The organism is Paracoccus sp. SJTW-4 (assembly GCF_047716885.1).
Lineage (GTDB): Bacteria > Pseudomonadota > Alphaproteobacteria > Rhodobacterales > Rhodobacteraceae > Paracoccus > Paracoccus solventivorans.
Genome location: NZ_CP136681.1, coordinates 2,116,860 through 2,172,037, shown reverse-complemented (window position 1 = coordinate 2,172,037; position 55,178 = coordinate 2,116,860). Strand labels below are relative to the sequence as shown.

Annotated in this window: 57 protein-coding genes (2 of these 57 cut by a window edge); 23 read left to right on the top strand and 34 right to left on the bottom strand. The window is 68.4% G+C overall.

The window, feature by feature from the left end; genetic code table 11:
- The 9 genes from RSP45_RS10605 to hrcA all read right to left on the bottom strand — a co-directional run.
- Nucleotides 1-444 carry the 5' portion of a c-type cytochrome, methanol metabolism-related gene (locus RSP45_RS10605; protein ID WP_415391924.1) on the bottom strand. 93 nt of this gene lie to the left of the window's left edge, so only the first 444 of its 537 coding nucleotides appear in the window; its start codon is at nt 442-444; its stop codon lies beyond the left edge, outside the window.
- Nucleotides 445-555: 111 nt separating this feature from the next.
- Complete coding sequence (locus tag RSP45_RS10600; protein ID WP_073065571.1) at nt 556-2,358, bottom strand: methanol/ethanol family PQQ-dependent dehydrogenase; 1,803 nt, start codon at nt 2,356-2,358, stop codon at nt 556-558.
- A gap of 202 nt (nt 2,359-2,560) precedes the next feature.
- Nucleotides 2,561-3,394, bottom strand: a complete 834-nt coding sequence (fghA, locus tag RSP45_RS10595) for an S-formylglutathione hydrolase (protein ID WP_415391923.1) — start codon at nt 3,392-3,394, stop codon at nt 2,561-2,563.
- 3 nt (nt 3,395-3,397) lie between these two features.
- Complete coding sequence (locus tag RSP45_RS10590) at nt 3,398-3,934, bottom strand: GNAT family N-acetyltransferase (RefSeq protein ID WP_415391922.1); 537 nt, start codon at nt 3,932-3,934, stop codon at nt 3,398-3,400.
- Nucleotides 3,931-4,581: an ATP-dependent Clp protease proteolytic subunit gene (locus RSP45_RS10585; protein WP_415391921.1), complete on the bottom strand. Its 651-nt coding sequence runs from the start codon at nt 4,579-4,581 to the stop codon at nt 3,931-3,933. Before RSP45_RS10585 ends, RSP45_RS10590 begins: the two co-directional genes overlap by 4 nt.
- Nucleotides 4,582-4,657: 76 nt before the next feature.
- Nucleotides 4,658-5,788, bottom strand: coding sequence for an S-(hydroxymethyl)glutathione dehydrogenase/class III alcohol dehydrogenase (locus RSP45_RS10580; RefSeq protein ID WP_415391920.1), 1,131 nt, complete (start codon nt 5,786-5,788; stop codon nt 4,658-4,660).
- A 96-nt stretch (nt 5,789-5,884) separates the two neighbouring features.
- Nucleotides 5,885-6,484: an S-(hydroxymethyl)glutathione synthase gene (gfa, locus tag RSP45_RS10575; protein WP_415391919.1), complete on the bottom strand. Its 600-nt coding sequence runs from the start codon at nt 6,482-6,484 to the stop codon at nt 5,885-5,887.
- A 126-nt stretch (nt 6,485-6,610) separates the two neighbouring features.
- Nucleotides 6,611-7,174 carry a nucleotide exchange factor GrpE gene (locus RSP45_RS10570; RefSeq protein WP_415391918.1) on the bottom strand — a complete coding sequence of 188 codons (564 nt, stop codon included), beginning with the start codon at nt 7,172-7,174 and terminating at the stop codon, nt 6,611-6,613.
- Between the two features lie 3 nt (nt 7,175-7,177).
- Nucleotides 7,178-8,230 (bottom strand): heat-inducible transcriptional repressor HrcA, encoded by a 1,053-nt coding sequence (hrcA, locus tag RSP45_RS10565; RefSeq protein ID WP_415391917.1) that lies wholly within the window; start codon nt 8,228-8,230, stop codon nt 7,178-7,180.
- A gap of 82 nt (nt 8,231-8,312) precedes the next feature.
- On the opposite strand from hrcA, the gene rph reads away from it, so the two are divergent.
- Genes rph through hemW form a run of 4 tightly spaced genes read left to right on the top strand, consistent with a single transcriptional unit; the run spans nt 8,313 to nt 11,191 of the window.
- Complete coding sequence (rph, locus tag RSP45_RS10560; RefSeq protein ID WP_415391916.1) at nt 8,313-9,026, top strand: ribonuclease PH; 714 nt, start codon at nt 8,313-8,315, stop codon at nt 9,024-9,026.
- Nucleotides 9,023-9,628 (top strand): RdgB/HAM1 family non-canonical purine NTP pyrophosphatase, encoded by a 606-nt coding sequence (gene rdgB / locus RSP45_RS10555; protein ID WP_415391915.1) that lies wholly within the window; start codon nt 9,023-9,025, stop codon nt 9,626-9,628. The genes rph and rdgB overlap by 4 nt, the downstream gene beginning before the upstream one ends.
- The gene (locus tag RSP45_RS10550) at nt 9,621-9,995 is read left to right on the top strand and encodes a RidA family protein (RefSeq protein WP_415391914.1); all 375 of its coding nucleotides are present in this window, start codon (nt 9,621-9,623) and stop codon (nt 9,993-9,995) included. The genes rdgB and RSP45_RS10550 overlap by 8 nt, the downstream gene beginning before the upstream one ends.
- Nucleotides 9,992-11,191 carry a radical SAM family heme chaperone HemW gene (hemW, locus tag RSP45_RS10545; protein ID WP_415391913.1) on the top strand — a complete coding sequence of 400 codons (1,200 nt, stop codon included), beginning with the start codon at nt 9,992-9,994 and terminating at the stop codon, nt 11,189-11,191. The genes RSP45_RS10550 and hemW overlap by 4 nt, the downstream gene beginning before the upstream one ends.
- Before the next feature lie 3 nt (nt 11,192-11,194).
- On the opposite strand, the gene RSP45_RS10540 is transcribed toward hemW, so the two are convergent.
- The 7 genes from RSP45_RS10540 to hemJ form a co-directional block, all read right to left on the bottom strand.
- Nucleotides 11,195-12,070, bottom strand: a complete 876-nt coding sequence (locus RSP45_RS10540) for a ParB/RepB/Spo0J family partition protein (RefSeq protein WP_415391912.1) — start codon at nt 12,068-12,070, stop codon at nt 11,195-11,197.
- On the bottom strand, nt 12,063-12,854 hold the full coding sequence (locus RSP45_RS10535; protein WP_415391911.1) for a ParA family protein: 792 nt from the start codon (nt 12,852-12,854) through the stop codon (nt 12,063-12,065). The genes RSP45_RS10540 and RSP45_RS10535 overlap by 8 nt, the downstream gene beginning before the upstream one ends.
- Entirely contained in the window at nt 12,847-13,425 is a 579-nt protein-coding gene (gene rsmG, locus RSP45_RS10530) for a 16S rRNA (guanine(527)-N(7))-methyltransferase RsmG (RefSeq protein WP_415391910.1), read from the bottom strand. Before rsmG ends, RSP45_RS10535 begins: the two co-directional genes overlap by 8 nt.
- Complete coding sequence (mnmG, locus tag RSP45_RS10525; protein WP_415391909.1) at nt 13,422-15,281, bottom strand: tRNA uridine-5-carboxymethylaminomethyl(34) synthesis enzyme MnmG; 1,860 nt, start codon at nt 15,279-15,281, stop codon at nt 13,422-13,424. The genes rsmG and mnmG overlap by 4 nt, the downstream gene beginning before the upstream one ends.
- A gap of 9 nt (nt 15,282-15,290) precedes the next feature.
- Nucleotides 15,291-16,541 (bottom strand): tRNA uridine-5-carboxymethylaminomethyl(34) synthesis GTPase MnmE, encoded by a 1,251-nt coding sequence (gene mnmE, locus RSP45_RS10520; protein ID WP_415391908.1) that lies wholly within the window; start codon nt 16,539-16,541, stop codon nt 15,291-15,293.
- 7 nt (nt 16,542-16,548) lie between these two features.
- Nucleotides 16,549-17,820 carry a transcription termination factor Rho gene (gene rho, locus RSP45_RS10515; protein ID WP_303731171.1) on the bottom strand — a complete coding sequence of 424 codons (1,272 nt, stop codon included), beginning with the start codon at nt 17,818-17,820 and terminating at the stop codon, nt 16,549-16,551.
- A gap of 122 nt (nt 17,821-17,942) precedes the next feature.
- A complete protein-coding gene (gene hemJ / locus RSP45_RS10510) occupies nt 17,943-18,392 on the bottom strand; it encodes a protoporphyrinogen oxidase HemJ (RefSeq protein ID WP_415391907.1) in 450 nt (149 codons plus the stop codon).
- 439 nt (nt 18,393-18,831) lie between these two features.
- Here hemJ and RSP45_RS10505 point away from each other — a divergent pair, with 439 nt between their 5' ends.
- The 4 genes from RSP45_RS10505 to RSP45_RS10490 are packed head-to-tail and all read left to right on the top strand — an operon-like array spanning nt 18,832 to nt 21,922.
- Nucleotides 18,832-19,698, top strand: coding sequence for a shikimate dehydrogenase (locus RSP45_RS10505; protein ID WP_415391906.1), 867 nt, complete (start codon nt 18,832-18,834; stop codon nt 19,696-19,698).
- Complete coding sequence (gene coaE, locus RSP45_RS10500; protein WP_415391905.1) at nt 19,695-20,309, top strand: dephospho-CoA kinase; 615 nt, start codon at nt 19,695-19,697, stop codon at nt 20,307-20,309. The genes RSP45_RS10505 and coaE overlap by 4 nt, the downstream gene beginning before the upstream one ends.
- Nucleotides 20,302-21,018, top strand: coding sequence for a DNA polymerase III subunit epsilon (gene dnaQ / locus RSP45_RS10495; RefSeq protein ID WP_415391904.1), 717 nt, complete (start codon nt 20,302-20,304; stop codon nt 21,016-21,018). Before coaE ends, dnaQ begins: the two co-directional genes overlap by 8 nt.
- A gap of 13 nt (nt 21,019-21,031) precedes the next feature.
- A complete protein-coding gene (locus RSP45_RS10490; protein ID WP_415391903.1) occupies nt 21,032-21,922 on the top strand; it encodes a YihY/virulence factor BrkB family protein in 891 nt (296 codons plus the stop codon).
- Between the two features lie 86 nt (nt 21,923-22,008).
- Here the strand turns inward: RSP45_RS10490 and RSP45_RS10485 are convergent, their stop codons facing one another.
- Genes RSP45_RS10485 through RSP45_RS10475 form a run of 3 tightly spaced genes read right to left on the bottom strand, consistent with a single transcriptional unit; the run spans nt 22,009 to nt 24,530 of the window.
- Entirely contained in the window at nt 22,009-23,784 is a 1,776-nt protein-coding gene (locus tag RSP45_RS10485) for a sensor histidine kinase (RefSeq protein ID WP_415391902.1), read from the bottom strand.
- A 9-nt stretch (nt 23,785-23,793) separates the two neighbouring features.
- The gene (locus RSP45_RS10480) at nt 23,794-24,378 is read right to left on the bottom strand and encodes an RNA polymerase sigma factor (RefSeq protein WP_234952022.1); all 585 of its coding nucleotides are present in this window, start codon (nt 24,376-24,378) and stop codon (nt 23,794-23,796) included.
- Between the two features lie 5 nt (nt 24,379-24,383).
- Nucleotides 24,384-24,530: a NepR family anti-sigma factor gene (locus RSP45_RS10475; RefSeq protein WP_073065152.1), complete on the bottom strand. Its 147-nt coding sequence runs from the start codon at nt 24,528-24,530 to the stop codon at nt 24,384-24,386.
- A 91-nt stretch (nt 24,531-24,621) separates the two neighbouring features.
- On the opposite strand from RSP45_RS10475, the gene RSP45_RS10470 reads away from it, so the two are divergent.
- A complete protein-coding gene (locus RSP45_RS10470) occupies nt 24,622-25,425 on the top strand; it encodes a response regulator (protein ID WP_073065155.1) in 804 nt (267 codons plus the stop codon).
- 539 nt (nt 25,426-25,964) lie between these two features.
- Here RSP45_RS10470 and RSP45_RS10465 read toward each other — a convergent pair.
- Nucleotides 25,965-27,119, bottom strand: coding sequence for a fumarylacetoacetate hydrolase family protein (locus tag RSP45_RS10465; RefSeq protein WP_415391901.1), 1,155 nt, complete (start codon nt 27,117-27,119; stop codon nt 25,965-25,967).
- A 200-nt stretch (nt 27,120-27,319) separates the two neighbouring features.
- On the opposite strand from RSP45_RS10465, the gene RSP45_RS10460 reads away from it, so the two are divergent.
- From RSP45_RS10460 to RSP45_RS10415, 10 genes are all read left to right on the top strand, one after another.
- Nucleotides 27,320-29,101, top strand: coding sequence for an IlvD/Edd family dehydratase (locus RSP45_RS10460; protein ID WP_415391900.1), 1,782 nt, complete (start codon nt 27,320-27,322; stop codon nt 29,099-29,101).
- 33 nt (nt 29,102-29,134) lie between these two features.
- Complete coding sequence (locus RSP45_RS10455) at nt 29,135-29,872, top strand: SDR family oxidoreductase (RefSeq protein ID WP_415391899.1); 738 nt, start codon at nt 29,135-29,137, stop codon at nt 29,870-29,872.
- The gene (locus RSP45_RS10450; protein ID WP_415391898.1) at nt 29,872-30,642 is read left to right on the top strand and encodes an SDR family oxidoreductase; all 771 of its coding nucleotides are present in this window, start codon (nt 29,872-29,874) and stop codon (nt 30,640-30,642) included. Before RSP45_RS10455 ends, RSP45_RS10450 begins: the two co-directional genes overlap by 1 nt.
- A gap of 21 nt (nt 30,643-30,663) precedes the next feature.
- The gene (locus RSP45_RS10445) at nt 30,664-31,572 is read left to right on the top strand and encodes an NAD(P)-dependent oxidoreductase (protein ID WP_415391897.1); all 909 of its coding nucleotides are present in this window, start codon (nt 30,664-30,666) and stop codon (nt 31,570-31,572) included.
- The gene (locus RSP45_RS10440; protein WP_415391896.1) at nt 31,569-32,282 is read left to right on the top strand and encodes a GntR family transcriptional regulator; all 714 of its coding nucleotides are present in this window, start codon (nt 31,569-31,571) and stop codon (nt 32,280-32,282) included. The genes RSP45_RS10445 and RSP45_RS10440 overlap by 4 nt, the downstream gene beginning before the upstream one ends.
- Entirely contained in the window at nt 32,279-33,190 is a 912-nt protein-coding gene (locus tag RSP45_RS10435; RefSeq protein WP_415391895.1) for a 2-dehydro-3-deoxygalactonokinase, read from the top strand. Before RSP45_RS10440 ends, RSP45_RS10435 begins: the two co-directional genes overlap by 4 nt.
- Complete coding sequence (locus RSP45_RS10430) at nt 33,187-33,792, top strand: 2-dehydro-3-deoxy-6-phosphogalactonate aldolase (protein WP_415391894.1); 606 nt, start codon at nt 33,187-33,189, stop codon at nt 33,790-33,792. Before RSP45_RS10435 ends, RSP45_RS10430 begins: the two co-directional genes overlap by 4 nt.
- Nucleotides 33,793-33,889: 97 nt before the next feature.
- Nucleotides 33,890-34,861 (top strand): D-erythronate dehydrogenase, encoded by a 972-nt coding sequence (gene denD / locus RSP45_RS10425; RefSeq protein WP_415391893.1) that lies wholly within the window; start codon nt 33,890-33,892, stop codon nt 34,859-34,861.
- Nucleotides 34,861-35,643: a GntR family transcriptional regulator gene (locus RSP45_RS10420; RefSeq protein ID WP_415391892.1), complete on the top strand. Its 783-nt coding sequence runs from the start codon at nt 34,861-34,863 to the stop codon at nt 35,641-35,643. The genes denD and RSP45_RS10420 overlap by 1 nt, the downstream gene beginning before the upstream one ends.
- Nucleotides 35,640-36,374, top strand: coding sequence for an SDR family oxidoreductase (locus RSP45_RS10415; RefSeq protein WP_415391891.1), 735 nt, complete (start codon nt 35,640-35,642; stop codon nt 36,372-36,374). Before RSP45_RS10420 ends, RSP45_RS10415 begins: the two co-directional genes overlap by 4 nt.
- A gap of 91 nt (nt 36,375-36,465) precedes the next feature.
- Here the strand turns inward: RSP45_RS10415 and RSP45_RS10410 are convergent, their stop codons facing one another.
- The 10 genes from RSP45_RS10410 to hutI all read right to left on the bottom strand — a co-directional run bounded on the left by RSP45_RS10410 (nt 36,466) and on the right by hutI (nt 47,039).
- Entirely contained in the window at nt 36,466-37,242 is a 777-nt protein-coding gene (locus tag RSP45_RS10410; RefSeq protein WP_415391890.1) for an amino acid ABC transporter ATP-binding protein, read from the bottom strand.
- 1 nt (nt 37,243) lies between these two features.
- On the bottom strand, nt 37,244-37,906 hold the full coding sequence (locus RSP45_RS10405; RefSeq protein WP_415391889.1) for an amino acid ABC transporter permease: 663 nt from the start codon (nt 37,904-37,906) through the stop codon (nt 37,244-37,246).
- Nucleotides 37,906-38,553, bottom strand: coding sequence for an amino acid ABC transporter permease (locus RSP45_RS10400; RefSeq protein WP_415391888.1), 648 nt, complete (start codon nt 38,551-38,553; stop codon nt 37,906-37,908). The genes RSP45_RS10405 and RSP45_RS10400 overlap by 1 nt, the downstream gene beginning before the upstream one ends.
- Nucleotides 38,554-38,622: 69 nt before the next feature.
- Nucleotides 38,623-39,438, bottom strand: coding sequence for a transporter substrate-binding domain-containing protein (locus tag RSP45_RS10395; protein WP_073065197.1), 816 nt, complete (start codon nt 39,436-39,438; stop codon nt 38,623-38,625).
- A gap of 91 nt (nt 39,439-39,529) precedes the next feature.
- A complete protein-coding gene (hutU, locus tag RSP45_RS10390) occupies nt 39,530-41,209 on the bottom strand; it encodes a urocanate hydratase (RefSeq protein ID WP_073065200.1) in 1,680 nt (559 codons plus the stop codon).
- 12 nt (nt 41,210-41,221) lie between these two features.
- The gene (locus RSP45_RS10385; RefSeq protein ID WP_415391887.1) at nt 41,222-42,376 is read right to left on the bottom strand and encodes an acyl-CoA dehydrogenase family protein; all 1,155 of its coding nucleotides are present in this window, start codon (nt 42,374-42,376) and stop codon (nt 41,222-41,224) included.
- Nucleotides 42,373-43,521 (bottom strand): CaiB/BaiF CoA transferase family protein, encoded by a 1,149-nt coding sequence (locus RSP45_RS10380; protein WP_415391886.1) that lies wholly within the window; start codon nt 43,519-43,521, stop codon nt 42,373-42,375. The genes RSP45_RS10385 and RSP45_RS10380 overlap by 4 nt, the downstream gene beginning before the upstream one ends.
- On the bottom strand, nt 43,518-44,309 hold the full coding sequence (hutG, locus tag RSP45_RS10375; RefSeq protein WP_415391885.1) for an N-formylglutamate deformylase: 792 nt from the start codon (nt 44,307-44,309) through the stop codon (nt 43,518-43,520). The genes RSP45_RS10380 and hutG overlap by 4 nt, the downstream gene beginning before the upstream one ends.
- Entirely contained in the window at nt 44,306-45,844 is a 1,539-nt protein-coding gene (hutH, locus tag RSP45_RS10370; protein ID WP_415391884.1) for a histidine ammonia-lyase, read from the bottom strand. Before hutH ends, hutG begins: the two co-directional genes overlap by 4 nt.
- A complete protein-coding gene (hutI, locus tag RSP45_RS10365; RefSeq protein WP_415391883.1) occupies nt 45,837-47,039 on the bottom strand; it encodes an imidazolonepropionase in 1,203 nt (400 codons plus the stop codon). The genes hutH and hutI overlap by 8 nt, the downstream gene beginning before the upstream one ends.
- A 127-nt stretch (nt 47,040-47,166) precedes the next feature.
- Here hutI and RSP45_RS10360 point away from each other — a divergent pair, with 127 nt between their 5' ends.
- From RSP45_RS10360 to RSP45_RS10350, 3 genes are read left to right on the top strand one after another with little or no spacing between them, the layout of a single operon-like run.
- A complete protein-coding gene (locus RSP45_RS10360) occupies nt 47,167-48,531 on the top strand; it encodes a formimidoylglutamate deiminase (protein WP_415391882.1) in 1,365 nt (454 codons plus the stop codon).
- Nucleotides 48,528-49,247 carry a GntR family transcriptional regulator gene (locus RSP45_RS10355; RefSeq protein WP_415391881.1) on the top strand — a complete coding sequence of 240 codons (720 nt, stop codon included), beginning with the start codon at nt 48,528-48,530 and terminating at the stop codon, nt 49,245-49,247. Before RSP45_RS10360 ends, RSP45_RS10355 begins: the two co-directional genes overlap by 4 nt.
- Complete coding sequence (locus RSP45_RS10350; RefSeq protein ID WP_415391880.1) at nt 49,244-49,798, top strand: HutD family protein; 555 nt, start codon at nt 49,244-49,246, stop codon at nt 49,796-49,798. Before RSP45_RS10355 ends, RSP45_RS10350 begins: the two co-directional genes overlap by 4 nt.
- Here RSP45_RS10350 and RSP45_RS10345 read toward each other — a convergent pair.
- The 4 genes from RSP45_RS10345 to RSP45_RS10330 all read right to left on the bottom strand — a co-directional run bounded on the left by RSP45_RS10345 (nt 49,788) and on the right by RSP45_RS10330 (nt 54,129).
- A complete protein-coding gene (locus RSP45_RS10345) occupies nt 49,788-50,672 on the bottom strand; it encodes a carbohydrate ABC transporter permease (protein ID WP_415391879.1) in 885 nt (294 codons plus the stop codon). The two genes, RSP45_RS10350 and RSP45_RS10345, sit on opposite strands and share 11 nt — an antisense overlap.
- Before the next feature lies 1 nt (nt 50,673).
- Nucleotides 50,674-51,615: a carbohydrate ABC transporter permease gene (locus RSP45_RS10340; RefSeq protein ID WP_415391878.1), complete on the bottom strand. Its 942-nt coding sequence runs from the start codon at nt 51,613-51,615 to the stop codon at nt 50,674-50,676.
- A 66-nt stretch (nt 51,616-51,681) separates the two neighbouring features.
- Nucleotides 51,682-52,998 carry an ABC transporter substrate-binding protein gene (locus RSP45_RS10335; protein ID WP_415391877.1) on the bottom strand — a complete coding sequence of 439 codons (1,317 nt, stop codon included), beginning with the start codon at nt 52,996-52,998 and terminating at the stop codon, nt 51,682-51,684.
- Nucleotides 52,999-53,070: 72 nt separating this feature from the next.
- A complete protein-coding gene (locus RSP45_RS10330; protein WP_415391876.1) occupies nt 53,071-54,129 on the bottom strand; it encodes an ABC transporter ATP-binding protein in 1,059 nt (352 codons plus the stop codon).
- Between the two features lie 168 nt (nt 54,130-54,297).
- Here RSP45_RS10330 and ltnD point away from each other — a divergent pair, with 168 nt between their 5' ends.
- Nucleotides 54,298-55,178 carry the 5' portion of an L-threonate dehydrogenase gene (gene ltnD / locus RSP45_RS10325; RefSeq protein WP_415391875.1) on the top strand. It continues 49 nt past the right edge of the window, so 881 of the gene's 930 nt are visible here — the first part of the coding sequence; the start codon lies at nt 54,298-54,300; its stop codon lies beyond the right edge, outside the window.

The following is a 55,178-nucleotide window of genomic DNA, read 5'->3' as shown; positions in this document are numbered from 1 at the left end:
GCGGGCCAGCAGATACACATAGATGTCGTCGATATAGCACCAGGCGTTGCGATTGGTGCCGAAGGCCGGCATCACCAGATTCGCCGCGGTGTTGACGTCCTGCTTGCCCGAGGCCGCGATCTCCATGAACTCCCAGTAATCCATCCTCTTGGTCACGCTGTCCTTGAGCGCAGGGGCGTAGGTCGAGCCCTCGCCGTCCGGCCCGTGGCAGACGTGGCATTCCGAATGGTAACGACGGTATCCCGAAAACGTCGCGTAATCCACCACGCCGTTCTCGACCTTGAAGGTCGGCAGCCCTTCGGCGTTGTACCAGCGCCCGTTTTCCATGTGGTCGGGTTCCAGGTCCAGTTCGATCCCCTGCGCCGCCACTCCGGTCGCCGCTGCGACCGCCAGGCCCAGCGCCAGGACGCCGCCGACGGTCCGCATGGTGTTTGCTCCGATCATCTTGCCTCTCTCTCCCCATAAGGCTGGTCTGCAGGACAGCTTCGCCCCGAGGTTACCCCCGGGGCGGCTGTCGTATAGTCACACCTTGGTCGTGTTTCGGCCGGTCCGGCCTCAGCCCGGCAGCTCGAACACCGTCAACTGCCCGCCCAGCGCCGTATAGTCGGCCAGCGCTGCATAGCCGCCGACCGCGCCCAGACCTTCGGTCGAGCCGGTCAGCCCGGCGGCAAGCCCGATCCCGGCCCAGCCGCCGACCCCGGACAGCACGCCGATATACTGCTTGTCGTTGTGCATGTAGGTCATGACGTTGCCGATGATCCCCGACGGGGTCTTGAAGCGATAGAGCTCCTTGCCGCTTTCGGCGTCGACGGCCTTAAGATAGCCCTCGAGCGTGCCATAGAACACCACGTCGCCCGCGGTGGCCAGCGCACCGGACCACACCGAGAACTGTTCCGGGTTCGACCACAGGATCTCGCCCTTGATGTTGTCCCAGGCGATGAAGTTGCCCATGCCGCCGTGGCTGTCCGGGGCCGGGAACATCGACAGCGTGGCGCCGACATAGGGCTGGCCGGCGGTATAGGCGACGCGGAACGGTTCATAGTCCATGCAGACGTGGTTGGTCGGCACATAGAACACGTTGGTCTTGGGCGAATAAGCCGCCGGCTGCATGTCCTTGGTGCCCAGCGCCGCCGGGCAGACGCCAGTGGTGTTCTCGTCCTCGCCGTTCTGCTCGGTCGAGTACTGCGCGACCACCTGCGGACGGCCGTACTGGTCGCTTTCGGGGTCCATGACGACCTCGGTGGCCCAGTTCACCGCCGGGTCGAACTTTTCGGCCACCAGCAGCTCGCCGGTTTCGCGGTCGAGCGTATAGGCAAAGCCGTTGCGGTCGAAATGGGTCAGCAGCTTGCGCATCTGGCCGTCGACTTCCTGGTCGGTCAGGATGTTCTCGTTGACGCCGTCATAGTCCCATTCGTCGTGGGGCGTCATCTGATAGAACCACTTGGCCATGCCGGTGTCGACATCGCGGGCCATGATGGTCATCGACCATTTGTTGTCGCCCGGGCGCTGCGCCGCGTTCCAGGTCGAGGGGTTGCCGGTGCCATAGTAGAACAGGTTCAGGTCCGGATCATACGAGAACCAGCCCCAGATCGGGCCGCCGCCGATCTTCCACTGGTCGCCTTCCCAGCTGTTGAGCGAGCTGTCGGCGCCGATCGGCTTGCCCAGATGGGTGGTGGTTTCCGGGTCGACCAGCAGCTCCTCGTCCGGGCCGGTGGACCAGGCCTTCCACGCGACCGAGCCGTCGGCCAGGTTCAGCGCCGTCACCCGGCCGCGCACCCCGTATTCGCCGCCCGAGATCCCGACCATCAGCTTGTCCTTGACCGGCATGGTGGCCATGGTCAGGGTTTCGCCGATCGCAGGGTCGCCGATCTTGGTCGACCATTTCACCTCGCCGCTTTTCGCATCCAGCGCCACGACGGTGGTGTCGGCCTGCGACAGGAGGATCATGCCGTCGGCATAGGCAAGGCCGCGGTTGACGGTATCGCAGCACATCACCGCGATCACGCTGGGATCCTGCACCGGCTCATACCGCCAGATGATGCGGCCGTTGTCGTTGAGGTCGAGGGCGAAGACGTTGTTGGGGAAGGGCGTGTGGACATACATCACGTCGCCGATCACCAGCGGCGCGCCTTCGTGCCCGCGCAGCACCCCGGTCGAGAAGGTCCAGGCGACGCGCAGGTCGCCGACGTTGTCGCGGTTGATCTGGTCCAGCTGGGAATAGCGGGTGTTGGCGTAGTCCATCGTGGGCAGCGCCATCTGCGCCGGATTGGCGATCGCCTCGTGCACGCTGTCATTGGCCAGAAGGGCCGAGCTGGACAGCAAGAGCGCCACGGTGGCGCCGGTCAGCGTCAACTTCATCATATCCTCCCCCATTTCGCCCGGCACGGATGATGGTGCGGGCATCGGAGGACAGGTTTCGCCGGGTCGGAGCTTTCGTCAACGTTGGTATGCCGAACCTAGCCAGAAAGTCTTAGCAACTCTGGCAACCCGGCGGGAAATTTCGGCAATTCCACAAAATGCATCCCGCCGGACAGGCCGCCCCGGTCAGGGGCGGCGCCGGTCAGGCCAGCCGCTCGGCGTGCCAGAACACATGGTCGCCGATGAAGCTGTTGACGAAGAAATAGCTGTGGTCATAGCCCGGCTGCATCCGGAACCAGCCCGGCTGGCGGCGCGCCATCATCGCCTGCGCCAGGGTTTCCGGCTTGAGCAGGTCCAGGAACTGGTCGCTGGCGCCCTGGTCGATCAGCACCTCGCCGGGGTAGCCGCGCTCGACCATCAGCAGGGTGGAATCATGGGGGACCCAAGCGGCGCGATCCTCGCCCAGATAGGCGGTCAGCTGCTTGCGGCCCCAGTCCGAATCGCTGGGATTGGCGATCGGAGCAAAGGCCGAGACGCTGCGGTAGCGGTCGGGGAGGGTCATGGCGATGGTCAGCGCGCCGTGGCCGCCCATGGAGTGGCCGGTGATTCCCTGCGCCTGCGCATCCAGCGGGAAGTTCTCGCAGACCAGTGCCGGAAGTTCCTCGACCACATAGTCCCACATGCGGAAATGCGGCGCCCAGGGGTCCTGGGTGGCGTTGACATAGAACCCGGCGCCCTGTCCCAGGTCATAGGCGTCGTCATTCGCCACCCCTTCGCCGCGGGGCGAGGTGTCGGGGAACACCAGCGCGATCCCGGCCTCGGCCGCGAATTGCTGGGCGCCGGCCTTGGTCATGGCGTTTTCATGGGTGCAGGTCAGCCCCGACAGATACCACAGCACCGGCACCTTGCCCGCCTGCGCATCCGGCGGCAGATAGACGGCAAAGGTCATGTCGGTGCCGGTGGCCTGCGACTTGTGGCGATAGACGCCCTGAATGCCCCCGAAGCTGCGGTTTTCCGAGACGGTTTCCAGCGTCATCGCCTAATCCCCTTTCGTCAGATCGTGATACATCACCAGCGCGTCCACATGGCCGAGCCGCGGGTGATCAAAGGCACCGGGCAGGCGGCCGACAACCTCGAACCCGGCCTTCTGCCACGAATGGACGGCATCTTCGTTCGTAGCGACGACAAAGTTGAACTGCATGGCCCGGAACCCCTGCGCGCGCGCCCAAGCCTTGGCGTGGGCCACCATCGCGGCCGCAATGCCGCGGCCGCGGGCATCCGGGTGGGTCACGAAACCCGCATTCGCCACATGGGCGCCGCCGCCGGGGCGGTTGCGGCCGATATGGCTGCTGCCGAGCACCCGCCCGTCCAGCTCGGCCACAAACACCAAAAACGGGGTGGCGAACCAATCCGCCAACGCGTCGTCGCGCGAGATGTCGCGGGGGATGCAATAGGTTTCCCCGGCCCGGTAGACGGGTTCGAGGATCCCCCAGATCGCCTCGTGATCGGCCGGGGTGGCGGGGCGGATCGCCACCGCCACCGGCCGTGTCGCGGCCCCGGCCGCTGTGAGGGTCATTTCAGCTCGTCAACGCTGCGGATCACCCGACCCAGCAGGCCGTAATCCAGCGCCTCTTGCGTGTTCAGCCAGAAATCGCGCTGGGTGTCCTTCTCGATCCGCTCGACGCTTTGGCCGGTGGCGTCGGCGAAGATCTGGTTCAGCCGGTCGCGCATCAGCCGCACCTGTTCCGCCTGGATCATCATGTCGGACGAGGTGCCGCCGATCCCGCCCGAGGGTTGGTGGATCAGGAAGCGGGTGTTGGGCAGGCAGAAGCGGTTTTCCCGCTCGGCCCCGACAAAGATCAGCGCCCCGGCCGAGGCCACCCAGCCCGAGCCGATGGTGCGCACCGCGGGCCGGATGAACTTGATCACGTCATGGATCATGTCGCCCGATTCGACATGGCCGCCGGGGGACGAGATCAGCATGTTGATCGGCTTGTCGCTGTCCTCGGCCAGCGCCAGCAGATGCGAGACGGTGCGCTGCGCCAGCTTGTCGTTGATCGTCCCGGCGACGATCACCGTGCGCGAACGGAAATACAGCCGGTCGATCGAGGGGCTTTGCGGCAGGCCCAGATCCTCGCCCTGCTGCCGGTCCTCGCGCCGCTCATCCTCGTCGTCGTCGTCATCGTCGTCATTCAGGCTGTGGGGCGGAAACGGGCGCAGCATGGGTCATCCTTTCAGCGTTGCGGCGGGACACCCGGAACGGGCCCCGCCGCAGTCTTACCTAAGCAACCGTTGAGGATCAGTAAATGACGACCGAGCGGATGGATTCGCCCGCGTTCATCAGATCGAAGCCCTTGTTGATGTCATCCAGCGGCATGGTGTGGGTGATCATCGGGTCGATCTCGATCTTGCCGTCCATGTACCAGTCGACAATCTTCGGCACATCGGTGCGGCCGCGGGCGCCGCCAAAGGCCGTGCCCTTCCACACCCGGCCGGTGACCAGCTGGAACGGGCGGGTGCTGATTTCCGCCCCCGCCGGCGCCACGCCGATGATGATCGACTGGCCCCAGCCGCGATGGGTGCATTCCAGCGCGTCGCGCATCACCTTGACGTTGCCGGTGGCGTCGAAACTGTAGTCGGCGCCGCCGATCTGGTCGAAGGGGGTCTTCGTCATCTCGACGATTTCCTGCACGACCGGGCGCTCGATTTCCCTGGGGTTGATGAAATGGGTCATGCCGAAGCGCTCGGCCATGTCCTTCTTATCGTTGTTCAGGTCCACCCCGATGATCATGTCGGCGCCGGCCAGCCGCAGCCCCTGGATCACGTTGAGACCGATCCCGCCCAGGCCGAACACCACCGCCTTGGCACCGATTTCCACCTTGGCGGTGTTGATCACCGCGCCGATGCCGGTGGTGACGCCGCAGCCGATGTAGCAGATCTTGTCGAAGGGCGCGTCCTCGCGCACCTTGGCGACCGCGATTTCCGGCAGCACCGTGTAGTTCGAGAAGGTCGAGCAGCCCATGTAGTGGTGGATCGGGGTGCCGTCGAGCATCGTGAACCGGGTGGTGCCGTCGGGCATCAGCCCCTGACCCTGGGTGGCGCGGATCGCGGTGCAGAGGTTGGTCTTGCCCGACAGGCAAGAGGCGCACTGCCGGCATTCGGGGGTGTAAAGCGGGATCACATGGTCGCCCGGCTTGACGCTGGTGACGCCGGGGCCGACCTCGACCACCACGCCCGCGCCTTCATGGCCCAGGATCGAGGGGAAGATCCCCTCGGGGTCGGCGCCGGACAGGGTGAATTCGTCGGTGTGGCAGATGCCGGTGGCCTTGATCTCGACCATCACCTCGCCGGCCTTGGGGCCTTCGAGGTTGACCTCCATGATCTCGAGCGGTTTGCCGGCTTCCAGCGCGACGGCGGCACGGGTTCTCATGGTCTTCTCCTTGGATTGCGGCCGTCTGGCCCGTCATGGATGCCGAAAAGGGCCGGACGGTGGCCGGCCCCCGAAGGCGGTCTTGCGTGGGCAGGCTTACACGTCAAGCGTGTTGAACTTGCCGGATTTCTTGGCGACATGGGTCGCGATGGCGTCCATCAGCGGCGGCGACAGCGCGTCATAGGGTTCCAGCCCCAGTTCGCGCAGCCGGCCACGGATGGCGTCCATGCGGTCGGGATTCACGCCCGCCTCGATCACCGAGGACACGAAGGCCGCGAACTCGGGCGGCGACCAGCCGGTTTCGTCCGACAGCTCGGTATGGACGAAATCCAGCCCGTAGAACGGATGCTCGGTATTCTCGATGCGTCCGTACATATGGGCGCCGCAGCCGTTGCAGGCGTGGCGCTGGATCGGGGCGTCGCGGTTCACCACCGCCAGCTTGTGGCCGTTGCTGGTGACCTCGACCGCATCGCGGCTGACGACGGCGACCTGGCTGAAGGCCACCCCTTGCGGCTTCCAGCACTTGGTACAGCCACAGACGTGGTTATGTGCGGTCTGGGCGCTGATGCGGACCTCGACCGGATCGCTGGAACACAGGCAGCGCAGGGTGCCGCCGGCGAAGCCGGGACTGGCCTGCGACCTTACCCCCTGGTCGACGGCGGGGTGTATTCTGGGGACTGCGGTGTCTGCTGGCATGGTCCGTCCTCCGCTTGCACGATGGAGGAAGGTTAGACCGGGGCCGGCGGGGATCAAGTCGGATGAAGGTTGTATCCCGGGCCCGGGGGCCGGACCCCCGGCGGGGCCCGGGCCGCCGCTGTGGGCTTAGCTGGCGGGGGTCGAGGAGACGCCGACCTGCGCCGCCCGCAGCAGCCGGTCGTGGATGCGGAACCCGTCCACCATCACCTGGATGATGTCGCCGGCCTTGGTGCCGGGGACCGGGGCCTCGAACATCGCCTCGTGCAGCAGCGGGTCGAAACGGTCGCCGATGGCGGGGGCGATCACCTCGATCCCGTGGCGGCCGAAGACGTTGGCCAGCTCGCGCAGGGTCAGCTCGACCCCCTCGACCAGCTGCGGGGCGACGCTGCGGTCGGCGGCCTCGATGGCGCGGTTCAGCGCGTCATAGACCGGCAGCAGGTCGCGGGCGAGCTTGCTGCCGCCGTAATTCTCGGCCTCGCGCCGGTCCTTTTCGGCGCGCTTGCGGGCGTTTTCGGCATCGGCCAGCGCGCGCATGAACCGGTCGCGGTAATCGTCGCGTTCGGCCCGCAGCGTGGCGATGCGCGGGTCCTCGCCCTCTTCATCCAGCGGGTCGAGCGCCAGCGGGTCGGCGAGATCGAGATCGTCGTTCATCTGGTCGGACTGTCCGTTGGGGGTCTGAGTGTCGTTCATCTTTCATCCTTTGCGGTCGGAGAGAACCCGGCCGACCAGCTGTGCGGTGTAGTCCACGATCGGGACGATTCTTCCATAATTCAGGCGCGTCGGTCCGATCACCCCGACCGCGCCCACGATTTTGCGGTCAGCGTTCATATAGGACGAAACCACCAGAGAGGAACCCGAAAGTGAGAAAAGCTGGTTCTCGGATCCGATGAAGATGCGCACGCCCTCGGCCTCTTCCGCCAGCTCGAGAAAGCGGGCGATGTCGCGCTTGCGTTCCAGGTCGTCGAACAGGCTGCGGATGCGGTCGAGATCGGCGAGTTCGTGTTCCAGCAGGTTGGCGCGACCGCGCACGATCAGCTGCGGGTCGGGGGCATCGGCGTCCCAGGAGGCCAGCCCGGTTTCCACCAGCTGCGCGGCGAGGCTGTCGAGATCCTGCCGGGCGCGGGCCAGATGCTCGGCGATGTCGCGGCGCAGCTGGGAAAGCGTCTGGCCCTCGCCCCGCGCGGACAGGAAATTGCCGGCCTCACGCAGCGAGCTGGGGGTCTGGCCGGGCGGGGGCGTGAACAGGCGGTTTTCGACCCGGCCGTCGGCAAAGACCAGGATCACCAGCGCCCGGTCGGGCGCAAGGCTGACGAACTCGATATGGCGCAGCGGGGCCTCGTCCTGGCGCGGCATCAGCACCACCGAGGCGCCGCGGGTGATGGTCGAGAGCGCCGTCGACACCCGGTCCAGCAGCACGCTGGTATCGGCCGGGACCTCGCCCATGATCTCGGCGATGCGGGCGCGGTCCTCGGGGCCGACGGGGCCGACCTCCATCAGCCCGTCGACGAACAGCCGCAGCCCGAGCTCGGTCGGGAAGCGCCCGGCCGAGACATGCGGGCTGTCGAGAAGACCCATGAATTCAAGGTCCTGCATGATGTTGCGGATCGTTGCGGCGGAAACCGTCATGCCCCGTGTCAGGCTGCGCGAGCCGACGGGATCGCCGGTTTCCAGATACGCCTCGACCACGCGGCGGAAAACCTCGCGGGAACGGTCATTCAGGTCGGAAAACTGCTGCGGCTGGGGCATTCGGGTTGCGGCGGGCTGGTTGGGGCCTGTAATTGACGTAACTCTTGCATTTGGCCCGGTTGGGGCCGGGAAAGGATCACCGATGCGACCCTCTGGCCGGAAATTAGTCGAACTGCGCCCGATTTCAATTGAAACCGGGGTGATCACGCACGCCGAGGGGTCCTGTCTAATCCGGGTGGGCGGCACCCATGTGCTGTGCACCGCCTCGGTCGAGGAAAAGCCGCCGGCATTCCTGCGCGGCACCGGCCAAGGCTGGGTGACCGCGGAGTACGGGATGCTGCCGCGCGCCACCCATTCGCGCAACCGGCGCGAGGCGGCGGCGGGCAAGCAGTCGGGGCGCACGCAGGAAATCCAGCGGCTGATCGGGCGGTCGCTGCGGGCGGGCGTGGACCGGCTGGCGCTGGGGGAACGGCAGATCGTGGTGGATTGCGACGTGATCCAGGCCGACGGCGGCACCCGCTGCGCCGCAATCACCGGCGGCTGGGTGGCGCTGCGGCTGGCGGTGAACCGACTGCTGTCGGCGCGGCTGCTGACCAGCGATCCGATTCTGGACCATGTGGCGGCGGTCAGCTGCGGGATCTATGCCGGGCAGCCGGTGGTGGACCTGGATTACGCCGAGGACAGCGAGGCCGGCACCGACGGCAATTTCGTGCTGACCGGCGTCGGGCGGCTGGTCGAGGTGCAGATGTCGGCCGAGGGTGCGGCGTTTTCGCGCAGCGAGATGGACGCGCTGCTGGACCTGGCGCAGGCCGGCACCGCCGAGCTGGTCGCCGCCCAGAAGGCCGCAGTGGCATGAGGCGCCTGACCGGGCCGCGGCTGCTGGTCGCCACCCATAACGCCGGCAAGCTGGACGAGATGCGGGCGCTGTTCGCCCCGCACGGGATCGAGGTGGTGGGCGCGGCCGAGATGGGCCTGGCCGAGCCGCCCGAGACCGAGGACAGTTTCATCGGCAACGCCCGCATCAAGGCGCGGGCGGCGGTCGAGGCCACCGGCCTGCCGGTGCTGGCCGACGACAGCGGCATCACCGTGGACGGGCTGGACGGGGCGCCGGGGGTGCAGACCGCCGACTGGGCGGAAACGCCGCAGGGACGCGACTTCATGCAGGCGATGCGACGCACCTGGGACAAGCTCGAGGCGCGGGGTGTGCCCGAGCCACGGCGGGCGCAGTTCCGCGCCACGCTGCTGGTGATGTGGCCCGACCTGCACGAGGAGGTGTTCGAGGGGATCGCGCCGGGCCGGCTGGTCTGGCCGCCGCGCGGGCAGCTGGGCCATGGCTACGACCCGATCTTTGTCCCCGACGGGCATGACCGCAGCTATGCCGAGATGAGCGCCGACGAAAAGAACGCCATCAGCCACCGCGCCGAGGCGTTCCGCAAGCTGGAGGTTGTCCTTGCGTAGGATCTCGACCGGATCGCCTTTCGAGGCTGCGCTTGGCTATAGCCGGGCGGTGGTGAAGGGGCCGTGGTGCTTCGTCTCAGGGACCACGGGCTATGACTACGCGGCAATGACCATGCCGGACAGCGCCGCCGAGCAGGCGCAGAACGCCTTTGCCACCATCTTTGCCACGCTGGCCGAGGCGGGATTTGCGCTCGCCGACATCGTGCGCGTGCAATACACGGTGACCGACCCGGCGCTGGTAAAGGAGATCGCGCCGGTGCTGGGCGAGGCGATGAAAGAAGTCCGGCCCGCTGCCACCATGGTTGTCGCCGGGCTCATACGCCCCGAAATGAAGGTCGAGATCGAAGTGACCGCGTTCCGGGGATGACCCAGCAAATGTCCTCTGCCACTGCCAGCATCGCCGCGGAGCCTCTGGGCGAGGACTGGCAGGCGGGCGGGTTCGGGCTGTATGTGCACTGGCCGTTCTGTGCCTCGAAATGTCCCTATTGCGATTTCAACAGCCATGTCGCGGCGCGGATCGAGCAGGCTTCGTGGCTGGATACCTATCGCACTGAAATCGCGCGGGTTTCCGCCGAGACGCCCGGCCGGGTGCTGCGCAGCATCTTTTTCGGCGGCGGCACGCCCTCGCTGATGGAGCCGGAGGTGGTGGCGGGGGTAATCGCCGCCGCGCGGGCAGGCTGGGGGTTTGCCAACGACATCGAGATCACCCTGGAGGCCAACCCCGGCAGCGTCGAGCGCGGGCGGTTTGCGGGTTATGCCGAGGCCGGGGTGAACCGGCTGTCGATGGGGGTGCAGGCGCTGAACGACGCCGATCTGCGGCGGCTGGGGCGGATGCACAGTGTCGCCGAGGCGCGTGCGGCCTTCGAGGTGGCGCGGGCCTGTTTCCCGCGGGTGAGCTTTGACCTGATCTATGCGCGGCAGGACCAGAGCCGCGAGGCCTGGGCGGCGGAGCTGCGCGAGGCGCTAGCGATGGCAGTGGACCATCTGTCGCTGTACCAGCTAAGCATCGAGGACGGGACGGTGTTCGGTGCGCGCGCGGCGGCGGGGCAGTTGCGTGGGCTGCCGGGCGACGATCTGTCTGCGGACATGTACCTGGAAACGCAGGACATTCTGGGGGCGGCGGGGATGCCGGCCTATGAAATTTCCAACCACGCGCGCGAGGGCGCCGAAAGCCGGCATAATCTGGTCTATTGGCGGCAGGGCGACTGGGCCGGGGTGGGTCCGGGGGCGCATGGGCGGCTGACACTGGGCGGGCAGCGTTGGGCGACCGAGGCGCATCGGGCGCCGGGGGCGTGGCTGGCGGCGGTGCGGGAGGGCTCGGGCGAGTTGCCGCGCAGCGCCTTGCCGCTGGAGGAGCAGGCGACGGAGTATCTGCTGATGTCGATGCGGCTGGCCGAGGGAATGGAGATCGCCCGCTTTGAGCGGCTGGCGGGGCGCGGGCTGGATCCCGCGCGGGTTGCGACGCTGGTCGAGATGGGGATGGTCGAGATCGGTGAAGGCCGGTTGCGTGCTACTGCAGCCGGGCGTCCGCTGCTGAATGCGATCCTGCGCGAGCTGGCCTGAGCTCTAGAACCCGCCGCCGAGCGCCTGGCAGAGCCGGTCGAGCTGGTCGAGGTCGCGGTAGGTGATGGTCAGCCGGCCGCCGTCCTGGCCCGCGTGCTCGATCCGGACCCGCATCTTGAGCTGCGCCGACAGATCCGATTCCAGCGCCAGCGTATCGGCATCCTTTTCGCTGCGGATGCGCGGGGTTTCCGGTTTCGGCTGGGTGGCCTGGCGGGCCAGCGCCTCGGTCTCGCGCACGGACAGGCTGCGCTCGATCACCTTGCGGGCCATGGCGACCGGGTCGGGGGCGGTGATCAGCGCCCGCGCGTGCCCGGCGGTCAGCTTGCCGTCGCGGACGAAACCCTGCACCTGTTCGGGCAGATTGAGCAGCCGCAGCAGGTTGGAGATATGGCTGCGGCTCTTGTCCAGCGCCTCGGCGAGGCGTTCCTGGGTGTGGCCGAAGCGATCCATCAGCTGGCGGAACGAGGCGGCTTCCTCGATCGGGTTCAGGTCGGCGCGCTGGATATTCTCGATCAGCGCGACTTCCAGCACCTCGGTGTCGTCCAGCTCGCGGATCAGCACCGGCAGCTCGTGCAGCTGCGCGATCTGGGCCGCACGCCAGCGGCGTTCGCCGGCGACAATCTGGTAGAGATCGGGCTCGGTCGGGTGGGGACGTACGATCAGCGGTTGCAGGACGCCGCGATTGCGCAGCGATGCGGCGAGTTCGTTCAGCGCATCGGGGTCGAACTGCCGCCGCGGCTGGTCGGGGTTGGGGATGATCTGTTCGACCGGCAGGGTCTGGGGCGCCTTGGCCGCGGCGCCAGGGACGAGTTCGACATCGGCCATCAGCGCCGACAGGCCACGGCCAAGCCCGGCCCGGCGGGGTTTCGGATCAGCCATGCGCTGCTGCCTTTCCTGAAGATTTGAGCCCCTTGGCCAGCAGTTCTGCGGCGAGCGCGCGATAGGCGCTGCTGCCTTTCGACTGCGGATCGTAATGGATCACCGGCAGGGCGTGGGAGGGGGATTCTGACACGCGAACATTGCGGGGGACCACGGTCTGGAACACCAAGGGGCCCAGGGTCTTGCGGGCGTCAGCCTCGACCTGCTGCGACAGTTTATTGCGGGAATCGGCCATGGTCAGCAGGATTCCTTCGATCCGCAGGTCGGGATTGGCTGAGGACCGCACCTCGCGCACGGTCAGCATCAGCTGCGAGAGGCCTTCCAGCGCATAGAATTCAGCCTGCAGCGGCACGATGACGCTATCGGCCGCGACCATGGCGTTCAGCGTCAGCAGCCCCAGCGCCGGCGGGCAGTCGATCAGCACGATGCCGCGGGCAGGCCGCAGCGCATCCGCCAGCAGCTGGGTGCGGCGCGGGCGGGCGGCGATGTCCAGTTCGGCCGAGGCGAGGTCGGCGGTGGCGGGGACGATGGCGAGGTTCGGAATGCCGCTGTCCTGCACTGCCTCGGTCCAGTCGGCGTCCCCGATCAGCAGGTCGTAGCTGGTCGTCCGGCGCCCGTCGGCGTCGATTCCCAGGCCCGTCGAAGCATTCCCCTGAGGATCGAGGTCGACGATGGTGACCTGGAGCCCCTGTTCGGCCAGCGCCGCCCCGAGATTGATCGCGGTGGTGGTCTTGCCTACCCCGCCCTTCTGGTTTGCGACGGCGATGATCATGCGCTCAGCCATGGCGGATATTGCTGATCTGGAGGATGGCGGCATCGGGGTCAGTGGTGCTGGGATGGATTTCGGCGTCAAAGCGCCAATTCCGGCGGGCTGCAGTCAGCTCGGTCTGCCAGTTTCGTCCCTTCATGAGCCATGCCGTTCCGTCTTGTGCCAGATGCCGGTCTAGATATGGCACAAGCCGGTCCAGCGGGGCAAGCGCCCGGGCGCTGAGATTGGCGGCATCGGCGGGGGGCAGCTCTTCGATGCGGGCGGCCGTGGCGGTGCAGTTCACCAGCCCCAGCTGTCGGATTGCGGTCTGCAGGAACGCCACCTTGCGGCGGTCCGAATCGACCAGCTGCACCGGCAGATCGGGGTGGAAGATCGCGACGATTAGGCCAGGCAGACCGCCGCCGCTGCCGATATCAAGCCAAGGGCCTTGCGGCTCGGGCTGCAGGAGAGCCAGCTGCGCGCTGTCGGCGATATGGCGCTGTTCAAGCTGGTCCAGAGAGGCCGGCGCAACCAGGTTGATCGCCGGATTCCATTTTCGGATCAGGGCCGCGTACTGCGCCAGCCTTGCTTCACGTGAAGCACTCACGCCGCCGCCGTCCCGCAGTTCCGGGCGATACCAATCAGCAGGGTGAGCGCGGCTGGGGTCATACCCTCGATGGCGCTTGCCTGGGCGATGGTGGCAGGGCGGGTAGCGGCGAGCTTGGCCTGCAATTCATGCGAGATGCCGCGGATCTGCTGGTAATCCAGATCCTGAGGCAGGCGCATCTGTTCGTTGCGGCGAATATCGGCAGCATCGCGGGATTGCCGGTCGGTGAATTGCGCATAGATCGCGTCGTTGCGCAGCATCTGAAGCACCTCTTCGTCAGCGACCAATTCCGGCGGAAGCAGCGGTAGCACCGCAGGCTGGGGCAGATCCACCTGACCTAGCAGACCAAAGGCCGTGCGGCGATGCCCGTCCTGCCGGACGGCGATACCATGGCCAGCCAGTTGCTGCGGCGTAAAGCTGATCGATTCGACCCGCGCCTGCCCGGAGGTGAAACGCTGCAGCTTGTCGCAGAATCGCTCTGCCCGCTCGGCACCCACCAGCCCGATTTCCATGCCCAACGGGGTCAGCCGCCGGTCTGCATTGTCGGCGCGAAGCGACAGGCGGAATTCGGCGCGAGAGGTAAACATCCGGTACGGCTCGGTGACGCCGCGGGTGATCAGATCATCGATCATCACTCCGATATAGCTTTCGGTGCGGCTGAAAATCACCGGCGAGCGGGTTTGTGCCGCAAGCGCCGCATTCATCCCCGCAACCAGCCCCTGTGCCGCGGCCTCTTCATAGCCGGTCGTCCCATTGACTTGACCGGCCAGATACAGCCCGGCAACCGCACGGGTTTCCAGCGTCGGCTGCAGGCTGCGGGGGTCGATATAGTCGTATTCCACGGCATAGCCCGGCTGTACGATTTCGGCCGACTCCAGCCCGCGGACCGAGCGGATATAAGCCTGCTGCACATCCTCGGGCAGCGAGGTCGAGATGCCGTTCGGATAGACCAGCGGACTGTCCAGTCCCTCGGGCTCCAGGAAAATCTGATGCGAATCCTTGTCGGCGAACCGGACGATCTTGTCCTCGATCGAGGGGCAGTAGCGCGGCCCCGCCCCTTCGATCCGCCCGCCGTACATGGCCGAGCGGAGCAGGTTTTCCCGGATGATGCGATGGGTTTCCGGGTTCGTATGGGTGATCGCGCAGGAGAGCTGCGCCACCGCAGGTGCGGAATTTAGAAAGGACAGCATCGTCGGGGGATCGTCGCCCGGTTGCTGCTCCAGACTATCCCAGTCGATCGAACTGCGCAGCAGCCGCGGCGGGGTGCCGGTCTTCAACCGTCCCAGCGGCAGGTTCAGCGCCAAAAGCGACCTCGACAGACCGCTGGCCTGGTCATTCCCCCAGCGCCCGGCTGGACGCGAGACATCGCCGATATGAATGGTTCCGTTCAGGAACGTCCCGGCCGCCACCACCACGGCACTGGCCACCAGTGCGGTGCCGCCAGCCAGCTCCACCCCGGCAACCCGGTTCCCCGCCAGTGCCAACGCCTTGACCTCGCCCAGCACCACCTCCAGGCCATTCAGCTTGCGCAGCTCTCGCCCTGCCGCAGCACGGTAAAGTCCCCGGTCGGCCTGCGCCCGCGGCCCCTGCACCGCCGGCCCCTTGCGCCTGTTCAGCAACCGGAACTGGATTCCTGCCGCGTCGGCCAGCCGACCCATCAGCCCATCCAGCGCATCGACCTCGCGCACCAGATGCCCCTTGCCCAGCCCGCCGATGGCTGGGTTACAGGACATGGTCCCCGCATCGTCGGCCCGCATCGTCACCAGCGCCACGCGCACGCCCATCCGCGCCGCTGCCGCGGCTGCTTCCAGGCCGGCGTGGCCAGCACCGATGACAATCACATCGTAATGTTTCACGTGAAGCACCTATTTTCCGATGCAGAAGCGCGAGAAGATTTCATCCAGATAGTCATCCGGGGCGATCTTCCCAACCACCTCGCTTAACCGATGTGAGGCCTGCCGCACCGCTTCCGCCAACAGCTCCGCCGGCTGCCCCTTGCGAACCGCCAGCACCGCCAGCGCATCCTCCAACGCATCGGCCTGCCGCTTACGCGTCACCAGCCCGGCACCCGCGACCCGCTCCGCCAGGCGTCGCCGCACGTCCTCCAGCATCTCAGAGAGGCCCGCCCCCGTCACTGCGGAAATCCCCCGACCGCCCAGATCCGCTTTCGACCGCAGGACCAGATCCCCGTCCTGGTAAAGCTCCTCCACCGCACGCCCGTCCCCGGACAGATGCAGCCGCAGATCCGCTCGCCGGGCCCGGTCGCGCGCGCGGTCTACCCCCAGCCCTTCGACAAAATCCTCAGCGTCGCGCAAACCGGCAGTGTCCAGGAATGTCACCGCCAACCCGCCCAACTCGGTATGCAGCTCCAACACGTCGCGGGTGGTACCGGCCACATCGCTGACCAGCGCCATCTCACGCTGCGCGATCCGGTTCAACAACGACGACTTCCCCGCATTCGGAGGACCGACGATCGCCACCTCGAACCCCGCCCGCAGCCGTTCCGCCGCCGGCAGCCCGGCCACCGCCGCGGCGATATCCACCCGCACCGAGTCCAGCAGCTCGAACACCTCGTCCGGAACCTCGTCCGGAACCTCCTCATCGGCAAAATCCAGCGAGACCTCGATCAGCGCCCCCGCCCGCACCAGCCGCTCGCGCAGCCCCTCGGCCCAGCGCGCCAGCTCGCCCGAAACCACCCGCATCGCCTGCTGTCGCTGCGCCTCGCTCTCGGCCGCCAGCAGGTCGGACAGCGCCTCGACCTCGCTCAGCGCCAGCGCCCCGTTCAGCAACCCGCGGCGGGTGAACTCACCGGCCTCGGCAAGCCTCGCTCCGCGGGCACGCAGCGCCGCCTCCAGCCGCCGCACCACCACCGGCGCGCCATGCAACTGGAACTCCACCACCGCCTCGCCGGTAAAGCTGGCACCCTCCTCAAAGCGGATCACCAGCGCCCGGTCGATCAGGTCGCCATCACGCAGCGACCGCAGCTCCGCCCGCCGCGCCACCGGCAGTTTTCCGGCGATCGCCTCGGCGATGCTGCGCGCCTCGGGCCCGCTCAGCCTTACGACCGAGACCCCGCCCCGCCCCGCAGGCGTCGCTTCGGCATAGATCGTGGACATCCCATGCTCAGGCGTTCATCGAATCGAAGAATTCAGCGTTGGTCTTGGTCTGTTTCAGCTTGGAAATCAGGAACTCGATGGCATCCGTCGTGCCCATCGGGTTCAGGATCCGCCGCAGCAGATAGGTCTTCTGCAGATCCTTCTGGTCGACCAGCAGCTCTTCCTTGCGGGTCCCGGACTTCAGGATATCCATCGCCGGGAACACTCGCTTGTCCGCCACTTTGCGGTCCAGCACGATCTCGCTATTGCCGGTGCCCTTGAACTCCTCAAAGATCACCTCGTCCATGCGGCTGCCGGTGTCGATCAGCGCGGTGGCGATGATGGTCAGCGAGCCGCCTTCCTCGATGTTCCGCGCCGCGCCAAAGAACCGCTTCGGCCGCTGCAGGGCATTCGCGTCCACGCCCCCGGTCAGCACCTTCCCCGAGGACGGCACCACCGTGTTGAACGCCCGCCCCAGCCGGGTGATCGAATCGAGCAGGATGACAACATCCCGCTTGTGCTCGACCAGCCGCTTGGCCTTTTCGATCACCATCTCGCTGACCGCAACGTGACGCGAGGCCGGCTCGTCGAAGGTCGAGGACACCACCTCACCCTTGACGGAACGCTGCATGTCGGTCACTTCCTCGGGTCGCTCATCGATCAGCAGCACGATCAGATAGCATTCCGGGTGATTTTTCTCGATAGAATTCGCGATGTTCTGCAAAAGCACCGTCTTGCCGGTGCGCGGCGGCGCCACGATCAGCGACCGCTGCCCCTTGCCAATCGGCGCCACCAGGTCGATGATCCGGGCAGACCGATCCTTCACCGTCGGATCGTCCAGTTCCATCTTCAGCCGCTCATTGGGGTAAAGCGGGGTCAGGTTGTCAAACGCGACCTTGTGCCGGGCCTTTTCGGGGCTTTCGAAATTGATCTTCTCAACGCTGATCAGGGCGAAATAACGCTCATTCTCGCCGGGCGCCCGGATCACCCCCTCGACCGTGTCGCCGGTGCGCAGGCTGAACTGCCGGATCATGTCGGGGCTGACATAGATGTCGTCGGGACCGGGCAGATAGTTCGCCTCGGGCGAGCGCAGGAACCCGAACCCGTCCTGCACCACCTCCAGCACGCCGTCGCCGCCGATCTCGAATCCTTCCTCGGCATGTTCCTTGAGCAGTGAGAACATCATCTCGCCCTTGCGCATGGTCGAGGCGTTCTCGATCTCCCATTCCTCGGCGATGGCCAGCAGATCGGCCGGGCTCTTGGCCTTGAGGTCGGCGAGGTTCAGACGTTCCTGGCTCATCATGTCATCCATACGGCGCAGCGGCCCCGGAACGGGCGCGGCAACAGATCCTGTGTCGGAAGAGATCACCCCGGACGGGGCGCGCCTCGCCACATAATGCAGATCGCCCGCAAAGTCAAACTTCAGAACTTGAGGATCACCGACAGCACGATCACCACCATGAACAAGGTCGGGATCTCGTTCGCGATCCGATAGGTACGGCCGCTGGCGCCCTCGCCCCGCATCAGCTTGCGGCGGTGGATCATCAGCCAGTGGTGGAACACCGTCATCCCCAGCACCGCCGCCGCCTTGGTCCAGGGCCAGAGCAGCGACCAGTCCACGACCCCCGGCGTGAATACCAGCGCCAGCCCCGCCACCCAGGTCGCGATCGAGGCCGGCCCCATGATATAGCGCAAAAGCTTGTGCTCCATGATCTCGAAGCTGGCGGCGGGCTCGCCTGGGGCCTGCGCGCGCTCGGCGTGATAGACGAACAGCCGCGGCAGATAGAACAGCCCCGCCATCCAGGAAATCACCGACATCACATGGAAGGCCTTGATCCAGAGATAGGCGTCCGAAAGCCAGTCGGTCAGCATGGGCGGTCTCCTTCGCCTTCTGTCTTCTTCATAAAGAAAAGATTCAGAAAGATTGATGTGGTCAGTAGGCGCAGTGGGTATCTGAACCATCATGCGCCGCGGGATTCAATCCACGCTTTGCCGCAGTGGACAAATCGGTGGAGGAACTGGCATACCAAACCAGTAATATTATTTTAATCAATGATTTAAACGGTTCTAACCCCTCTGTGGAAAACCCGCCTGTCCGCAGCCTGTGGACAATTCGGGCGCAGTTATGCGCCTGTGGATGGATCCCGGGCGTTCCCGTTAAGTCCCGCGGCTTCATCCACGCGGCTCCGCGGACCCCGATCCGCGCACATGGCGGTCACAGGGTTTCCCACCAGACTGTCCACAGGTGCTGCCGGCTTCCCCTCGAATCCGCCGCGCGCTAGAGATGGGGCGACATGGAACGAGGATGCGGATGACACAGGCCCCCGACAGCGCTGCTGACGCCCCGCCCGCGGTGGCGGTGCCGCTCTCCGGGGTGATCGGCTGGCCGGTCGCGCATTCACGCTCGCCCCGGCTGCATGGCCACTGGCTGGCCCGCTACGGCATCAAGGGCCATTACGTGCCGCTGGCGGTGGCGCCCGAGCATCTGGCGCAGGTGCTGCGCGCGCTGCCCCGCGCCGGGTTCGTCGGTGCTAATATCACCATCCCGCACAAGGAATCGGTGCTGGCGCTGGCCGATATCGTCACCGACCGCGCCGCCCTGATCGGGGCCGCCAACACGCTGATCTTCCGCGAGGATGGCCGCATCCACGCCGACAACACCGACGGCTACGGTTTCGTCACCAATCTGCGCCAGCAGGCCCCCGAATGGCTGCCGGACTCCGGCCCCGCCGCGGTGATCGGCGCCGGCGGTGCCGCCCGCGCCGTGGTCGCGGCGCTGCTGGAATGCGGTGTGCCGGAACTGCGCATCGCCAACCGCACCCGCATCCGCGCCGACCAGCTCAAGGCCGATTTCGGCGCCCGCGTCGTGGTCTATGACTGGGCGCAGGTCGGGAACATGCTGGAAGGCGCCGCCACCATCGTCAACTGCACCTCGATGGGGATGGAGGGCGCGCAGCCCCTGCGGCTGCCGCTGGATGCGATGTCGCCCGACGCTCTGGTCACCGATCTGGTCTATACCCCGCTCGACACGCATTTCCTGCGCGATGCGCGGGCGCGCGGCTGCACCACCGTGGACGGGCTGGGGATGCTGCTGCACCAGGCCGCGCCGGGGTTCGAGCGCTGGTTCGGCATCCACCCGCAGGTGGACGAGGACCTGCGCCGGGCGGTGCTGGCATGAGCTTCCGTCTGGGCCTGACTGGCGGCATCGGCATGGGCAAATCCACCACCGCCGCCATGTTCGCCGCCCGCGGCGTGCCGGTCTGGGACGCCGACGCCGCAGTGCATCGGCTCTACGCCCCCGGCGGCGCTGCGGTGGCCCCGGTTGCCGCCGCCTTTCCGCAGGCGCTGGCCGAGGATGGCGGCATCGACCGCGCCGCGCTCAGGCGCGTGCTGGCCGATACGCCTGCGCGGCTGGCGGAACTGGAAGCCATCGTCCACCCGCTGGTCGCCGCCGACCGCGCCGATTTCATCGCCGCCAATGTCGCCGCTCCGGTGGTGCTGCTCGACATCCCGCTGCTGTTCGAGACCGGGGCGCAGGCGCAGATGGACGGCGTCGCCGTGGTCTCGGCCCCGGCCGAGGTGCAGCGCGCCCGCGTCCTCGCCCGCCCCGGCATGGACGACACCACGCTGGACCTGATCCTGTCGCGGCAGATGACCGATGCCGACCGCCGCGCCCGCGCCCGCTGGGTGATCCCGACCGACACGCTGGACCGCGCGCAGGCCGCCGTCGACGCCATCCTTGCCGAAATCGCTGCCGAAACCAAAGCCGAAAGCCTGCCCGATGCGTGAGATCGTCCTCGACACCGAAACCACCGGCTTCGACCCCGACACCGGCGACCGCATCGTGGAAATCGGCGCCATCGAGCTGCTGAACCACCTGCCCACCGGCCGGCATTTCCACGTCTACATCAACCCCGAACGCGACATGCCGGCCGAGGCGCTGGCGGTCCACGGGCTGACCAGCGAGTTCCTGTCCACCAAGCCCAAATTCGCCGAGATCGCCGCCGAGTTCATCGAGTTCATCGCCGAGGATTCCCGGCTGGTGATCCATAATGCCCCTTTCGACATGAAGTTCCTCAACGCCGAGCTGCGCCGCTGCGGCCATCCGCCCATCGCGATGGATCGCGCGCTGGATACGGTTACGATGGCACGCAACAAATTCCCCGGCGCCCCGGTGTCGCTGGATGCGCTGTGCCGGCGCTGGGGCATCGACAACTCGGGCCGCACCCTGCACGGCGCGCTGCTGGACAGCGAGCTTCTGGCCGAGGTCTATCTGGAGCTGATCGGCGGCCGCCAGCCCGACCTTGTGCTGGTGACCGAGACCGCGGCGGCCGACCCCGGCGCCGCCGCCTCGGGGCCGATCCGTCCGCGCGCGCCCCGCCCTCGCCCGCTGCCGCCGCGCCTGACCGAGGGCGAGCGCCACGCCCATGCCGAGTTCGTCGCTCGCATGGGCGAGAAATCGCTCTGGCTGCGCTTTGCCGCCACCGCCACGCCATGACCAGGGGCGCGTGATGTTCGGCTATCTGCGCGAATCCATCGGCTTCGTGCAATCGCTGTTCGAGCGGATGGACAAGATCCACATGGGGCTGATCGCCGCCGGGGTGGCGTTCTACGCCATGTTCGCGGTGTTCCCCGGGCTGGCGGCGCTGATCGCGCTGTGGGGACTGTGGTTCGACCCGGTGCTGCTGCAGGACTACGACCAGCTTGTGGACGAGTTCGTCCCGCCCGAGGCTGCGCAGATCCTGCACACCCAGATCGACGCGCTGATTTCCGGCGGCCGCACGCAGCTGGGCTGGACCTCGGGGATTTCCTTCCTGATCGCCACCATCGCGGCGCGCGCCGGGGTGAATGCGCTGGTGCGCGGGCTGAACGCGGCGCATGGGGTGCGGTCACATTCGACGATCTTCGGCTGGGTGCTGGCCTATGTGCTGACCCTGGCCATCGTCGGCATCGTGGTGCTGGGGCTGGCGACCATCGTCATGGTGCCGCTGGCGTTCAATTTCCTGGACCCCGGCCCGCTGCGCAGCTGGCTGCTGAGCACGATCCCCTGGGCGGCAATGTTTGCCATCGTGCTGATCGCGATCGGGGTGCTTTACCGCTACGGCCCCAACGTGAAATCCCCGCGCACGCCGTTCTTCACCTGGGGGGCGCTGTTCGCGGCGCTGGCCTGGGCGGCGGCCTCGGTGGCGTTTTCGGCCTATCTGACCAGCTTCAACAGCTACAACCGCATCTACGGCTCGATCGGGGCGGTGGTGGCGCTGCTGATGTGGTTCTACATCGCCGGGTTCTCGGTGATGATGGGCGCGCTGATCAACGTCGAGCTGGACCGCCATCGCCGCCTGGTCAAGGCCCGCAAGGCCCGCGCCCTGGCCCGCAAGATGGCCCCCGGCCGCAAGAGCTGACCGCCGCGCAGGCCCGGCTGGGGGCGCTGCCCCAGACCCCGGGATATTTGTGCAAGGAAGAACCCCGCGGGCTGGATCCGCCCGCTTCAGTGCCGCGCCCCCTCGCGCGCGGCCGAGGTCAGCACCACCCGCCGGGTTTCGCTGTCCAGCAGCGTGGCGCCGGTTTCCGGCAGGAAGCGCAGATACAGCCGGTACACCCCGTCCTGCGTGGTAATCAGCGCCTCGCTGTCCAGCTGCATGGCAAAGGCCTCGATCAGCTGGTTGCCAAGTCCCGTGCCCTCGACTTCCGAGGTGCCCCGGCCCAGCGAGTTCTCGATGGTCAGCTCGGCATGGCCATCCGCGGCGCGGTGCAGGCGCACGCAGACCCAGGGACGCTCGCGCCCCTCGGGGATGCCGGCGTATTTCAGCGCGTTGGTAAAGGCTTCGGTGGTCAGCAGGGTCAGCGGCACCGCCTGGTCGGGCAGCAGGGTCAGCGGTTCCAGCCTGGTGTCGATCTCGATCGAATACTCGCTGACTACCGAGGCGGTGGACATCTGCCCGATGATGTCGCGCACCAGCTGGTCGGCCTCGACCGATTCCAGATGCTCGGCCTGATAGAGGTTCTTGTAGATCGTCGCCAGCGAGGCCACCCGGTCCTGCACCGAGCGCAGCACCCGCTTGGCGTCGGGGTCGTCGATCACCCGGCTTTGCATGTTGATGATCGAGGCGATCAGCTGCAGGTTGTTCTTGACCCGGTGGTGGACCTCTTTCAGCAGCACGGTCTTTTCGGCGACGGCCTCTTCCATCGCGGCCTCGTCGCGGATCAGGATCCGGGCCATGTTGTGGAAGGTCTCGCTGACGTCGCGGATCTCGCCGGGGGCGGTTTCCAGCACCGGCGGCGGCACCACGCGGTTGCCCAGGGCAAAGCGGCGCATCTGCCCGCGCAATTCGCGCACATGGCGCAGCACCAGCCGGTCCACGGCAAAGAACGCCACCGCCAGCGACACCAGCCACAGCGCCACCGGGAACAGCACCGCGACGAACCGCGACAGGCTGAGCCCGGCGACCCCGGTCAGGCGCGGGCTCCAGCTGCCAAGCGCATAGACCAGATCCGGCACCACCGGCACCACCGAGAACACCCGCTTTTCCCCGGAATTGGAGATGGCGCTGAAGGTGGTGTCGGTCCTCTGCACCAGCTCGGCCAGCGTGACCCCCCGCGGCAGGATCGCCATCGCGTTTTCCTGGGTGCCGAAATCCCCGATCAGCGGCCGTCCGGTGTTGCTGAAGGACAGGATCCGCGCCCCGTCCGACCAATAGGCGGAAATATGGGTCGAGCGCAGCAGGTCGTGGGACAGCGACAGCGCCACATAGCCCAGCAGTTCCAGATCGCGGTAAAGCGGCTGCATCACGATCACCACCGGCAGCCCCGACCAGGGGCCCTGCGCCGCCGAGGTGATCAGCGTGCCCGGGTTCTTCATGAACTCGCGGAACTGCGCCGTGCCGGACATGTCGCGGATCTGGCTGTTGGCCGAACAGATGTTGCGCCCGCTGGTGTCGGTGAAGCCGGCATAGACGAAGGACGGGCTGCTTTGCACGAAATCATGCATCATCCGCGAACAGGTGGCCGGGTCGTCCAGCATCGCCAGCACCGAGATGCCCAGGGCGTCGGCGGTGGCGATGGCGCCCTGCAGCAGCGCCCGCTCGCCGGCGGCGGCGGCGGCGGTGCGGCCCTGGATGGCGATCTCGGCGGAACGCTCGGCCTCGCGCGACAGGTGCAGCGTCTGCAGGATCGAGATCATCCCGATCGGCAGGATGGCGATGCTGAGCAGCATCCCCAGCCGGAACCCGAGCCTGCGGGCGAAATCTGCGCCCCAGCGCAACATCCCGGGCCGTTACCGGGAAACGGGGTGGTTCACCGCCATCACGGCCAGCGTTGCGCTGTCGGTCATGTCCAGGTCCTCGCCCTCGGCCATCTGCATCAACTCGGCCAGCTTGCGGCGGCCGCGGTTCGCGCGCGACTTGACCGTGCCGACCGCGACGCCGGTCATCTGCGCTGCCTCTTCGTAGGAAAATCCCGAGCCGCCGACAAGGATCAACGCCTCGCGCTGCTCGTCGGGAAGCTGCTCGAAGGCGACCTTGAAGTCATTCATCGCCAGCCGCCCGTCATGTTCGGGCCGGGTCGCCTGCCGGGCGGCATGGATGCCGTCGCTGTCGCTGACCTCGCGCCTGGTCTTGCGGCGGGCGGAATAGAAGGTATTGCGCAGGATGGTGAACAGCCACGCGCGCAGGTTGGTGCCGGGCTGGAACTTGTCGATGTTGGTCCACGCCTTGACGATGGTGTCCTGCACCAGATCGTCGGCCGAGGCGGATTCCCGCGTCAGCGACAGCGCAAAGGCCCGCAGCGCCGGCAGGTGGTCCACCAGCTCGTCGCGCGGATTGGGGCCCGAAAGGGCCTGGCCGTCTGTTGACCTGCCCACGCGCGTCATTCCTGTTTGCGCAACTGATCGAGCAAGGCCAGGAAGCGGTCGGGCACCTCCTGGCTTGCATCCTGCTCGTACACGCGCCGCAGATTCTCGTCGATCTGCTTTTCCAAAGCGGCGCGTTTACGGTCATCCCGCTTTGTGTTCATCTATTTGTTTGCCCCGGTAAGCTTGTGCGCACGATGCCCAACGGTTACAAAACGTCAAGGTTCCCCATGGGGATAATTTCGAGGTTTACGCATGTCTGCTGCTGATCTGGCCCAATCCATCGGCCGCGAGCTTCCCTATCTGCGCCGCTATGCGCGCGCCCTGACCGGAAGCCAGACCGCGGGCGACAACTACGCGGCGGCGACGCTGGAGGCGATCCTGTCCGACCGCGAGCTGATGGATGCCGAGGACACCAGGATCGGGCTGTTCCGCACCTTTCACGCCATCTGGCAAAGCTCGGGCCAGCCGGTGGCCAGCGAAAACCAGTCCACCCGCGAAGCCGCGGCCCAGGCGCATCTGCGCGGCCTGACCGCCAACTCGCGCGAGGCGCTGCTGCTGCGCACGATCGAGGAACTGCGCTACGACCAGATCGCCCGCATCATGCAGATCGACCAGTCCGAGGCCGAAGAGCTGGTGCAGATCGCCCTGAACGAGATGGGCCGGGCGATCCGCGGCCGGGTGATGATCATCGAGGATGAAACCATCATCGCCATGGACCTGAAAGGCATCGTGCAGGCCATGGGGCACGAGGTGACCGGCGTCGCCCGTACCCATTCCGCCGCGATCGAGCTGGCCGCCGACAACCGCCCGGCGCTGATCCTGGCCGACATCCAGCTGGCCGACGGCTCGTCGGGCATCGACGCGGTGAACGAGCTGATGGGCAGCCTTGGCGACGTGCCGGTGATCTTCATCACCGCCTTCCCCGAGCGGCTGCTGACCGGCGACCGCCCGGAACCGGCCTTCCTGATCTCCAAGCCCTATTCGGAAGAACAGGTGCGCTCGGCCGTCAGCCAGGCGATGTTCTTCGCCTCGACCGAGGGGCTGGGCACGGCCTGAACCCGCGCCGAAGGCCACCCGAAAGCCCGCCCTTGCCGGCGGGCTTTTTGCATCCAGGGGGGCGGGACGGAGCCTTGCCGGTTGCAGCCGCGTTGCCCAAAAACAACGGCGCAGCAGAAAGGCCATCAGTCTGGCAACCCGGTGTCGTCGTTCGGGCCGGACTGGTCCCGCGAAATACCGCGGTGCTGCTGGGATCCCTCGCGCCGGCTTCTACAAAGCCTGCGCGCCCATGAGGAACCAGCAACGCCGCTTTCCCGGCGGTGCTGCTGCCCGCAACACTCTCCGCTCGCAAGCCCGCGCCCGCTCCATGGGCGGCTTCGCCGAAGGCAAGCCGATCGACGTCACCCCATGCGCGAGCGGATCGCTTCTTCTGCCCTGGGGCCGCGCTCGGGGATAGAACCTGCGGCGAACAGCGGTGCTGCCGCCACTGTGCTATCGACGTAAATCTACCCCGCCAGCGGCAAGCCCGCGGCCGGCAAGCGCCAGGCGGAGTTTTCCCGACACCCGTCCCACACGGCGACATCCAGCACCCCCAAGCCTCAGCCCCCAGCCTCCTGCACCAGCAGCCCCCGCGCTGCCAGGTTGCGCATCAGTGCGCCCGTGCCGAAGCGCCATTCCGGGCATTCCGTGGACAGCGCCACGCGGTTGACCAGCGCCCCCAGCCGCGGTTCGGAAATCGTCACCACGTCGCCGGGGTGGTGGGTGAAGCCCTGGCCGGGGGCGTCGCGGTCCTGGGTGGGGGCGAACAGCGTGCCCAGATACAGCATGAACCCGTCGGGATACTGGTGGTGGCGGCCGCAGGCCTGCGCCACCAGATCTTCGGGGTCGCGGCTGATCCGCGCCATCGAGGAACTGCCCTCCAGCACGAACCCGTCCTCGCCCTCGACCCGCAGCGCCAGCTCGGCCCGGCGCACGTCGTCGATGCCGTAGCCCGCGTCGAACAGCCGGATGAACGGCCCGATCGCGGCCGAGGCGTTGTTGTCCTTGGCCTTGCCCAGCAGCAGCGCCGAGCGCCCCTCGACGTCGCGCAGGTTCACGTCGTTGCCCAGGGTCGCGCCCCGGACCCGGCCGCGGCTGTCCACCGCCAGCACGATTTCTGGCTCGGGGTTGTTCCAGCGGCTGATCGGGTGCAGCCCGACCGGCGCGCCCCAGCCGACCGACGCCATGGGCTGGCACTTGGTGAAGATCTCGGCGTCCGGGCCGATGCCGACCTCGAGATATTGCGACCACAGCCCCTCGGCTTGCAGGGCGCGCTTGACCTCGGCGGCGCGCTCCGATCCCGGCACGATGCCGCGCAGATTGTCGCCGATGGCCGCGCCGATGCGGGCGCGGATGCCGGCGGCCAGGTCGGGGTCGCCCGCGGCCTGTTCCTCGATCACCCGCTCGACCATGGAATCGGCGAAGGTCACGCCGCTGGCCTTGATCGCCTGCAGATCGGCGGGCGACAGCAGCCGCAGCGCGTCCTCGCCGGCGTTCGTAGCCGCCAGATCCTCCAGCGCACACAGCGCCTCGCCCGGCTGCGCGTCCAGCCAGCCGCAGGGATCCTCCATCTCCAGCAGGTCGCGCATGGTCGGCGCCTCGGCCGAGGTCACGTCCACGACCATGCCGTCGCGCAGCACCACCAGCGCCGGCCCGACTCCCGGCCGCCACACCCGCCCGACGAAATGCCCATCCCCCGGTAGCCCGAAGCTCATGCTGTCCCTCGCTCTCATCCAAGGCCGCGGATGGTATACCAATGCGCCGCCAAGACAAGCGCCGCCCGGCTCTTTCATCTTGCCCCAAATATCCCGAGGCGCGGGCAGCGCCTCTTCGACGGCCGCCGCTTTACAGGCGTCCGACAAATGGTATACCAGAATCATGCGCCGCCCACGCCGGCCCAGCCAGGGATTCCATCATGTCCGATACCCGCGCCAACAAACGCTTCCGCAGCCAGGAATGGTTCGACAACCCCAACAACCCCGGCATGACCGCGCTGTATCTGGAACGCTACCAGAACAGCACCTACACGCGCGAGGAATTGCAGTCCGAACGCCCGATCATCGGCATCGCCCAGACCGGCAGCGACCTGGTGCCCTGCAACAAGATCCACGTGTTCCTGATGGACCGCATCAAGGCCGGGATCCGCGACGCCGGCGGCATCCCGATGGAGTTCCCGGTCCACCCGATCCAGGAAACCGGCAAGCGCCCGACCGCGGCGCTGGACCGTAACCTCGCCTATCTGGGGCTGGTCGAGGTGCTGCACGGCTATCCGCTGGACGGGGTCGTGCTGACCACCGGCTGCGACAAGACCACCCCGGCGATGCTGATGGGGGCGGCGACCGTGGACATTCCGGCGATCACCCTGAACGGCGGCCCGATGCTGGACGGCTGGTGGCAGGGCAAGCGCGCGGGTTCCGGCACCATCGTCTGGGAAAGCCGCCGCCTGCTGGCCGAGGGGCGCATCGACTACCCCGAGTTCATCCAGCGCGTCTGCGCCAGCGCGCCCTCGCTGGGTCATTGCAACACCATGGGCACCGCCAGCACCATGAACGCGATGGCCGAGGCGCTGGGGATGTCGCTGCCCGGCTGCTCGGCGATCCCGGCGCCGTTCCGCGAACGCATGGGCATGGCCTATGAGACCGGGCGCCGCATCGTGCAGATGGTGCTGGACGACCTCAAGCCCTCGGACATCCTGACCCGGCAGGCGTTCGAGAATGCGATCGTGGTCAACACTGCCATCGGCGGCTCGACCAACGCGCCGCCGCATCTGCAGGCCATCGCCCGCCACGCGGGGGTCGAGCTGGACGTGCGCGACTGGGAAACCATCGGCTTCGACCTGCCGCTGCTGGTCAACATGCAGCCTGCCGGGGAATATCTGGGGGAAAGCTTCTTCCGCGCCGGCGGTGTCGCCGCGGTGATGGGTGAACTGCTGGCCGCGGGCAAGCTGCACCGGGATGCGCTGACCGTGACCGGCCGGACCGTGGCGCAGAACGTGGCGGATATCCGCTCGACCGACCATGCGGTGATCCGGCCGTTCTCGGACCCGCTGCGCGAACATGCCGGGTTCCTGGTGCTGTCGGGCAACCTGTTCGACAGCGCGCTGATGAAGACCAGCGTGATTTCCGAGGATTTCCGCCGCCGCTTCCTGTCCGATCCGGGGCATGAGGGCATCCACGAGGCCCGCGCCATCGTTTTCGAGGGCCCCGAGGATTACCACACCCGCCTGAACGACCCCGAGCTGGCGGTGGACGAAAACTGCATCCTTTTCATCCGCAACGTCGGCTGCGTGGGCTATCCCGGCTCGGCCGAGGTGGTGAACATGCAGCCGCCGGATGCGCTGCTGAGGGCCGGGATCAACCACCTGCCGACGGTGGGCGACGGGCGGCAGTCGGGGACTTCGGAAAGCCCCTCGATCCTGAACGCGTCGCCGGAATCGGTGGTGGGGGGCGGGCTGGCGCTGCTGCAGACCGGCGACCGGGTGCGGCTGGACCTGAACGCGCGGCGCATGGATGCGCTGGTGGACGCGGCCGAATGGCAGGCCCGCCGCGACGCCTGGACCCCGCCCGAGCTGGTGCACCAGACCCCGTGGCAGGAAATCTATCGCCAGAATGTCGGGCAGCTGGCCGATGGCGGCTGCCTCGAGCTGGCCACCGCCTATCACCGGGTGGCGCAATCGCTGCCCCGCGACAACCACTGACCCCTTGCCTGCACAACCACGGAAAGGCCCGCCATGGCGAACACCATCATCATCACCGGCGCCGGCAGCGGCATCGGCCGGGTCACGGCGCGGACCTTCCTGGCCGCGGGCTGGCGCGTCGGGCTGATCGGCCGGCGCGAGGAGGCGCTGCGCGAGACCGCGGACGGGCAGGCGGGGGCGCTGGTGCTGCCCTGCGATGTCTGCGACGCGGGCGCGGTGGATGCGGCCTTTGACCGGGCGGCGGCGGAATGGGGGCGGCTGGATGTGCTGTTCAACAACGCCGGCACCGGGCTGGTCACCCAGACCCCGGACGAGGTGGACCCGGACGAGTTCCGCCGCGTGATCGAGGTGAACGTGAACGGGGTGTTCATCTGCGCCCGCGCCGCCTTTCGGGTCATGCGCGCCCAGGACCCGCAGGGCGGGCGGATCATCAACAACGGCTCAGTCTCGGCCCATGCGCCGCGGCCGGGCTCGATCGCCTATACCACCTCGAAACACGCGGTCACCGGGATCACCCGCTCGGTGTCGCTGGACGGGCGGGCGTTCAACATCGCCTGCGGGCAGATCGACATCGGCAACGCGCTGACCGACATGGCGGTGGCGATGACCAGGGGGGTGCCGCAGGCCGACGGCTCGCTGAAGGTCGAGCCGGTGATGGACGTGCAGGTCGTCGCCGACACGGTGATGCACATGGCCTCGCTGCCCGAGGGCGCGAATGTGCAGTTCGTCACGGTGATGGCCACGAACATGCCCTTGGTGGGGCGCGGCTGATGGGGGCGCTGTCGCTGTTCAAGCTGGACGGGCGGCGGGCGCTGGTCACCGGCGCCGGGCAGGGCATCGGTTTCGCGCTGGCCCGGGGGCTGGCGCAGGCGGGGGCTGCGGTGGTGCTGAACGGGCGCCGCGCCGAAGCGCTGGAACAGGCCGCCGCCACCCTGCGGGCCGAGGGGCTGAACGCCGCCACCCTGGCCTTTGACGTGACCGACGCCGATGCCGCCCGCGCCGCCATCGACGGGTTCGAGGCCGCAACCGGCCCCATCGACATCCTGGTCAACAACGCCGGCATCCAGCACCGCGCGCCGCTCGAGGATTTCCCGCCCGAGGCGTTCCAGCGCCTGTTGCAGACCAATGTCGCCAGCCTGTTCAACGTCTCGCAGCCGGTGGCGCGCCACATGATCGCCCGCGGCCGCGGCAAGATCATCAACATCGCCAGCGTGCAGTCGATGCTGGCCCGGCCCGGCATCGCCCCCTATACCGCCACCAAGGGCGCGGTGGCGAACCTGACCAAGGGCATGGCCGCCGACTGGGCGCGCCACGGGCTGCAATGCAACGCGCTGGCGCCGGGGTATTTCGACACGCCGCTGAACGCCGCGCTTGTCGCCGACCCGGCATTCTGCGACTGGCTTGAGCGGCGCACCCCCGCCGGCCGCTGGGGCAAGGTCGAAGAGCTGGTCGGCGCGGCGGTGTTCCTGGCCTCGGACGCCTCGTCCTTTGTCAACGGGGCGGTGATCCATGTGGACGGCGGCATTACCGCCACGGTCTGAAACCGGCAAAGGGGGGACGCGATGACCCGGATCCTGGCGGTCGGGCAGTATTCCGACGTCGATGCCGCCGCGCTGGCGGCGATGGGGGCGCTGCCGGCCGCGCTGCGGGCGAGGGTGCACGGCGTCGCCTTCATGGGCCATGAAGGCTTCGGCGCGGCCGAGATGGATCTGCTGCCCGCGCTGCGGGTGATCGCCAATTTCGGCGTGGGCTACGACAGTATCGACGTCGGGGCCGCCACCGCCCGCAAGGTGCTGGTGACCAACACCCCCGAGGTGCTCAGCGACGACGTGGCCGATCTGGCGGTCGGGATGCTGATTGCGCAGTCGCGCGGGTTCGAGGCGGGGATCGCGGCGGTCCGCTCGGGCGACTGGCAGCGCTGCGGCCCGCTGCCGCTGGCGCGGCGGGTGACGGGGCGGCGCGTCGGCATCCTGGGGCTGGGCCGCATCGGGCGCGAGATCGCCGACCGGCTGGCGGGTTTCAAATGCCAGATCCATTACTGCGCCCGCACGCCCCGCCAGACCCCGGGCTGGACCCGCCACGACGACCCGCTGTCGCTGGCCCGTGCCGTCGACGACCTGGTGGTCGCGGTGGTGGGGGGCGAGGAAACCCGCGGGCTGGTCTCGGCCGAGGTGATCGCGGCGCTGGGTCCGGACGGGGTGCTGGTCAACATCGCCCGCGGCTCGGTCGTGGATGAACCCGCGCTGATCGCGGCGCTGGAACAGGGGCGGCTACGCGGCGCGGCGCTGGACGTGTTCTGGAACGAACCGGCGGTCGACCCCCGGCTGGCGGCGCTGCCGAACCTGCTGCCGCTGCCGCATGTCGGTTCCGCGACGGTGGAAAGCCGCGCCGCCATGGGCGAGCTGCAACGGCGCAACCTGTCGGCGGTGCTGGCGGGCCAGGCGGCGGTGACCCCGGTCAACGCGCCATGACCCTGAACCCGGTTCCCGACGCACCCGACAGCGACCTGACCCGCCCGACGGCGCTGGCCCGGCGCCTGCGCCGCGAGATCCTGACCGGCGTGCTGCCCCCCGGCAGCCCGATCAAGGAACGCGACCACGCCGAGCGTCTGGGCGTCAGCCGCACGCCGCTGCGCGAGGCGGTGCGGGTGCTGGCGCAGGAAGGGCTGGTGACGCTGCGCCCGCTGCGCAGCCCCGTCGTCGCCGACCCCGGGCTGGCCGAGGTGCTGGACGAGATCGCCGTGCTGCGCCGGCTGGAACTGTTCGGGGGCGAGCTCGCCTGCGCCCATGCCACCGCCGACGAGATCGCCCATATTGCCCGGCTGGCCGAGGCGGTGGCCCGCGACCACGCCACCGGCGACCGGCTGGACGTGTTCGACTTGGACATGGAGATGCACCGCGCCATCGTCGCCGCCGGGCACAACCCGGCGCTGGCCCGCACCCATGGCGAATATCTGGCGCGGCTGTGGCGGATCCGCTTTCTGTCCGCCAGCACCCGCACCGATGCCGAACGCGTGCTGCACGACCACCGCGGCATGATCGAGGCGCTGGTGGCGCGCGACGCGGCGCGGATGCTGGCCCATATCGATTCGCATTTCGACGGGCTGACCCGCAACGTCGCCACCCATTTCCGCACCGAGGACCGGGAACGGTCGGGCGACACGGCGGAGGATGGGGCATGACCACTCTGGACTGGATCGCCGCCGATTGGGGCACCAGCCGGCTGCGGCTGTGGGCCGTGGGTCGCGACGGCGAGGTGCTGGCGCAGGCGCAATCCCCGGCCGGGATGGGGGCGCTGGCGCCGGCCGCGTTCGAACCGACACTGCTGTCCCTGGCCGGCGGCTGGCTGCCGTCCTCGGGCGCGGTGCCGGTGGTCGCCTGCGGCATGGTCGGCGCCCGTCAGGGCTGGCTCGACGCCGGTTATCGCGCGGTTCCCTGCCCGCCGCTCGCGCCGCCGCTGGCGCGCGCGCCCACCAGCGACCCCAGGCTCTCGGTGTGGATCGTGCCCGGGTTGTCGCAATTGAAACCTTCGGCCGATGTGATGCGGGGCGAGGAAACCCAGATCGCCGGGGTGCTGGCCGCCCGTCCCGGCTGGGACGGGGTGGTCTGCCTGCCCGGCACCCACAGCAAATGGGCCGAGGTCTCTGCCGGCGAGGTGGTCAGCTTCCGCAGCTTCATGACCGGAGAGCTGTTCGCCCTGCTGTCGGCGCAATCGGTGCTGCGCCACGGGATCGCGACGCAGGATGCGGACCCCGGCGCAGAGTTCGACGCCGCGGTGGCCGAAACCCTGTCGCGCCCGCAGGCGCTGGCCGCGCGGCTGTTTTCCCTGCGGGCCGAGGCGCTGCTGGAGGGGCTCGACCCCGCTACCGCCCGCGAACGCCTGTCGGGCTGGCTGATCGGCGCGGAACTGGCCGCCGCCCGCCCGTGGTGGCTGGGCCGCGAGGTGGTGATCGTCGGCGACGCGCTGGCCGGCGCCTATGCCCGCGCGCTGGCCGCGCAAGGGGTGCAGGCGGCAAGGATGCGCTCGGACAGCGTGACGCTGGCCGGGCTGGCCATGGCCCGCGCCCTGCTGCGAAAGGACGGGACATGAGCCGCAACCTGATCGCCATCCTGCGCGGGATCACCCCGGCCGAGGTGCTGGACCACGCCGCCGCCCTGCTGGACGCCGGGATCGAGGCGATCGAGGTGCCGCTGAACTCGCCGCAGCCCTGGGACAGCATCGCGCGGCTGCTGGAGCGCCACGGCGCGCAGGCGCGGATCGGGGCGGGAACGGTGCTGACCGTCGCGCAGGTGCAGCGGCTGGCGGGGATGGGGGCGCGGCTGGTGGTCTCGCCCGACTGCAACCCGGCGGTGATCGCAGCCACCCGCGCGGCGGGGATGGAAAGCTGGCCCGGGGTGATGACCCCGACCGAATGCCTGTCGGCGATCGCCGCCGGGGCGACGGGGCTGAAGCTGTTCCCGGCCTCGATCATCGGGCCGGGCGGGCTCGCGGCGATCCGTGCGGTGCTGCCGCCCGCGCTGCCGGTCTATGCGGTGGGCGGCGCCGGGCCGGGTGATTTCGCCGCCTGGCGCGCGGCCGGGGCCGCGGGCTTCGGCATCGGCTCGGCGCTTTACCGCCCGGGGCAGACCCCGCAGCAGACCGCCGCCGCCGCCGCCACGGTGGTCGCCGCCTGGGAGGCCTGCGCCCGCTGAGCAGCCGCGCAACCGGGAATTGCCCCTTGTCCCCCTCGGACTCTCTTGCACAACCGTGCCAAGCCGCTAACGTATACATAAACGGTAAGAGGGGCTCATGGACATCCTGATTCTTGGCGCTGCCGGCATGGTCGGGCGCAAGCTGGCAGAGGCATTGCTGGATACAGGGCGGCTTGGCGAGGGCGAGATCGCCCGGCTGATGCTGTTCGACGTGGTGCCCTCGGACCTGCAATCGCGCGGCGCCGTCGCGGTCGAAACCCGCGCCGGCGACATCTCCGACCCGGCCACGGTGCAGGCGCTGGTGGCGCAGCGCCCCGATGTGATCTTCCACCTCGCCGCCATCGTCTCGGGCGAGGCCGAGGCCGATTTCGACAAGGGCTACCGCATCAACCTGGATGGCACCCGCCTGCTGTTCGAGGCGATCCGCGCCCAGCCCGACTATCGCCCGCGCGTGGTCTATACCTCGTCCATCGCGGTGTTCGGCGCCCCCTTTGCCGAGCCGATCACCGACGACTTCGTGCCCGCGCCAATGACCAGCTACGGCACCCAGAAGCTGATCGGAGAGCTGCTGCTGAACGACTATACCCGCCGCGGCATCTTCGACGGCATCGGCATCCGGCTGCCCACCATCGCCGTGCGCCCCGGCAAGCCGAACAAGGCTGCCTCGGGGTTCTTTTCCGGCATCATCCGCGAGCCGCTGGCCGGGGTCGAGGCGGTGCTGCCGGTCGAGGACGACGTGCGCCATTGGGTCGCCAGCCCCGCCGCCGCCACCGGGTTTCTGCTGCACGCGGCGACCATGGATCTGGCGCCGCTGGGCGCACGGCGCTGCCTGACCATGCCCGGCCTGTCGATCAGCGTGGCCGAGATGATCGCGGCGCTGCGCGAGGTCGCGGGCGACGATGTGGCGGCGCTGATCCGGCGCGAACCCGACGCCACCATCCGCGGCATCGTCGCGGGCTGGCCGCGCGACTTTGCCCCCGACCGGGCGCTGGCTGCGGGATTCACTGCCGACGCCAGTTTCCAGGACATCATCCGCGCCCATATCCGCGACACGGCGGCAGGCGGCTGATGGCGGCGGCGCGCGAGGTCAGGCCCGCCAGCCCGCGCCGGGGGGTCCGCCACCACCCGACGCTGGCGGGGCTGGCCGAGCTGCCCGCGCGCGACCGTGCCTATCAGGACCTGCGCTATCGCATCCTGACCGGGCGGCTGGCCCCCGGCACCACGCTGCTGGAAACCGAACTGGCCGCGCTGCTGTCGCTGTCGCGCACCCCGGTGCGCGAGGCCGCGATCCGCCTGGCCGAGGAGGGGCTGCTGGAAATCCGCCCCCGCCACGGCATCACCGTGCGCAGCCTGTCGCCGGGGGATGTGCGCGACATCCTCGACGTGTTCTCGGCGCTCGAGATCAAGGCGGTCGAGCTGGTCGCCCGCCGCGGCATCTCGGTCGCCGAGGCGGCGCGGCTGGACGCACTGCTCGACCGGATGGAGCGCAACACCGCCGCGGGCGACATCGCGCGCTGGTCCGATCTCGACGATGATTTCCATTCGTCGCTGGTGGCGCTGTGCAACAATCCAAGGCTGCAACGCACGCTGGGGGAATACTGGGGCCAGCAATATCTGGCCCGGCAGATGGTGGTGCGGCTGCGGCCGCTGCCGCTGCAATCCGATATCGAGCACCGCGAGATCATGGCCGCGATCAAGGCCGGCGACCCCGCCGCCGCCCGCGCGGCCCACACCCGCCACCGCGACCGCGCCGACCACCTGCAGCTGTCGCTGCTGCACGCGCATCTTTCGGGCGCGCAGCCCGGGCCCGCGCCGATCCCCCGAACCCCCGAGCAAGAGGAAAGCCCATGAACCGCATCGACCTGCAGGGCCGCCGGGCCGTGGTGACCGGGGGCGCGCAAGGGATCGGCCTTGCCATCGCCCGCCGTTTCGTCGCCAGCGGCGCCGAGGTGGTGATCTGGGACCGCCAGCAGGACCAGGCCGCGCAGGCTGCGGCCGCGCTGGGTCCGGCGGCCAGCGCCCGCGCGCTGGACCTGACCGACGACGCCGCGGTCGCCGCGGCCGCGGCCGAGGCCGGCGCCATCGACATCCTGGTCAACAACGCCGGTATCACCGGCGGCAACGGACTGTTGTGGGATCTCGACCCCGCGGGCTGGCGGCAGGTGATGGAGGTCAACCTGAACGCGCCCTTCGTGGTCTGCCGGGCGCTGGTGCCGGGGATGATCGCGCGCGGCTACGGCCGCATCGTCAACATCGCCTCGGTTGCCGGGAAAGAGGGCAATCCGAACGCGGCGCATTACTCGGCCTCCAAGGCCGGGCTGATCGCGATGACGAAATCGCTGGGCAAGGAGCTGGCCGGAACCGGGGTCATCGCCAACTGCATCACCCCCGCTGCGGCGCGCACCCCGATCTTCGACCAGATGACCCAGCAGCATATCGACTACATGCTGTCGAAAATCCCGCTGGCGCGGTTCCTGGAACCCGACGAGGTGGCGGCGCTGGTTGCGTGGCTTTCCTCCGAGGACTGCAGCTTCTCGACCGGCGCCGTGTTCGATATTTCCGGCGGCCGCGCCACCTACTGAGCCGGGCGGGCAGGGCGCCCGCCAACGCGGCTGTTTCTTCCTTGCCCAAATATCCCGCGGGGGTCCGGGGGCGCGAAGCCCCCGGTGACGCTCAGATCACGTTCCGCTCGCGATAGGTGCGCAGGAAGGACTGGATGCGCGGGTCCTCGGGCTCGCGCAGGATGCGCGAGGGCACGTCCACGCCGACCAGCTCGCCCGCCTCGAGGAACGCCACCTGGTCGGCGACATGGGCGGCAAAGCCCATCTCGTGCGTCACGACAACCATGGTCATGCCGCCGGCGGCCAGCGCCTTCATCACGTTCAGCACCTCGCCGACCAGCTCGGGGTCCAGCGCGCTGGTGGGTTCGTCGAACAGCATCAGCCGCGGGTCCATCGCCACGGCGCGGGCGATCGCCACCCGCTGCTGCTGCCCGCCCGACAGGCGCGAGGGGTGGTTGCCCATGCGGTCGGCCAACCCGACGCGGGTCAGCGCCTCGGCCGCGCGTTCCATCGCCTCTGCCTTGCGCATCCCGCGCACGCGGATCAGCCCTTCGGCCACGTTTTCCTGGGCGGTCATATGCGGCCACAGGTTGAACTGCTGGAACACCATGCCGATGGTCGAGCGCATCTGGCGCAGGCGGCGGGGGGCCATACGGCGGCCGCCGGGGGTCTCGTAGCCGATCAGTTGCCCGTCGATCAGCACCTCGCCGGAATCGTATTCCTCGAGGAAGTTGATGCAGCGCAGCAGCGACGACTTGCCCGAACCGGACGGCCCGATCAGGCAGGTCACCTTGCCGGGCGGGATCGTCAGGTCGATGTCCTTCAGCGCGTGGAACTGGCCGTAGTATTTGTTGACCTTGCGGATCTCGACAGAGGAAGCCTCGACCATCTCAGGTCCTTTCGATCAGGTGGCGGGTGATGCGCCGTTCCAGCCGGCGGCCAAGGCGCGAGATGACCTCGACGAAGGCCCAGAAGAACAGCGCCAGCGTGAAATACCCCTCGAGGAAGGTGAAGGTCATCGTGGCCATGTATTGGGTCTGATACATGATTTCGGGCACGGTGATGATCGACAGGATCACGGTTTCCTTGGTCAGGATGATCGAGAAATTGATCAGCGCCGGCAGCGCCGACACCAGCCCGACCGGCAAAAGGATGCGGCGCACGATGGCCATTTCGGTCATGCCGATGGCGCGGCCGGCCTCGATCAGCCCGGGGGGCACGGCGCGGAACGCCGAGCGGAAGATTTCCGCGAAATAGGGGCTGCCGTAGATGGTCAGGCCCAGCAGCCCGGCGGGCAGCGGGTCCAGCCGCAGCCCGATCATCGGGCCGCCGTAATACAGCAGGAACAGCTGCACCAGGAACGGCGTGCCGCGGATCAGCTCGATATAGGTCTGCAGCGCCCAGCGGACGCTGCGGCCGCCATAGCGCTGCGCCACCGCGATCAGCAGCCCCAGGGCTGCGCCGAACACCGTGCCCAGCAGCCAGCAGATGATGGTCAGTCGGAACCCCGCCAGCAGCCGCGGCCCGTATTCACTGAAGATCGACAGGTCCATCACACGGCCATCCTGTGTTCGAGCCAGCGCCCCAGCGCCGCCAGGCAGAGGTTGATCGCCAGATACAGGCACGCCGCGGCCAGATACGCCTCGAGCGGGCGGAAGGTCACCCCGGCCTGCGCCTGGCTGGCGCGGGTGATCTCCATCACCCCCACGACCGAGACCAGCGAGGACGCCTTGACCAGCAGGATCAGCTCGTTGATCAGCTGCGGGATCGACAGGGCGACGGCCTGCGGCAGGATGATGCGGGTCCAGCTGTCGCGGGGGCGCATCCCGATGGCGATGGCGGCCTCGGTCTGGCCCTTGGGCAGCGCCATGATCGCGCCGCGCCAGATTTCCGAGATATAGGCCGAGGCGACGATCGCGGTGGTCATCACCGCCGCCACGATGGCGGGCACGTCGATCCCGATCACCGGCAGCAGGAAGAACACCACCAGCAGCTGCACCAGCATCGGCACGCCGCGCAGATAGCTGACCCAGACGGCGGCCACGGTACGCCAGACGCGCGATTTCGACAGCGCCAGCACGCAGACAAAGGCGCCGATCACCAGCCCCAGCGCGATGCCGAGGCCCGAGACCAGCAACGTATAGCGCGCGGCCATCGTCAGCGGCCAGAAGGCGTCAAGAAAGCTCGATAGGGAAAACATCGTTCCTCGCCGCGGTTGGGGGTGCGGGCGGGGGATGGTGCCCCCGCCCGCGCCTGGTCCGTGGGCCGATCAGTTCTTCGGCACTTCGCGGGGCAGTTCCGTATAGGCGCCCAGCCATTTTTCCTGGATGTCCTTGACGCGGCCGTCGTCGGTCATCTTCAGCAGGGCGGCGTTGATCGCCTCGGCCAGGCTGGCGCTGTCGTCGCCGGGGCGCAGCACCCAGGCGAAATAGGTCGGCTCGCCGAACTGCGCCGGCTCGAACAGCGCGAACTGCTCGGGGCGGGCCTTCACCAGCGTGGTGGCGTTGGGCATCGAGGCCGCCACCGCGTCCAGCCGCCCGGCGGCCAGATCGGCAAAGGCTTCGTCGTTGGTGCCGTATTCCTTGACGGTCACGCCGCCCAGGCTGTCGCCGAACGCCTGCAGCTGCTTGAACTGCGCGGTGCCCTGCTGGACGCCGACGGTCTTGCCGGCGATGTCCTCGGGCTTGACCAGATCCGACCCGGCCGGCTTGATCAGCGACACGGTGGCATCGGCGATCGGGATGGTGAAGGTGTAGCGCTCAAGCCGCTCGGGGGTGATGGTCACCGGCGCGATCACGATGTCGAACTTGCCGACCTCGAGCCCCGGCAGCTCGGCCGTCCACGGGATGTCCTGATACACCGGCTCGACCCCCAGCTCGGCGGTGACGCCGTCGAACAGGTCCTTGGTCATGCCCTGGTATTCGCCGTTCACGATCATGTCGAAGGGCGCATAGTGCATGTCGGTGGCGGTGACGATCTTGCCCGCGGCCTTCACGTCGGCCAGCTGGTCGGCCATCGCCGGGACGGCAAGGGTCAGCGCGGTCAGGCCAAGCAGCGCGGCCTTGATCGATTTGGTCAGTGTCATGGTGTTCCTCTCCCTGTGTAAGAACCGGCGATGATCGCCGGCGCAGTCTGGCGCAAGCCGCGCCGCCGGTAAACAGCGGCGCGGGCGCATGTCAAAGGATCGCGGGCAGGTTCAGCCCGTGTTCGCGGGCGCAATCCAGCGCGATCTGATAGCCCGCGTCGGCGTGACGCATCACGCCGGTTGCAGGGTCGTTCCACAGCACACGGGCAAGGCGACGGTCGGCATCTTCCGTGCCGTCGCAGCAGATCACCATGCCCGAATGCTGGGAAAATCCCATGCCGACGCCGCCGCCGTGGTGCAGCGACACCCAGGTCGCCCCCGATGCGGTGTTCAGCAGCGCGTTCAGCAGCGGCCAGTCGCTGACCGCGTCCGAGCCGTCCTGCATCGCCTCGGTTTCCCGGTTGGGCGAGGCGACCGAGCCCGAATCCAGATGGTCGCGGCCGATCACGATGGGGGCCTTCAGCTCGCCGTTGCGGACCATTTCGTTGAAGGCCAGCCCCAGCCGGTGGCGGTCGCCCAGACCCACCCAGCAGATCCGCGCCGGCAGGCCCTGGAAGCTGATGCGCTCGCGCGCCATGTCCAGCCAGTTGTGCAGGTGCTTGTCGTCGGGGATCAGTTCCTTGACCTTCTGGTCGGTCTTGAGGATGTCCTCGGGGTCGCCCGACAGCGCCGCCCAGCGGAACGGGCCGATGCCCTTGCAGAACAGCGGCCGGATATAGGCAGGGACGAAGCCGGGGAAGGCAAAGGCGCGCTCGAACCCCTCCTCAAGCGCCATCTGGCGGATGTTGTTGCCGTAATCGACGGTGGGGATGCCGGCGTCGTGGAAGGCCACCATCGCCTCGACCTGGATGCGCATCGACCGGCGGGCGGCTTGTGCCACCGCCTTGGGCTCGGTTTCCTGCCGCGCGCGCCATTCGGCCACGGTCCAGCCCAGCGGCAGATAGCCATGAACCGGGTCGTGGGCCGAGGTCTGGTCGGTGACGATATCGGGGCGCACGCCGCGCTTGACCAGCTCGGGGAACACCTCGGCGGCGTTGCCGATCAGCGCCACGGATTTCGCCTCGCCCGCCTTGGTCCAGCGGTCGATCATCTCCAGCGCCTCGTCCAGCGAATGCGTCTTTTCATCGACATAGCGGGTGCGCAGGCGGAAATCGGCGCGGGTCTCGTCGCATTCGACCGCAAGGCAGCAGGCCCCGGCCATGACGGCGGCCAGCGGCTGTGCGCCGCCCATGCCGCCCAGCCCGGCGGTCAGCACCCATTTGCCGGTCAGGTCGCCGCCGTAATGCTGGCGCCCGGCCTCGACGAAGGTTTCGTAGGTGCCCTGAACGATGCCCTGCGACCCGATATAGATCCACGACCCCGCGGTCATCTGGCCGTACATCGCCAGACCCTTCTTATCGAGCTCGTTGAAATGGTCCCAGTTCGCCCAGTGGGGAACGAGGTTCGAGTTCGCGATCAGCACCCGCGGCGCGTCCTTGTGGGTCTGGAACACGCCGACCGGCTTGCCCGACTGCACCAGCAGCGTCTGGTCGGATTCGAGGCCCCGCAGGCTGTCCACGATCAGGTCGAAGTCCTTCCACGTCCGGGCGGCGCGGCCGATGCCGCCATAGACCACCAGCTCATGCGGGTTCTCGGCCACATCGGGATGCAGGTTGTTCATCAGCATCCGCAGCGGCGCCTCGGTCAGCCAGGATTTCGCGGTGATCTCGGTGCCGGTGGCGGGGTAGATATCGCGCGCGTTGTGGCGCGGGTTGGCGGTGGGTTTGTCCATGTTCGTCTCCGATCAGGCCAGCATGTTGCCGGAAATGATGATGCGCTGGATCTCGCTGGATCCTTCGTAGATCCGCATGATCCGCAGGTCGCGGTTGATGCGCTCGACGGGAAAGTCGCTGGTGTAGCCATAGCCGCCATGCAGCTGCAGCGCGGTGTCGGCGATGCGGCCGGCGGATTCGGAGGCCGCGAGCTTGGCCATGCTGGATGCCAGCGAGAACCGCGCCCCGGTCTCGTGCGCCGCGTCACGCTGGCGGGCGGCGTCCTGCGCCAGCAGCAGGGCCGAGCGGAACGCCACGCCCATGTCGGCGATCATCCAGGCGATCCCTTGACGTTGGGCCAGCGCCTGCCCGCCGATCACCCGGTCCTTGGCATAGGCGATGGCGGATTCCATGGCCGCCCGCGCCAGCCCCAGGCACTGGGCGGCGACCTCGATGCGGCCGTTGTCCAGAACCTGCATCGCGGTGCGGAAGCCGCGGCCTTCCTCGCCCAGCAGGGCGTCCTCGGGCAGGTGGCAGTCCAGCGCCAAGGTGAATACATGGCCGCCCTTCAGCCCCATGGTCTTTTCAGGGGCCCCGGCCTCGAACCCCGGCGTGCCCTTGGGCAGGATGAACGCCGAAATCCCGCGGTGCCCCTTGTCGGGGTCGGTGACCGCATAGACCACCAGGAAATCCGCGACACCCCCGTTCGAGATGAAGCATTTCGAACCCTTGAGGTGCCAGCCGCCATCGACGCGCCGCGCGCGGGTCTTCATGTCGGCGGGGTCCGAGCCTGCGGTGGGCTCGGTCAGGGCAAACGCCCCAAGCGCCTCGCCGGTGGCGGCTTGGGGCAGCCAGTGCTGTTTCTGCGCCTCGGTCCCGCCCAGCAGGATCGAATCGGTCGCCAGATAATGCGCGGTCATCGCCGAGGCGGTCGAGCCGCAGGCCCCCGCCACGATCGACACCGCCCGCAGCAGCGCCGGGGCCGAAACGCCCGAGCCGCCGTATTCCTCGGGCAGGTTCGCGCCCATCATCCCGGCCTCGGCCAGCACCTGCAGCTGGTCGTGGACGAATGCGCCCGAGGCGTCGGTTTCCGCCGCTTTCGGGGCGATCTGCTCGGCGCAGATGCGTTCCAGCAGGTCGCAGAACAGCCGTTCTTCCTCGGCCAGCATGTGCCAGTCGTCGCTCATGCGATGGTCTCCAGTCCCAGTTCGCGCAGAATGGTGGCGCGGTCGGCGCCCAGTTGCGGGGCGGCGGTGGCGGACACCGGCTTTTCCCCGTCGAAACGCACCGGCTGCCCGACGGTGGGGGCGTGGCCCAGCACGGGGTGGGGCAGGGGGGTGACCAGCCCGCGTGCGGTGGCGTGGGGGTTTCCGGCCGCCTGCGCGATGTCCCAGATCGGGGCTGCCGGCAGCCCGGCGCCGGACAGCGCCGCGATGGCGTCCTCGGTGGTCAGGTTCCGCGACCACGCCTCGATCAGCGCCTTCAGCGCCGGTTCGTTTTCGGTGCGGGTCTCGTCGGTGGCGAAACGCGGGTCGTCGGCGGCCTCGGGCGCGCCGATCAGCGTCGCCAGCGTCGCGAATTGCCGTGGGTTCAGCACCGCGATCACCACCTGCCCGTCGCTGGTGGCAAAACAGCCGAACGGCGTCGACAGCGGATGGCGGTTGCCGACCCGCGCCGGCAGCTGCCCCGCGTAAAGATGCAGCGCGTGGCTGGTGGTCAGCATGGAAAACAGCGCGTCATACATCGCCACGTCCAGCGTGGCGCCTGCGCCGGTGCGGTCGCGGTTGACCAGCGCCGCCATGATCCCCCAGCTGGCAAACAGCCCGGCCAGCAGGTCGGCGATGCTTTCGCCGGTCTTCAGCGGCCCGCCGCCTTCCTCGCCCGTCCCGGCCATCAGCCCGGACATGGCCTGCACCACCAGATCATAGGCCGGCAGGTCGCGGAACGGCCCGTCCTGCCCGAAGCCGGAAATCGAGCAATAGATCAGCCGCGGATTGGCCGCGCGCAGGGCGTCCGCCCCCAGCCCCAGCCGCGCGGCCACGCCGGGGCGGAAGTTTTCCACCACCACGTCGACGCGGGCGGCGATGTCCTGCGCCAGCGCCAGATCGGCGGGGGCCTTGAGGTCCAGCACCAGGCTTTGCTTGCCGCGGTTGTTCAGGGTGAACAGGGCGCTTTCGCCGTCCTTGAACGGGCCGATATGGCGGTAATCGTCGCCGTGGGGCGGTTCCAGCTTGATGATCTCGGCGCCCAGATCGGCCAGCAGCGCCGTGCAGTAGGGCCCGGCCAGCACCCGGGTCAGGTCCAGAACCTTGATGCCCTGCAGCGGCTTCATGGTTTCAGCCCTTCCGCCAGCGCCTCGATTCGCGTCAGGATCTCGCGCAGGGGCAGCCGCAGCGCCTCGGCCTTGGCCTCGTCATAGGCAAAGGGCGGGGTCTCGGTCGCCAGATGGGTGGATTGCGCCAGCTCCATCTGGATGGCATGGACGCCCTGCGTCGGCTGGCCGTAATGCCTTGTGGTCCAGCCGCCCTTGAAGCGCCCGTTCAGCACCCAGGGCCGGCCCGTTGCTGCTGCAACCTCTTGCGCGGCGGCCTCAATGGCGGGGGCGCAGGTGGTGCCCCCGGCGGTGCCGATGTTGAAATCGGGCAGCACGCCCTCGAACAGGAACGGGATCACCGAGCGGATCGAGTGGCAGTCGTAGAGGATCGCGACCCCATGCTTCGCCCGCACCCGCTCGATCTCGGCGGCCAGCGCGGCGTGATAGGGGGCGTGGAAACGGGCCTTGCGGTCCTCGATTTCCGCGGCCGAGGGTTCCTGCGTCCAGATCGGTTCGCCGTCGAAATCGGTCAGCGGCACCAGCCCGGTGGTGTTCTGCCCGGGGTAAAGGCTCGCGTCGTCCGGGCCGCGGTTGGCGTCGATGACATAGCGGTGAAAGGTGGCGCGCACGGTGGTCGCGCCCGGCAGCAGCCCGTCATACAGCCGCTCGATATGCCAGTCGGTGTCGGCCAGCACCCGGCCGCGGTCGTTCAGCCGGGTCATGATCTCGTCGGGCAGGAAGGTGCCGGTATGAGGCAGGCCCAGGATGACCGGGCTGTCGCCGCTTGTGACCTCGACCGGGGTCATGCCACGTCCTCCATGATCCCCTCGGGCAGGGCCGCCAGCAGCGCGCCCGAGCGGACCAGCTCCGCCACCTCGGCCAGATCGTCCGCCATGTAGCGGTCCTGACCCAGCGGCGGGATCGCCTGGCGCAGCCGCGCCAGCACCGCCTGCAGCGGCTGGGAGGTCTTCAGCGGCGCCCGGAACTCGACCCCGGCGGCGGCGCAGAGCACCTCGATGCCGATGATCTGGGTCAGGTTTTCGCACATGCGGCGCAGGCGGCGCGCGCCATGGGCGGCCATGGACACGTGGTCTTCCTGGTTGGCGCTGGTGGGCGTGGAATCGGTCGAGCACGGGTTGGCGAGGTGCTTGTTCTCGCTCATCAGCGCGGCGCTGGTCACCTCGGCGATCATCAGCCCGCTGTTCAGGCCGGGATCGGGGGTCAGGAACGGCGGCAGGTCGTGGGAAAGCGCCGGGTCCACCATCAGCGCGATGCGGCGCTGGGAAATCGCGCCGATCTCGGCGATCGCCAGCGCGATCTGGTCGGCGGCAAAGGCCACCGGCTCGGCATGGAAGTTCCCGCCCGAGACGATGCGGTCGGCGCCGACCAGCACCAGCGGGTTGTCGGTGGCGGCGTTGGATTCGATCTCCAGCGTGCGGCCGGCCTGCGCCAGCAGGTCAAGGCAGGCGCCGGTCACCTGCGGCTGGCAGCGGATGCAATAGGGGTCCTGCACACGGGTATCGCCGATCCGGTGGCTTTCGCGGATTTCCGAGCCCTCCATCAGCGCGCGGATGGCGCTCGCGGCGGCGATCTGGCCGCGATGGCCGCGCAGCTCGTGGATTTCCGAAAGGAACGGCGCGGTCGAGCCCATGATCGCGTCGGTGGACAGCGACGACGACACCAGCGCGTTCAACGCCGCGCGCCGGGCCTGGAACAGCCCCTCGAGCGCGAAGGCGGTGGACACTTGCGTGCCGTTGATCAGCGCCAGCCCCTCTTTCGCGGCCAGCACCAAGGGCGACAGCCCGGCGGCGGCCAGTGCCTCGGCGGCCGGCATCTCGACGCCCTGATGATGCGCGCGCCCCTCGCCCAGCATGGCGGCGGCCATATGCGCCAGCGGCGCCAGATCGCCCGAGGCGCCGACCGAACCCTGCGCCGGGATCACCGGCAGCACGCCGCGCGCCAGCATCGCCTCCAGCAGCGCGACCACCACCGGCCGCACGCCCGAGGCGCCGCGGCCCAGCGACAGCAGCTTCAGCGCCATGATCAGGCGGACCGTTTCGGGTGCAACGGCCTCGCCCACGCCGCAGCAATGCGACAGGATCAGGTTGCGTTGCAGGGTCGCGGTGTCCTCGGCCGCGATCTTGATCGAGGCGAGCTTGCCGAAGCCGGTGTTCACCCCATAGACGGGCTCGTCGCCCTGCGCGGCGGCGGCGATGCGGGCGGCCGATTCCTCGATGCCGGCGCGGGCGCTGTCGGCCAGGCGCACGGCCAGCCCCTCGCGCCAGACACGCTCAAGCTCGGCCAGCGTGACGGCGCCGGGGGTCAGGATCAGTTCAGACATGCGTGCCTCCGAGGATGCGGGCGTGAAGCGGGTTGAAGCCGACGCGATAGGACAGCTCGGCCGGGTGGGCGATGTCCCAGACGGCCAGATCGGCGCGCAGCCCGGGGGCGATGCGGCCGCGGTCGGACAGGCCGAGCGCGCGGGCAGCGTTCAGCGTGACCCCGCGCAGGCATTCGGCCGGGGTCATGCGAAACAGCGTCGCCCCCATGTTCATGGTCAGCAGGATCGAGGTCAGCGGCGAGGTGCCGGGGTTGCAGTCGGTCGCCAGCGCGATCGGCACGCCCGCGTCGCGCAGGCCCTGGATCGGCGGCAGCTGGGTTTCGCGCAGCGTGTAATAGGCGCCGGGCAGCAGCACCGCGACGGTGCCGTGTTCGGCCATCGCGTCGATGCCGTCCTGCCCCAGATATTCCAGATGATCGGCCGAGATCGCATCGCGGCGGGCGGCCATCGCGGCGCCGCCAAGGTCGGACAGCTGCTCGGCGTGCAGCTTGATCTTCAGCCCCAGCCTTGCGGCGTGGTCAAAGACCTGCTCCATCTCGGCGACCGAAAAGGCGATGCCTTCGCAGAACCCGTCCACCGCGTCGATCAGCCCTTCGGCGTGCGCACGCTCCATCCCGGCGATCACCACGTCGGAGATATAGGCGGCGCGGCGGTCGCCGTATTCGGGGGGCAGGGCATGGGCGGCGAGCCAGGTCGTGATCACATTTACCGGGCGCTGGCGGCCGATCTCGCGGGCGACGCGCAGCATCTTCAGCTCGGTTTCCACGTCCAGCCCGTAGCCGGACTTGATTTCCAGCGTGGTGACGCCCTCGGCCAGCAGGTGATCGACGCGGGGCAGGGCGCGGGACAGCAGGGTTTCCTCGTCCGCGGCGCGGGTGTCGCGGACGCTGGACAGGATGCCGCCGCCGGCGCGGGCGATTTCCTCGTAGCTGGCGCCTTCCAGCCGCATCTCGAATTCGCGGGCGCGGTCGCCGCCGAACACGATATGGGTGTGGCAGTCGACCAGCCCCGGGGTGACCACCCGCCCGCCGAGGTCGGTCGAGGGCGCGCCGGCATAGTCGTCGGGCAGGTCCGAATCAGCCCCGACCCAGGCGATCAGCCCGTCGGAAATGGCGATGCTTTGGCCCGGGACCAGCCGGTAACCCGTTGAATCGGCATCCATCTCCACCACGGCGGCGTTGCGCAGAATCTGCATGTCGGCGTGCTCCTCCACTCGGGTTCTGGGGTGTTCCTCTCAAATATGTCTAGTGTTGAATTTCTTCTATGTCCAAACTTATTTCGATGTTATGTGTGAACCTGTCTTGGATGGGATGGAGGATGCGATGACCGTGATCTGGGCCGAACAGGCGCTGCTGCCCCAGGGCTGGGCCGACGGGGTGCGGGTCGAGCTGGGCGCGGACGGCCGCATCGCCAGCGTCAGCGCGGGCACCGCGCCGCAGGGTCAGCGGGTCGGGCTGCTGCTGCCGGCGATGGCGAATCTGCATTCCCACGCCTTTCAGCGCGCCATGGCCGGGCTGTCGGAATCGCGCGGCAACCAGCCCAGCGACAGTTTCTGGACCTGGCGGCAGATCATGTTCCGCTTTCTGGACCACCTGACCCCCGAGGACGTCGAAGCCATCGCCGCGCTGGTGCAGATGGAGATGCTCGAGGCCGGCTATGCCACCAATGTCGAGTTCCACTATCTGCACCACCAGCCGGGCGGCGCCGCCTATGACGATCCGGCCGAGATGGCTGCGCGCATCGTGGCGGCGGCGCAGCGGACCGGCATCGGGCTGACGCTGCTGCCGGTGCATTACCAGTTCGGCGGGCTGGACCGCCGGCCGCTGGGGCCGGGACAGCTCCGCTTCGGCACCACCCCGGACGAATTCGCGCGGCTGCTCGACGCCTCGGAATCGGCGCTGGCGGCGCTGCCGCCCGATGCCGGCATCGGCGTCGCGCCGCATTCGCTGCGTGCGGTGTCGCCCGAGGGGCTGGCGCTTTGCGCCGGGCTGCGCCCCGAACGCCCGCTCCACATGCATCTGGCCGAGCAGATCCCCGAGATCGAAGAGGTCCAGGCCGCCACCGGCCAGCGCCCGGTCGAATGGCTGCTGGACCATGCCGACCCGGACCGGCGCTGGACGCTGATCCACCTGACCCACATGACCGAGGACGAGACCCGCCGCCTTGCCGCCACCGGCGCGGTCGCCGGCCTGTGCCCGATCACCGAGGCCAGCTTGGGCGACGGTATTTTCAACGGCACCATCTGGCGCGAGGCCGGCGGGCGGCTGGGGTTCGGCTCGGACAGCAACATCCGCATCAGCCTGGCCGAGGAACTGCGCGGGCTGGAATACAGCCAGCGCCTGCGCGACCGCGGCCGCGCGATCCTGGCGGAGCCCGGACGCTCGACCGGGCGGGTGCTGTATGAGGCAGGGCTGGACGGCGGCGCCTCGGCCGCAGGGCGCGCGACCGGCGCGATTGCCCCCGGCCTGTGGGGCGACCTGCTGGCGGTGGGCATGGACAACCCGGTGATGGTCGGGCGGCGCGGCGACGCGACGCTGGACAGCCTGGTGTTTGCGGGCGGCGATGGGCTGGCGTCCGAGGTCTGGGCCGCGGGGCGCCATGTGGTCACCGGCGGGCGCCATATTGCGCGCGACCGGATTGCCGCCGATTATATGGCCTGTATCAGGCGGTTGCAGGACAGGTTGTGAACGACGCGCGCACACGCATTCCGTCCAAGGCGCAGGCGATCGAGACCGAGGTCCGCCGCCGCATCGTCGAGCGTGAATGGCGGCAGGGCCAGCGCATCCCGGACGAGGCCGATCTGGCGGTCGAGTTCGACGCCGCCCGCTCGACCGTCAACAAGGCGTTGCAGCGGCTGGCGGACGAAGGGCTGCTGGACCGCCGCCGCCGTGCCGGGACAAGGGTGGCGGTGGACCCGGTGCGCAAGGCGACATTCGCGATTTCCATCGTGCGCGAGCAGGTGGAACAGGCCGGGATGGCCTATAGCCACCGCGTCGTCGCGCAGCGCCGCACCCCGGTCCCCGAGGATATCGCCGCACGGCTGGGCATCGCCCCCGGCACGCCGCTGATCCACATGCGCGCGCTGCATTACGGCGACGGGCGGCCCTTTCAGCTTGAGGACCGCTGGCTGAACCCGGAGGCGGTGCGCGGGCTGGAACGCGCGGATTTCTGGCAGCTCAATGCCAACGAATGGCTGGTGCGCAACACCCCCTATCTGCGCGCCGAGATGAGTTTTTCCGCCGAAAACGCCAGCCGCCGCGATGCGCGGCTGTTGCAGACGCAGGTCGGGCAGGCGCTGCTGGTCCTGCACCGCTCCACGTGGAACGATCTGGGGCCGGTGACCTCGGTGCGGGTGGCCTATCCGCCCGGCCATGTGGTGACCACGCAAAGGGCGATCGAATGACGGTCTGGCATTACCCGGCAAGCGCGCGGCAGTTCCGGCCGTGGAAGAATGGCGGCGGCGAGACCGCGGAAATCGCCGTGTCGCCCGCGGGCGCCGGGTTCGACGATTTCGACTGGCGGATCAGCACCGCCATCGTGGCGCAATCGGGGCCGTTTTCCGGCTTTCCCGGGGTGGACCGGGTGCTGACCGTGATCGAGGGCGGCGCGATGGAGCTGACCGTCGCGGGCGAGGCCCGGCATCTGGATGCGGGGTCCGACCCTTTCGTCTTTCCGGGCGACGTCCCGGCCGCGGCGGTGCTGACCGGCCCGGCGCTGCTGGATTTCAACGTGATGGTGCGCCGGCCGCTGCGCGCCAGCGTCCGAAGGGCACGGCTGGCGGAGGGCGCGGCGCCGGGGACCCTGGCCCATCTGGCGCTACTGCTTGAAGACGGGGGCGGGCTGGCGCGGCTGGACCTGATCGACCTGCGCGCAGCCCCGGCCGCGGTGCGGCAGGGGCTGGCGGGGGTGCTGGCGCTCGAGGTGGCGATCCTGGCCCCGGCGGCTATTCCTTGACCGCCCCGGTCATCGAGCTGACGTAATAATCCACGAAGAACGAATACAGGATCACCACCGGCAGCGAGCCCAGCAGCGCCCCCGACATCAGCGCCCCCCATTCGTAGATGTCGCCGCGCACCAGCTCGGTCAGCACCCCCACCGGGATGGTCTTGTTTTCCGAGCTGGAGATGAAGGTCAGCGCATAGATGAACTCGTTCCAGGACAGGGTGAAGGCAAAGATCCCCGCCGAGATCAGCCCCGGCACCGCCAGCGGCAGCACGATCCGGGTCAGGATCTGCCAGCGCGTGGCGCCGTCGACCAGCGCCGATTCCTCGAGCTCGTAGGGGATCGAGCGGAAATACCCCATCAGCAGCCAGGTGCAGAACGGGATCAGGAAGGTCGGATAGGTCAGGATCAGCGCCAGCCGGGAATCGAAGATCCCGACCTGATAGACGATGAACGCCAGCGGGATGAACAGGATCGACGGCGGCACCAGATAGGCCAGGAAGATCAGCAGCCCCGTCACCCGCGAGCCGCGGAACCGCAGCCGCTCGATCGCATAGGCCGCGAACACCGAGGCCAGCAGCGAGATGAAGGTCGAGGCCACCGCCACGATGATCGTGTTCCACAGCCAGCGCGGATAGCTGGTCTCGAACAGCAGGTAGCGGATGTGGTCCAGCGTCGGCTGCACCACCCAGAACGGGCTGTAGTCGCGATAGTTGGTCAGCTGGTGGTTCGGCTTCACCGAGGTGATGGCCATCCAGTAGAACGGGAACAGCAGCACGAAGCAGAACACGAACAGCGGCAGCCAGACGGTCAGGATCTTGCGAGGCAGGGTCTCGAACCGCTCGATCCCCGGGCTGTCGTCCTGGGCGGGGGTTTGCTTGGCCATGTCAGTCGTTCCCTTGCTGCCATTTGCGCCGTTGCAGGCCGAAGAAGCTGAACAGGATCGCCGCCAGCAGGAACGGGATCATCGCCACCGCGATGGCCGCGCCTTCGCCCAGCTGGCCGCCGGGGATGGCGCGCTGGAAGCTGAGCGTCGCCATCAGATGGGTGGCGTTCACCGGGCCGCCGCGGGTCAGCACGTAGATCAGCTGGAAATCGGTAAAGGTGAACAGCACCGAAAACGTCATCACCACCGCGATGATCGGGGTCAGCAGCGGCAGGGTGACCTTGGTGAAGCGCTGCCAGGCGGTGGCGCCGTCGATGGCGGCGGCCTCGTTCAGCGATTGCGGGATGGTCTGCAACCCGGCCAGCAGCGAGATCGCCACGAAGGGGATGCCGCGCCAGACATTGGCCGCGATCACCGACCAGCGCGCATTCCAGGGGTCGCCCAGGAAGTTGATCGGGGCGTCGATGATCCCCAGCGACATCAGCACCCAGCTGATGATCGAGAACTGCGAATCGTAGATCCACCAGAAGGCCAGCGCCGACAGCACCGTCGGCACCACCCAGGGCAGCAGGATGATCGCGCGGAAGAAGTTCTTGAAGCGCAGGTTGCGGTTCAGCAGCAGCGCCAGCCACAGCCCCAGTCCGAACTTCAGCACCGAGGCGACCGTGGTATACAGCATCGTGTTGAACACGCTGAGCCAGAACACCGGGTCGTCGGCCAGCCATTGGTAATTCTCCAGCCCGATGAAGCTGCCGGTGCGGCCGATGCGGGTGTCGGTAAAGCCCAGCCACACCCCCAGCCCCAGCGGATAGGTCAGGAAGCACAGCAGGAACACCGCCGCAGGCAGCATGAACAGCAGGCCCAGCCCGCCGCGGCTTTCGACAAGCCGTCGCCAGCGCGAGGGGCGGGGGACGGCAGGGGTCAGGGTGTCAGGGCTGGTCATGGCGCGAACCTCGGACAGCGGCATGGGCGCGCCGGCCCCCGGATCTGCGGGGACCGGCGCCGGTTCCTAGCGGTAGTAGCGCTGCAGGCGGCGTTCGGCGTTGGCGATCGCCTCTTCGGTCGAGCGCTGGCCGGTGACGGCCTCGGCGAACATGTCGACCAGCACATAGTCGGCCATGGCCCCGGCAGATGCCGGCCCCAGCGGCCCGGCATAGCCGTTCACCCGCAGCGATTCCGATGCCTTGGCATAGGGCGCGTGGATCGGGTTCGAGGTCCAGACCGGGTTGGCCGCGAACTCCTTGAGCGCCTGGCAGCAATAGGCCGAGGCCGATTCGATCCAGCGGTTCATGTTGTCCGAACGGTACATGAACTCCAGATACGCCTTGGCCGCGTTCGGATACTTGCAGTGACCGAAGATCGAGATGGTCGAGGTCTGGTGCAGCTCGACCGACTTGCCCACCGGGCCGATGGGCAGGTTGGTGGTGCGGATGTCGGCCGCGATTTCCTGCAGTGCCGGGTCGTTCACCGCCGCATAATACAGCGACACGCCGTTGGCGGTCAGCGACACCTCTCCGGCCAGGAAGGCGCGGTTGTTGTTCACGTCCAGCCAGCTCTCGGTGCCGGGGATGAAGGTCGCATACAGCTTCTTGGCGTACTCGATGGCGGCGGCGGTTTCGGGGCTGTTGATGGTGACGTTGCCCTGTTCATCCACCTGCTGCGCGCCATGCGACCACAGCAGCCAATGGGCATAGTTGTTGCCGTCGCCCACCGCCTTGCCGTGCGGAAACCCGGCCGGGGTGCCCTTTTCCTTCAGCGCGGTGCACAGCGCCAGGAAGCCCTCGGTATCGGTCGGGAACTCCTCGAAGCCCGCGGCCTTCATGTGGCTGTCGCGATAGCAGATGGCGTTGCCGATGGCGCAGAGCGGGGTCGAGATCCACTTGCCGTCCTGCTGCCCATAGGCGGCCAGCCCGTCGTACCAGCCGCCATGCGCCTCGCCCAGCATGGTGCACAGGTCGGTGACGTCGACCAGCTTGTCGGGATACTGGAAGGGGTCGTCGAACCAGCTCATCACCATGTCGGGGCCGGAACCCACATTGGCGGCAACGGCGGCTTTCGGGCGCACGTCCTCCCAGCTTTCCTGATCGATGATGACCTCGACCCCGGTGGCTTCGGTAAAGGCGCGGGTATTGGCGTTCCATGCCTCTTCCTCGGCCTTGACGAAGGGCACCCAGCGCAGCAGGCGCAGGGATGCGCCCTCTTCGGGGGTGAACATCGGCGCGGCGCCCGCGCCCTGGGCCAGCGCCCGCCCGAACGGGCCGGTCAGCACCGCCCCCGCCGCGATCGCGGCCGAGCCTTGCAGCAATGTCCTGCGGTTGATGGTCATGTCCGGGTTCCTCCTCCCCATGGATGACAGTTGCGGCGCGGGTTGCGCCGGGCTTTTTCGGCGCAAGAGGGCTCAGCCCGACAGCCGGGCGCCCCCCTCGGCGTCGAACAGATGCGCCGCGGCGCCGTCGATGCGGATGCCCAGGGTCTCGCCCGGGCGCGCGGTCACGCGGTCGCGGAACACCCCGGTGATGTCGGCGCCCCCCAAGGTGCCGACGACATGGGTTTCCGCGCCGGTGGGCTCGGTCACCCCCACGGTCAGCGGGATGTCGCCCCCCAGCGACATCGCCTCGGGGCGGATGCCGTAGACCAGCTTCTGCCCGGCGCGGGCGCGGCCGGTGTCGGCCAGCGGCAGCCTTGTGCCGTCCTCGGCCCGGAACCAGCCGTCCCCGTCCAACGCGCCGGGGACAAAGGTCATCGCCGGGCTGCCGATGAACCCGGCGACGAACAGGTTCGCCGGGTGGTCGTACAGTTCCAGCGGCGCGCCGATCTGTTCCACGATCCCGTCGTGCATGACCACGATCTTGTCGGCCATGGTCATCGCCTCGATCTGGTCGTGGGTGACATAGACGGTGGTGGTCTTCAGCCGCTGGTGCAGGTTCTTGATTTCCGCCCGCATCGACACCCGCAGCTTGGCGTCCAGGTTCGACAGCGGTTCGTCGAACAGGAACACCTGCGGGTTGCGCACGATGGCGCGGCCCATGGCGACGCGCTGGCGCTGGCCGCCCGACAGCATCCGCGGATAGCGGTCCAGCAGATGCGCCAGCCCCAGGATTTCCGCCGCCGGCCGCACCTTTTCCGCGATCGCCGCGCGTTTTTCGCCCGCCAGCTTCAGCGAGAATCCCATGTTCTCGGCCACGGTCAGATGCGGGTAGAGCGCGTAGTTCTGGAACACCATGGCGATGTCGCGATCCTTGGGCGGCAGGTCGTTGACCACCCGGTCCCCGATCAGGATCCGCCCCGAGCTGATGTGTTCCAGCCCCGCCAGCATTCGCAGCAGCGTGGATTTCCCGCAGCCCGACGGGCCGACCAGCACCACGAATTCGCCTTCGTCGATGGCGATATCGATTCCATGCAGCACCTCGTGTGCGCCGTAGGACTTGCGCACGGAATCGATGGTGACGGATGCCATGGACACCTCCTCCCAAAGGTATTCATTACGGGGATGTTAGCGCGAGCAAGCGGGTTGGCAAGTATTTTTATTCCGTAATTCCCCGGGCAAAATGGCCCAATGGGCAGATTGACAACGTATACATCGCGCCGCATCGTCGCGACGATGGACCGGGACAGGGGGGGTGGCATGGCTGACGGCGGACTGACCGCGGGCGTGATCGGGCTGGGGTCAATGGGGCTGGGCGCGGCGCTGTCGCTGGCCCGCGCCGGGCTGCCCACGCTGGGGCTGGACCTGCGCGCCGAGGCGATGGAGGCGCTGTCCAGCGCCGGCGGCACCCCCTGCCGCGACCCCGCCGGGCTGGCTGCGCGGGCGGATGTGGTCTTCGTCTATGTGGTGAATGCGGCGCAGACCGAATCGGTGCTGTTCGGGGATGGCGGCGCCGTCGCGGCCGCCCGTCCGGGCACCGTCTTTGTCCTGTGCGCCACCATGGCGCCGCTGGACGCGCAGTCGCTGTGCGAACGGCTGGCGGATGCGGGGATGCTGGCCATCGACGCGCCGGTGTCGGGCGGGGCGGCGCGGGCCGAGGCCGGGCAGATCTCGATGATGGCCGCCGGGCCGCAGGCGGCCTTCGACCGCGCGGCGCCGGCGCTGGAGGCAATTGCCGAGACGGTGTTCCGGCTGGGCGAGCAGCCCGGCGCCGGCGCCCGGATGAAGGTGATCAACCAGCTGCTGGCCGGGGTCCATATCGCCGCCGCGGCCGAGGCGCTGGTGCTGGCCGCCAGCTGGGGGATGGATCTGGCCGAGGTGCACCGGGTGATCCAGTCCTGCGCCGGCAACAGCTGGATGTTCACCAACCGCGGCGCGCATGTGGTGGAGGGGGACTATGCTCCCCGCTCGGCCGTGGACATCTTCGTCAAGGACCTGGGCCTCGTCACCGAGGCGGCTGCGGCCAGCGGCGCGCCGGTGCCGCTGTCGGACACCGCGCTTTCCCTGTTCCGCGAGGCATCGCAGCAAGGGCTGGGGCGGCTCGACGACGCCGCCGTCGCGCTGCTGCTGGCGCAGCGGGC

Coding starts and splice junctions, on each gene's coding strand:
- RSP45_RS10395 (WP_073065197.1), bottom strand. CDS start 39,438: ATGACACTGACCAAATCGATCAAGGCCGCGCTGCTTGGCCTGACCGCG.
- rho (WP_303731171.1), bottom strand. CDS start 17,820: ATGAGCCAGGAACGTCTGAACCTCGCCGACCTCAAGGCCAAGAGCCCG.
- RSP45_RS10585 (WP_415391921.1), bottom strand. CDS start 4,581: ATGCTGCGCCCGTTTCCGCCCCACAGCCTGAATGACGACGATGACGAC.
- RSP45_RS10350 (WP_415391880.1), top strand. CDS start 49,244: ATGACGGTCTGGCATTACCCGGCAAGCGCGCGGCAGTTCCGGCCGTGG.
- rph (WP_415391916.1), top strand. CDS start 8,313: ATGCGACCCTCTGGCCGGAAATTAGTCGAACTGCGCCCGATTTCAATT.
- RSP45_RS10340 (WP_415391878.1), bottom strand. CDS start 51,615: ATGACCAGCCCTGACACCCTGACCCCTGCCGTCCCCCGCCCCTCGCGC.
- hemJ (WP_415391907.1), bottom strand. CDS start 18,392: ATGCTGACCGACTGGCTTTCGGACGCCTATCTCTGGATCAAGGCCTTC.
- rdgB (WP_415391915.1), top strand. CDS start 9,023: ATGAGGCGCCTGACCGGGCCGCGGCTGCTGGTCGCCACCCATAACGCC.
- RSP45_RS10345 (WP_415391879.1), bottom strand. CDS start 50,672: ATGGCCAAGCAAACCCCCGCCCAGGACGACAGCCCGGGGATCGAGCGG.
- hutG (WP_415391885.1), bottom strand. CDS start 44,309: ATGACCCCGGTCGAGGTCACAAGCGGCGACAGCCCGGTCATCCTGGGC.
- RSP45_RS10405 (WP_415391889.1), bottom strand. CDS start 37,906: ATGGACCTGTCGATCTTCAGTGAATACGGGCCGCGGCTGCTGGCGGGG.
- hrcA (WP_415391917.1), bottom strand. CDS start 8,230: ATGCCCCAGCCGCAGCAGTTTTCCGACCTGAATGACCGTTCCCGCGAG.
- RSP45_RS10385 (WP_415391887.1), bottom strand. CDS start 42,376: ATGAGCGACGACTGGCACATGCTGGCCGAGGAAGAACGGCTGTTCTGC.
- RSP45_RS10330 (WP_415391876.1), bottom strand. CDS start 54,129: ATGGCATCCGTCACCATCGATTCCGTGCGCAAGTCCTACGGCGCACAC.
- gfa (WP_415391919.1), bottom strand. CDS start 6,484: ATGCCAGCAGACACCGCAGTCCCCAGAATACACCCCGCCGTCGACCAG.
- RSP45_RS10470 (WP_073065155.1), top strand. CDS start 24,622: ATGTCTGCTGCTGATCTGGCCCAATCCATCGGCCGCGAGCTTCCCTAT.
- RSP45_RS10400 (WP_415391888.1), bottom strand. CDS start 38,553: ATGTTTTCCCTATCGAGCTTTCTTGACGCCTTCTGGCCGCTGACGATG.
- hutI (WP_415391883.1), bottom strand. CDS start 47,039: ATGCAGATTCTGCGCAACGCCGCCGTGGTGGAGATGGATGCCGATTCA.
- RSP45_RS10380 (WP_415391886.1), bottom strand. CDS start 43,521: ATGAAGCCGCTGCAGGGCATCAAGGTTCTGGACCTGACCCGGGTGCTG.
- RSP45_RS10435 (WP_415391895.1), top strand. CDS start 32,279: ATGACCACTCTGGACTGGATCGCCGCCGATTGGGGCACCAGCCGGCTG.
- mnmE (WP_415391908.1), bottom strand. CDS start 16,541: ATGTCCACGATCTATGCCGAAGCGACGCCTGCGGGGCGGGGCGGGGTC.
- RSP45_RS10580 (WP_415391920.1), bottom strand. CDS start 5,788: ATGAGAACCCGTGCCGCCGTCGCGCTGGAAGCCGGCAAACCGCTCGAG.
- denD (WP_415391893.1), top strand. CDS start 33,890: ATGGACATCCTGATTCTTGGCGCTGCCGGCATGGTCGGGCGCAAGCTG.
- RSP45_RS10485 (WP_415391902.1), bottom strand. CDS start 23,784: ATGTTGCGCTGGGGCGCAGATTTCGCCCGCAGGCTCGGGTTCCGGCTG.
- hutH (WP_415391884.1), bottom strand. CDS start 45,844: ATGTCTGAACTGATCCTGACCCCCGGCGCCGTCACGCTGGCCGAGCTT.
- RSP45_RS10465 (WP_415391901.1), bottom strand. CDS start 27,119: ATGAGCTTCGGGCTACCGGGGGATGGGCATTTCGTCGGGCGGGTGTGG.
- RSP45_RS10455 (WP_415391899.1), top strand. CDS start 29,135: ATGGCGAACACCATCATCATCACCGGCGCCGGCAGCGGCATCGGCCGG.
- RSP45_RS10420 (WP_415391892.1), top strand. CDS start 34,861: ATGGCGGCGGCGCGCGAGGTCAGGCCCGCCAGCCCGCGCCGGGGGGTC.
- RSP45_RS10430 (WP_415391894.1), top strand. CDS start 33,187: ATGAGCCGCAACCTGATCGCCATCCTGCGCGGGATCACCCCGGCCGAG.
- coaE (WP_415391905.1), top strand. CDS start 19,695: ATGAGCTTCCGTCTGGGCCTGACTGGCGGCATCGGCATGGGCAAATCC.
- RSP45_RS10540 (WP_415391912.1), bottom strand. CDS start 12,070: ATGGCTGATCCGAAACCCCGCCGGGCCGGGCTTGGCCGTGGCCTGTCG.
- RSP45_RS10505 (WP_415391906.1), top strand. CDS start 18,832: ATGACACAGGCCCCCGACAGCGCTGCTGACGCCCCGCCCGCGGTGGCG.
- RSP45_RS10535 (WP_415391911.1), bottom strand. CDS start 12,854: ATGGCTGAGCGCATGATCATCGCCGTCGCAAACCAGAAGGGCGGGGTA.
- RSP45_RS10335 (WP_415391877.1), bottom strand. CDS start 52,998: ATGACCATCAACCGCAGGACATTGCTGCAAGGCTCGGCCGCGATCGCG.
- RSP45_RS10360 (WP_415391882.1), top strand. CDS start 47,167: ATGACCGTGATCTGGGCCGAACAGGCGCTGCTGCCCCAGGGCTGGGCC.
- RSP45_RS10410 (WP_415391890.1), bottom strand. CDS start 37,242: ATGGTCGAGGCTTCCTCTGTCGAGATCCGCAAGGTCAACAAATACTAC.
- hemW (WP_415391913.1), top strand. CDS start 9,992: ATGACCCAGCAAATGTCCTCTGCCACTGCCAGCATCGCCGCGGAGCCT.
- RSP45_RS10570 (WP_415391918.1), bottom strand. CDS start 7,174: ATGAACGACACTCAGACCCCCAACGGACAGTCCGACCAGATGAACGAC.
- RSP45_RS10415 (WP_415391891.1), top strand. CDS start 35,640: ATGAACCGCATCGACCTGCAGGGCCGCCGGGCCGTGGTGACCGGGGGC.
- RSP45_RS10445 (WP_415391897.1), top strand. CDS start 30,664: ATGACCCGGATCCTGGCGGTCGGGCAGTATTCCGACGTCGATGCCGCC.
- RSP45_RS10490 (WP_415391903.1), top strand. CDS start 21,032: ATGTTCGGCTATCTGCGCGAATCCATCGGCTTCGTGCAATCGCTGTTC.
- RSP45_RS10600 (WP_073065571.1), bottom strand. CDS start 2,358: ATGAAGTTGACGCTGACCGGCGCCACCGTGGCGCTCTTGCTGTCCAGC.
- fghA (WP_415391923.1), bottom strand. CDS start 3,394: ATGACGCTGGAAACCGTCTCGGAAAACCGCAGCTTCGGGGGCATTCAG.
- dnaQ (WP_415391904.1), top strand. CDS start 20,302: ATGCGTGAGATCGTCCTCGACACCGAAACCACCGGCTTCGACCCCGAC.
- RSP45_RS10450 (WP_415391898.1), top strand. CDS start 29,872: ATGGGGGCGCTGTCGCTGTTCAAGCTGGACGGGCGGCGGGCGCTGGTC.
- RSP45_RS10475 (WP_073065152.1), bottom strand. CDS start 24,530: ATGAACACAAAGCGGGATGACCGTAAACGCGCCGCTTTGGAAAAGCAG.
- hutU (WP_073065200.1), bottom strand. CDS start 41,209: ATGGACAAACCCACCGCCAACCCGCGCCACAACGCGCGCGATATCTAC.
- RSP45_RS10460 (WP_415391900.1), top strand. CDS start 27,320: ATGTCCGATACCCGCGCCAACAAACGCTTCCGCAGCCAGGAATGGTTC.
- RSP45_RS10590 (WP_415391922.1), bottom strand. CDS start 3,934: ATGACCCTCACAGCGGCCGGGGCCGCGACACGGCCGGTGGCGGTGGCG.
- RSP45_RS10440 (WP_415391896.1), top strand. CDS start 31,569: ATGACCCTGAACCCGGTTCCCGACGCACCCGACAGCGACCTGACCCGC.